Origin of the sequence: Peijinzhouia sedimentorum (assembly GCF_049340005.1) — a bacterium.
Classification (GTDB): domain Bacteria; phylum Bacteroidota; class Bacteroidia; order Cytophagales; family Cyclobacteriaceae; genus CAXBDP01.
This window is the reverse complement of sequence record NZ_JBMPIY010000002.1, coordinates 1-57,671: the sequence shown is the minus strand read 5'-3', so window position 1 is coordinate 57,671 and position 57,671 is coordinate 1. Positions and strand designations below refer to the sequence as shown.

The following is a 57,671-nucleotide window of genomic DNA, read 5'->3' as shown; positions in this document are numbered from 1 at the left end:
TATAAAAAAGGGGAATAACTATCTGAATATTTCAGCCACGAGTAATTGGCCACAAAAGAATATTCTAAAAAGAAAGTCAGATGCTGGTTTGTATAGCATTTCATCTCCGGCTTTAACAGCCATTGATTTGATCCACTATCAATCTAAAATGGGTGGTGTGAATAGGATCCTCGCAATTTTGGAGGAGTTAGCTGAATCTATAACTCCCGAGGATATAAACGATTTGCTTCAATGGTACCCGCATATAAGCTCCATCCAAAGATTAGCCTTTCTCTTTCAAAAACTACAAATAGATCAAACCCTTTTGGATCCATTGCAAGATTATTTTCGTGACAAGAAGTTTTTCCCGGTATTGTTAAGCCCCCAAAAAGAAGAAAAACCAGGCAAGGCGAATAATCCCTGGAAAGTAGATATGAATATAGAATTAGATAGTGATTTATGATTTCTAAACCGTACATAGCAAAATGGAAAGACAATGCTCCTTGGACTACCAATGAACAGGTAGAGCAAGACCTGATTATTTGTAGAGCATTGGCAGCTCTTTTCTCTGATGAATACCTTAGCGAAAATTTGGCTTTTCGTGGAGGTACTGCACTGCACAAACTCTATCTGAATCCAGCCCCGCGATACTCAGAAGATATTGACCTGGTCCAGATTAAAGAAGGGCCTATCAAACCTATTCTAAAACGAATAGATGAAGTCATTACTTTTTTTGAAGAAGATAGAGTGGTCAAACCAAAGGCAAACAACAATACACTCTTGTATCGTTTCAACTCAGAATATTCACCTGACATCCGATTGAGATTAAAGATTGAAATCAATTGTCGGGAACATTTCAATTTACTGGGGTGGAATTCATTTCCTTTCTTTGTAAAAAGCGAATGGTTTACTGGCCAATGCGACATAACCACTTATCACCTGAACGAGCTCTTAGGAACCAAACTTAGAGCATTATACCAACGCAAGAAAGGAAGAGATTTGTTCGATCTCTATTATGCCGACCAACATGCAGAGCTCGATTATGATAGAATCATTCACTGCTATAACGAATACATGAAATTCGTGGTGGGCAAGCCACCCACTCAAAAAGAATTCTTGCTCAACATGGAGCTAAAGAAAAAATCAGCACAATTCTCAGGCGACATGCAGGGGCTTCTAAGTCCTAATTTGGAATACAATCAGGAGGAGGCTTTTAGGTGGTTGGAACAATCATTAACAATGAAAATGACTTAAAACATGATTTACGATCAGCAGGAAAAGTTCAAGGAACTAATAAGCTTTATATCAACCCATACCATTGATAGAAGCATCAATCGTGCTGATCAAAAGGCCATTGAAGAAAACCTCAAGTGGAATGCTTCATTGTTCTTTGCAAAGGCTATTCATCTGGCAAAGTCCAGAGAACAGGAACTTACACTGGCAGAATTTAACCAATTTAGAAAAGATTACGAAGATGGAAATGGTCAAATAGATACTGACACTCTTTTTCAAAAATATTGGTTGAGAAATGTCTTGGGAAAAATAAAGATCGCAGGAACTGTATCGTCAGCTTGTCACACATTTAGTGGGATATCAGGCTTCAGGAATGAATTAAAGTTTCTGTTAGAAAAATTTCCTGAAGGAATAAAAGGCAAAGAAAAGCTACCTAAAGCAGAGTTTGATCAAATCAAAAGTAAGTATGAGAGTGAACATAATTTGATATTAAATGATGAAGGTTTAAATAAACCCTCATGGTTATCAAAATCAGATGATGGCATTACAATCTCTAATATCAATATTTACTTTAAGCCTTACCTTGATCACTGGGAAGAATTCGAATTCCTTTCTGCTTACAAAGAGCAAATATCAAATAATGAAGATAAGGGACTCAAGATTGTTAAAAGAGGTCTGGAACAACTACACGAATCCTTTAAAAAATTTTATACCCAAACACCTTCAATTGCTGATCTGATCAAACAAAAGATTCTTCGGGAAAATGAAGAGATTTATTACCTAAATTTCTACAATACTGAAATCGGTTATTGGTCAACATTAGGCGAGCAAATCACGACTTTTTATTGGCAATTACTAATTGAGGATGGTCGCTTTTCTGAAGATAAAGAAAGAATAAAGAGGCTCCTTCAACAAGTACTCTATTGGGAATCGCCTTCTGGGTTTTTAACCCATTCTCTTGATGAATCAAAAAAGCGATTTTTAGATGCGGCTAGTGACTTGGTAATTAATGAAACCGATTTGAATGGTATAGAATCAGAGTTCAAAAAGGTTAGCATTGATGGAGATATTGGTTCACGTGAAGTTCAATCACTTTTCCATAGTCGTGAAGCGATTGATGATTTTTCACTGAACAACTCGGATCACTTTGAGCTACTGGAAAGCCTAGACAATTGGGAGCAAAAAGCTCATACTACTTATTTGTATAGTCAGAGTTCCCGAGATGAACTTTCTTTTTTGATTAAACTCATAGTTGCCCATGACTATGAATTTGAAAGAGAAGAGACAGAATATCAGGATAATCCCATAATCCATCATTACAAAAGAGTTTTTGTTCTTCTGGAAAAATCAATAACCAAACCAACCCTACTTTGGGAATTAAAATGTTTCATTATTATGTGCCGGAGGGAGTTTATACCCTACCTAGTAGAAGACTCCAAATACGCATCTTTGGCATTTCAATTTATTGATAGAATTGGAGAATATCTATTGGATGAGGATAAAGAAGTAATTCATAAAAAGCTCTGGGTAAAATCAATGGAATTGGCTCTTTTTTCCATTCGCTCAGTCGGTCAGGAAGATGTTGCCTCTAAACTGATTTTTCAGATATATCGACAGCTTAATTCTAATAAATACGACATTCCATACAGCCGGCAGCCCTATGCAGAAAAATTAAGCCGAAAACAGAAAGAGGAAAAAGAAAAAGCAGTTCTTTCCTTGATTGAAGATAGTTCCCTACATAACCATAAAGTTCATGGAGGAAATGACCAATTTTTACTCCCCAAACTATTCAATGAGTTGGTAAAGCTTTTTGTCAATCTGCCTTCCAAAGCATTGTATAATAATGGCACTGTGAGTTTTCCAATGCTCCAATGGGATGGGCTTGCCTGGCTGATGAAATGTTCGACTTACTGGAAATATAAGAGTCAGTTTGAGAATGCACCTCCGGATATTAATACGCTTACTAATTCCTTCTTCAAATTCTACATTGATCGCGTAGAAGTTACAGAAGTAAAAAAATATAATTTCTTCGAGAAGAAAGAGGAAAAAGGACTGCCGATATGGAGTGAGAAAATTGAAAGACTAGGGTACATAGAATGGATTTATCCGATTTACTTCATTTACAAACAACAGAAGCTGAATAGTTTCCTGGAACCACGTTTTTATTTTGATTCCACTTCGGAATTCTACCATAAAGAGAATCATTTCACCGCAGATAAATTAAGAACACATATTGGGGTATTGCTTCAAGTACTTCGTCAGTTCGTATTGCCAATCATTCCTCATGGTTTTGAGAAAGATGAAATTCAGGAAATTAAATCGAGGATTGAGCAACAGATTGTTGACTATCTAAAAAGACATATCAGGGATGTACCGGAAGAAGGATGTGTTGATTTGTTTGACAATAATAAGGAATGGGCATTTAAAAACACCGAAAAAGAAGCATTGCTTCCGCAAGTTGCCAGAGCTCTAAATTGGTTCTCGAAAAAAGAACAGATTATTGAGGTCATTATTAAGACGCAAGATATTGTCAAAATATTGACTATTGCTGAATGGGTAACTTCAGAAGGGGTTAAACAAAAGCTCTTAGAGAAGATACAACAATCAGATATTAAAGCCTTTTTAGAAGAGACTCGTTGGATTCCAGAGGTTCAACAAACCCTTCTAGAAATTAGTAAATACCCTCAGTTGATTAAGGAGATTAATGAGATGGTTGATTTTTGGGAAGAAAAGGTATCAAAAAAGAACCGAAAATATGAAGTTCAGTTTTACCAGACCAAGATACTGCTGGCTTACTTTCATGATGATGAACAAGAATTAGATAATGTTGAAGAACCCAGTAAACCTGCGGTTCATTCGGTAAGAGAACTTTCTTATCGTGACCTTAAGCAATTTTACAGAGCACTAATCAGACTGGAAAAGAATCCGGAATCTTCGCACACAATATTCAGTCAATTGAGTACACAATATCCTCAATATCCAGTTTTTGCCTTGAATAAAATGGCAGCTAAAATTAACATAGCCAAAACCAGCGATGATCTAAAAAGCTATAAAGAAGCTCTGGAAGAATGGAACGTGTATGCTGTGCATCAAAAGGAATTGGATGAAGAGGACTTGGGGTCGACATTTTTTGTTAACAAATTATACATACTACTCAAACTGGGGGAATACGATGAACTAGATAGAGTATTTAATGGTCTGGAAAAACCATATAAAATGCTTCCAGATATGCTTGAAGTCAAGATCGAGCGTCTGGTCGGGGGAGAAATTAAAAAGATAGAAGAAGCTTCTCTGCTTTTAGAAGAAGCTGAAAATTACCATCAGTTTTCAGGTTCAGAAAATATTGGCTTTATCCATGATTTAAGGAATAAAGTAAATGGAATCGATAATATAGAGGAACTCCACCATCAGTACAATAGAATATTCAATAGCACACCAACCAAACTTGTCAGAATTCTACCTGATAAACTCAATGGAAGAACTGATCTTACTGAATTCATAGTAAATGAAGTAGCTAGAGCAGCTTCAAATATGCTTAACAAAATAAATGTTTTGCCTGATATCCTGAAATTGAAAAACACCAGTAAGGAAAATAGGTTCAACGACCTTGTTCAACTTGCACTAGAGGCGAGAATTAGTTCATGGGGATGGTCTGTAAAAGATCAAACAAGAAAAGCTTTTTCTTCTGGCGGATCCGATCTAGGCGAAATTGATCTGGATATAAGGGATTGTAATCAAGATTCCTTTATCACTTGTGAGGCATTTATTCTAAGAGATACATCTAGGGTTAAATCACATTTGAAAAAGTTAATTTCTCACTACACGCATGAAAGAAAAGCCCTTCTGACTCTAGTGTACTTTCAAGGCAAACAATCAGATTTTCAGAAAAATTGGGATGCATATCATACAGATACCTTAACAACAATTCAATATCCAAATGGATTTGAACTTGATACTAACCAGGTAGTAGATGTGACAAAAGACTTCCAAAGAGAGAAATCAGGAATTAAAATTGGAAAAGCCCACCATAAGGATGGGGTAGTGATATATCACATATTTGTCAACATTAACTACAAGGTCAATGCTTGACTCCCTCACCTCCATATTGAAAGTCCGGTCACTGGTTGATTCGGCAGTAACCTTGAAACTACTACGGGCAAGGAACTTACCCTTGATCATTACATTTCTGTATCGTGAATACAAAGTAAATGAACAAATCTCTGTGCCTTATCAATTTTTGGTTCAGAGACTAGCCGACTTTCTGGAAGAAATTGAATATCAGGATGAAGATGATGAAATCAAGTCTGATCGTTTGCTTTTAGCTTTTGATGAAAAAGCCAAGCTGTACATTGACCGTTGGATTGATACTCATTACCTGCGGAATGTAATGGATGATGCTCAAAAAGAGCCGTTGGTCTTTTTGTCCAAACATGTAGAAAAAGCTTTTCAAGTTTTTGAGCTTCTGAAAGACCGTGAATTTGTTGGAACAGAATCCAAGTTCAAGGATATTTTCACCAAGCTTCGGGACATTATCGAAAATGCCAATCCAGATAAAGAAAAGAGGTTGGCTGAACTGGAAAAGAGAAAACAGGTCATTGATGAAGAAATACGAAAGATTAAGATTGATGGATACGTGCCAACGTACGAAAACCATCACATAAAAGCCAGATTTGAGGAATTAAACCGCTTAGCTAATGAGCTGATAGGTGATTTTAAGGAGGTTGAAGACAACTTTAAGGAAATAACCCGAAGGATCTACGAGCAGCAGCAACAAACAGATCTCTCTAAGGGAAAACTGCTGGCAGAAACGTTTGATGCACTTTACGAATTGCGAAGTACTGACCAGGGAAAAAGCTTTTACGCTTTTTGGCAATTTATGCTGGATGATGTCCGGCAATCAGATTTGCAAAAAATGACTAAAGAAATCTATGATGTGCTGGAAGATCGGGGAATTAAAGTTTCATCTCGATCACTGCGAAAATTAAAGACGATGCTTCACCTAGCCGCCAGAAAAGTCCTGGACAAAAATGGCGTCTTAGCTGATAAACTGAGCAGAGAGATAGTCGCCAAAGACCAACTGGAATCCAGAAAAGCAAGAGAACTGATTGCAAGTATTCGCCAATTGGCTATTCAACAAATTGACCGTTCACCAACCCATGAGTATTACCTTGAAATTCAGGGAAACCCTGATGTACATCTCCCTCTGGAAAGAAAACTTGGTGAAAAACCGGAAACCGATTCATATACAACTAAAGCAGAACTGGCCAGTATCTCTATTCAGGATCTGGAAGACCTCTCAAAAATTTATAATGCTGATTTGATTGATAAGCAACAGTTATTAGCCAATATTAACGACTTACTACAATCCAAAACTCAAATTTCCCTTCAGGAAGTAGTGAATGTCAAAGGACTGGATAAGGGATTAGCAGAATTGTTAGCTTATGTTACTTTGGTAAATACAAACACTAAGTTTTTTATCAATGAACATGTAAGGGAAACCATCCTTTTTAGTCAGAAGAATGGGAAATACCTTGATTTACCACAAATCATTTTTACCAAATAAACGATATGGAGTACCAAAACGAAAAGATAGCCCCTTACGCCCGGTCAGCAGTCAAGTTACTGCAGGGTCCTGTTTTTGAGGATCAGCCAGATGTTTGGAATGAAATCATTCAATATCAGGTAGAACTGATTCAATACTTTGAGAAAATCGCACTTGAATTAATTATAGATAAAAGAGATGGATATGCTTACCTAAAGCAAATTGAGCTGGATGAATCTGGTAGTACAATTGGACTGGTTCGTAGGATGCCATTAACCTATGACCTTACATTAGTATGCGTCTTACTGAGAGAATGGTTGTTAGAGTTTGAATCGAATGATCTTGAAACTACGAATCTATATATCACACCAAAACAGTTTCGGGATCGCATGGAAATGTTTTTTAAAGAGAAAGCAAATGAGCTAAAATTTATCAGAGACCTCAATCGTCACCTTGATCAATGTGTGGAAATGGGCTTTTTAAAATTGGTCCATAAAGATGCCGCTAACTCGGATGAAAATCGCTACGAAGTAAAACGTATCATCAAAGCACGGGTCACAACAGAAGAATTATCAAGATTCAAGAAACAATTAGAAGATGAACAACCTAAGTCTATTTAGTACCAAACCCAGTGAATCGGGCTTCCGCTTATATGCTTACGAAGTGCTGAATTGGGGAACCTTTGACCAAAATATATGGTCGATCCACCCAGAGGGTGAGACCTCTTTATTGACTGGTGCCAATGCTTCCGGGAAAACGACACTTGTGGATGGGTTACTTACTTTACTTGTTCCCGAAAAGAGGATGCGTTTTTATAACCAGACAGCCGGGTCTAAAGGTGAACGTACAGAAGATAGTTATGTCGTAGGAGAATATGGAGAAACGGAAAATTCGGATACCAATACAAAAGAGGTCAAAAAGCTAAGAGAGAATAAATCAAAAGCACAATCGATATTATTGGCCGTATTTCAAAACGAATCACAGTTTGTCACATTGGCACAAACACGCTGGTTCTCGGGATCGGAACTGAAAAGGAACTTTATTGTAGCTCATAAAAAACTCTCTATCCGTGACGACTTTATGCCATTTGATAATACAGGTGAGTGGAAAAAACGGCTCAAAAAAAGGTATCCAAAACAAGGAAACCGGGAACTTATACAGTTTACCGATAGTCCGGGAGAGTATGGCCGTCTCATGCGGAAATTATTTGGCATGCGTTCAGAGAAAGGACATACTTTATTTAGCCAGACCATAGGATTAAAGGTACTTGGTAATTTGGATGAATTTGTACGTCTTCAGATGCTGGAAGAGCGAGATGCTGAAACCGAATTTCAGAAGATAAAAACCTACTTTAAGACTCTCAATGATGCTCACCGTGCTATTGAAAAAGCTCATAAACAGATAGAATTACTATCTCCTATAAGGGATAAGGCACAAAACCTTTCGGTTCTAAAAGCAGATCTGATTCATCAGGAAAGTTTCCAGCAGACTGCACCACTTTGGTTTGCAGAAAAACAGAAAGAACTGATTTCGGACTATAATGAAGAACAAAATGCAAGGCTGGAATCCTTATCGCAAAACATTGCTGAATACTCCAGTGAAATTGACGAATTATCCAACCGGGAACGAGATCTCGATATCCAAATTAAAAGTGACAAAGTTGGTTCACAAATCAGTACACTGGAAAGAAGAAATAAAGAACTGGACGAATCCAGGCAAGAGCGTGAGGATGAACTCAAAACCTATAATCAATTGGCTGAGAACCTTGAATTCCAGCCCAACCCACAATCCAAAGAGCTTTTTGATGAACAACGAAAAGCAGCAGTAGAAAAAAAGAGGAAAACAGAGGAAGTACAGGAACAGAATGAGGAAGAACTATTCCAAACCAGAAAACAAGTTGATATGGTAAGGGAAAAGTTTGACAATATATCCAATGAATTAAGTGTATTGAGGGCTCAAAAGAATAATATTACGGGACATCCGGCTCGTATTCGAAACGAAATTCTTGATGCAGTTGGTGCTACGGAAAAAGAAATCCCCTTTATTGGCGAACTTGTGAAAGTTGGGGAAGGTGCTCGGGAATGGGAGCCTGCCATCGAACGATTGCTTCATAATTTCGCTTTACGACTGATCGTTCCAGAAGAGTATTATCAGGAAGTAAACCGGTATGTTAAGGAAAACGATCTAAGAGGGAGGATTATCTATCATCGGTTCAATAAGAAAGAAGTTGCTCCGCAGATATTTCAGCAGCAAGATGAGAATGAACTTATTCACAAGTTAGCCTTTAAACCTTCGGCCTATTCTGAATGGATCAAAAATGAGATCAGTGCTAAATTCAATTATTTGTGTGTAGAGGATTTGGAAACATTTCGATTAGCAAACAAAGCTGTTACCAAAGAAGGACTTGTTAAGAATGCAAACCGACATGAAAAGGATGACCGGCCTGAAATTAAAAACCGTCAAAAGTATGTACTAGGCTGGGATAACAAAGAGAAAATAGCAGTACTGAAAGAAGAAGGTCATCAACTTGATCAGGAAATTAAGGAATCTGAGAGCAGGCTCAAATACTTAAAAAATCATCAAACCAGGATTAGAAATGAGGAACAAGACCTGGCTCAATTCATTGCCTTTAAATCACATAGAAAAATTGATTGGTGGTCAATAGCAGCTCAAATACAGGAAAATAAACAAAGAATTGAGGAGCTTGAAAAAACCAATGACAGAGTGAATACCCTCAAAAAACAGCGTGAGGAGATTCTTCAACAAATCAAGGCTAAACAGGAAAAAGAGAAACACCTTGAAAAGGAAATCAATATCATTGAATCAAATCTGAATATACAGCGACAAAAGCTAAAAGAGGCTGAAGATGTCATCAACAGGTATTCTTTTCACGATTCCAACGAAAAATTGGAAACTTTTGAAGAGCATTTTATGAATGACTATGATTGCGACATTGATTCCATAGAAAAGATTCAAAGCAAAATTCAAGGAGAAGTCAATGCAACTATTGAGCGGTTTAGGGATAACATTCGCAAGGAAGAAAGTGCAGCAGAAAGTCTTATGAGGGTTTTCAAAAATCCTGATAAAGAAATTGCAGAGAAATTCATGGATTGGAATTCCGATACACATCGTTTAAGTGAAAGTGCAGAATTTATAGAGGAGTATGAGGCACTGCTTGATAGAATTGAAAAGGAGGAATTGGCAGAGTATAAGCAACAATTCAAAAACTACCTCAATGAAGAAATGATTACGAAAATGTCTGATTTTCAGACATGGCTGGAGCGTCAGGAAGAAGATATTGAGGAAAATATTGACACACTAAACCAGTCCCTTGAAAAAATTAACTTTAAAAGTAATCCACCCACATTTGTCAGGCTTCATGTAGAAAAAGACTATGCTCCAAAAGTCAAAGAATTTAGGTTTAGGCTCAATGAGTGGAAACCGAACCTGGTTGAGTTTGAAAGAACAAAGGATGATCGTATCCTGGAAAAAAGTTTCAACAAGATCAAAGCACTTCTAGATGATTTGACCGATGATGAAAATCAAAGGAAAGAGGTCTTGGATGTAAGGAATTGGCTGAAATTCAAAGCAGTAGAACACCATCGGGAGGATCCGTCAAAAATCTTCCGCAGTTATACGGGTACAGCAAAATTATCCGGTGGCGAAGGTGCCCAATTGACCTATACAATTTTGGGTTCCGCCATAGCTTATCAATTTGGGATACACAGCGAAGGACTCAATACAAATTCATTCCGATTTATTTGTGTGGACGAAGCTTTTAGTAAACAAGATGATGAAAAAGCACGGTTCTTAATGGAACTGTGTAAGCAACTACATCTGCAAGTAATGGTGGTGTCTCCTGCTAAAGCAGAAGAGGTAGCTATTGTTGAGCCCTACATTGCCCGCATACATTTTGTCCAAAGAAAGGATAATCGTCATTCGGTCGTTTATGATATGCATATTAAGCAGTTGCAAGAACACCGGGAAGAGTATTTACAATCTGCAGGATAGATCCATGATAACAGTAGTTGAAATACAGAAAAAGTCTGAAAGAAAATATGAAGAAGTCCTTCGTGATTCTTTGAATGGAGAGAGCTGTTTTCCTCTGGAGATAAGGTCCAATAAGGTGCTTTCTAAAGATTTCATTCAAATGAGTAAGGAAATTGCTGAAGTGCTAGGTGGGTCAAAAGATAGAAAGGGTTTTGGCTACTCGGTAGTTTCAGAAACGATTAAAACCCGACAGCATGGAATTCAAGATATCCCAAAGTCAATCGTGTATGAAACATTAGACGATTATTTAAAATTTATCAAAAAGGAAAAAGAGTTTCATGTGATGATGGAAAATTACAGTTTCATCAAGTCGGAACTCCCTCAACTCGAATCATGGCTGAAAGAAAATCCAAAGGCCATTATCGACAACTCGGATGTTTGGCCGGGCCTGATTAAAGTTTGTCAGTGGTTTATCCTTCACTTTGAACCAGACAAATACTATATCAGAGAGTTGCCAATTCCCGTTCATACCAAGTTTATTGAAGAAAATAAAGGGATTTTGAGGCTTTTATTGGATGAGCTGGTTCCGGATATAGTGAATACATCTGAAAACCACTTTGAAAAGAGGTTTTTCCTGAAATATGATCAGTCTCTTATTAGGTTTCGGTTGTTGGATAAGTCCTGCTGGGGTGAAATCAGCTATGATGATATAACCATCCCAATAGAACAATTTAAATCAACTACGTTGAAATGCTCAAGAGTTTTTATCATTGAAAACAAGATGAACTTTCTGGCATTTCCTAAAGTATCTCATTCGATAGCTATTTGGGGAAAGGGATTTGCTGTTGACTCCTTAAAGAACACCGATTGGCTGGAAGATAAGGAAATTTACTATTGGAGTGATATGGATATCCAAGGGTTTCAAATGCTGTCTCAATTACGATCGTATTTTCCACAAACAAAATCTTTTTTAATGGAAAGAGAAATTTTAGAGAATTACTGTGAATTCATTGTATCCGGAACGGTATCTAAAGTGGTGTCTCTTGCCCATCTTTCAGGTGAAGAATTAGAAGTATATAAACTATTATCAAAAAGCAATGTTCGCTTGGAGCAAGAGCGGGTCGATCAATGTTTTATCTCCGAAAGACTGAATCAAATGTTTCTAAGAAGACCTTCTTAAACTATATACACAAAGCTAGCCTTGTTGTGGATGTTTGTTGATAGGTAATATTGGATTAGCCCAAGAATTGATCAGGAAAATAAAAAAGCCCTCCGCAATTAATGCGAAGGGCACCCGTGGGCCCACCTGGGCTCGAACCAGGGACCACCTGATTATGAGTCAGGTGCTCTAACCAACTGAGCTATAGGCCCTTGTTTTAAATTCGAATTCAATGATTGAATACAGCCTTCAAAACGGAGTGCAATAATAATGGATGTGATGGGAATAAGCAATATCCGAATGGGCTTTTGCTAAATTTTTGATTGAATTCACAAGCCATTATTGGTGTGTTGACCTCTAATTCTTCATCTCATATTTTTGTAATGCTGGTGTTCTGCCATAATTTCGGCATTCATTTTTATCCAAAATACGATTTATGCTTCCTCCCGCTATTCATACATTGATTTTCGATTTAGGTGGTGTTATCATCGATATAGATCCTGCCGGCTGTTTCAAGCGCTTCCAGCAAAATGCAATTTCCTTAGATCATCCCGCTTGGCAGCAAGGATTAGATTATCAGCTTTTCAAAGATTATGAAATGGGATTATTATCAAATTCATTTTTTCTGGATGAGCTACGAAGTATTATGAATAATTCTCAAATATCTGATCAACAATTGATAGAGTTATGGAATACTATGCTGATTGATATTTCGATGGAGAAGTTAAATTTGTTTGAGAGACTTCGTGAAAACTACAGGCTAGTGCTGCTTAGCAATACCAATTATCTGCATATGAAAGGTTTTAATGCTATCCTGAAAGAGAAAACTCAAAGGGATGATTTTGCTCATTGGTTTGATGAAATCTATTTTTCCTTTCAAATGGGCGTCCGAAAACCATCTTTAGAGATTTATCAGATGGTTCTAGAACGAGAGCAAAGTAATGCCAATGAGCTTTATTTTTTGGATGATAATGCGGAAAATATTCGAGCAGCAAATAGTTTAGGTATTCAAACAAAGCTAATTTCGCATCCTAATGAAATTTTGACTGTTTTTTAATGGAATTGGAGAAAGAACCCAATAATTACCTCAAACATCTAGGCTTATTTATAATCACCTTGGCTTGCACCACCATGTCTGGTGCGGAATGGCTTACGGGCAAATCTATTTTGGCGAAAGGTGAATTTGCAATGACTTGGAGCGACTTTTTAGCCGGGCTTGAGTTCTCAATTCCATTTTTGGGGATTCTTACTTTCCATGAATTTGGCCATTATTTTATGGCTCGCAAGTATAGCATTCCTGTTACTTTACCCTATTACATACCAGGCTGGTTAGGATTTATGGGCTCGCCTAGCATTGGTACTTTTGGCGCTGTTATTCGAATCAAAGGTGCAATCCAAAGTACCAAGGAGTATTTCGATGTGGGCGTAGCAGGACCATTAGCTGGTTTTGTAATTGCTATTATGGTAATGTTCTATGCATTCACCAATTTACCTCCAGCGGATTTTATTTTTGAAATACACCCAGAATACGAGCAATATGGGTTGGAGTATGCTGAGCATGTTTACGATCCAAATAACCAGGAAAATGCCAATTTGATGCAATTCAAATTAGGTCCGAATATTCTTTTCTGGTTATTTGAAACTTATGTGGCCGATCCCGAACGAATGCCAAATTATTATGAGATCATTCACTTTCCCTGGCTATTTGCTTCTTATTTGGCTTTATTCTTTACTGCATTGAATCTTCTTCCAATTGGTCAATTGGATGGCGGACACGTGGTATTTGGGCTATTTGGAAGCCGCAAACACGGCTATATCAGTTCAGCAGTTTTCTTGGTATTTCTATTTTATTCTGGCTTGGGATTGATATCGCCAATGGAGCCTGCAATGGATTTGATGTGGAGCATACCACTTTATATAGGCTTTTTGTTTATTTGCCTCAGCCGACTTATTCGTAGTCCATTCGACAGAATTGCAATGGCATTTATGATTTTTACTATTCAGTTTGCTTGCCAATGGTTTTGGCCAGATTTTCAAGGCTATACAGGTTGGTTATTGTATTGCTTACTTATTGGTAGATTTATGGGCGTACATCATCCAAGAGTTTTATTCGAGCAGAAATTGGATAGAAAGCGCCAAATTATTGGTTGGATTGCTTTAGTAATATTTGTGCTTTGCTTTAGTCCTCAGCCATTTATGTTTGAGGAAGCAATAGCATTGATGGAGCCATAGGTGTTTTTGAATTCCTCCATTCCGTTGCAAAGACTTTTACAGGTATTGATTCCTACGGAGGCTAGGTACTTTCTTGCTTTTTCACTTCTTGCACCAGTTTTGCAATGGAGTACAATTTCACAATTATTGTATTTTTTTACTTCATCAAGTTGCTTAGGCAAGTCATACAGCGGAATATTCACCGCTCCTATATTCTCCTCGTCATACTCCCATTTCTCACGGACGTCTATTACCTCAATTTTTTCTCCTGAGGATAATTTTTGATAAAGTTCTTCTGCAGTTATTAGGTTCATGGTGCTTATCGAATTACGAGTTTTTTCTGCTGGGCAAATTTACCCGAAAAAGTGCGAAAAACGTAAATTCCGGGTCTAAGAGTCTCAATATTTAACTGATGCTGCCCAATTTGCTTCCATTTTCCTTGTAATACAACCCGTCCAGTCATGTCGATCAATTGATAATTTTCATACGGCGAGATTACATTCACCCATCCTCCCGCCGGATTTGGGTACAATTGAATTTGCGCATCGCTTGGTTTATCCAAGTCGCCTACGGCTATTCCTTTATTGAAAACAGGTCTAAATATTAACGAACCTATAATATCATCTACCGGCTCCCAAATGCCCGTTACATTCGCAAAGAGCTTCTCCGAGCTGTCATAATCTTTATCCAAACCCACTGCAATTGGCAAAATTCCAATATGTCTGTAGCCAATATAAAAAGTGTCTTGAACCGCTGTTGGTCTTTCTAAGGTAATTCTGCTTAGTGAATCCCTTCCTGCAAAAGCTGGAATACTAATAGTTTGTCGATGGAGAATTTCCTCTTGTGTACGGCCTAAAGATTTGATGATTAGCAGCTCAATTGTACGGCCTTCTTGTCCACCAGGAATAAATGGAAAATTCGCATCGATAGCTGTGATAATGTCTGTTTCGGGAACCCAATATTGATAAGCAACTCGGCCACCATTTTGGTTGATACCCACAGCAAATTCTGCTGTGCCATCGTCATACGCTAGACTCTGATGTAGCAAAAGCGGGAGGGTGAAGCTGTCGTTTGAGCGGAAATCAATCGATTGAAAATAATTGCTTGGCGGTCTGCGGTAAATGGTATCACCACTGATAAGCTGAAAGTGAAACTCCAAAGCAAGACTATCACCTTCGGGTAATTGGCTTGGATCTAAAGGAAACACTTTCATATCCCTTTTCTCGAAGCCAAGCGGAATGGGATCAAGAATAGTTCTATTATTCATCTGTTGAATAACTGCGCCAGTACTTACATTTCTGATAAATGAATTGTATTCAATTGGCTGAAGAAGCGAATCCAAATTATGGAATTCCACTAAGGTAGTATCAATAAATTCGCTGGGGAAATTGCGAGCCATCTCGGCCGGTACTTGAGAGTAGTTGCCGAATAGCCCTTGTCTCAATAGGGAGCTCAAGGCCCGATCTTTAACAGCTCTATTATTCAATTTTCGATCTTGATCGAGCCATACATAATCCAAATTCCAAGTGTCGAATGGGCCAGTAATATTGGCTGATGAGCGAAAGGCAAATTGAAAACCTGAGTGAAAATATTGATCAGCGTTAATTGCCATAGACTCAAATTGAAAACTATCTGTAGGCACATCTACTAAGCCATTCACTTCCCAAATTACATTCCAATTACCTTCATTATTCTTGAATAATAACTGGAAAACATCCTCTTGATCAGGCTCTTCGCCTAATCCTTTCTTCTGCCAGTAAAAGCTCAAAACTACTGTACTTCGCTTATTTGAAGGCACGGCAGTCATGTTTATGGGAAGAGAGACCAAACTATCTCCAAAACCAGAAGCTTCTCCATTGCGAACATAAGGCCTCCCGTCCGGATCGTTGCCATCGAACGTTGCTACACCTATACTTGGTGGATTTAAGCCCATGCTATTATTGACCCAAACTTTGCTGCTAGCCTGCCACCAAGACAGATTCAATTGCCTATTAGGAAAGGAAAAATCATCCAGAAAAGGCAACGAAATGGTATCTCCAGCCAAGCTTTCTTGGTATGAGAATAATTGAAGATTTGAATTATCAGATTTTGTCGAAATAGGATAGGTTACAAGCTGGGCAAGGCCATTTGACATGCCTACACTCAGCCAAATTACACTTAAAAGGATGTATCTAATTTGGATCCTCATTAGAGTTCGGATTCATCCTCTCTTTTTCTATTTCTGTAGGTATTGAATTCATCATCTGCCACCCATAAATCGACGATATCGCCAATTCTAATCGTCTCGCCGAAGGCAGGTTGTTGCCTTACAATAGAGCCTGGAGGCAGAGAATCTACCTGAGTATAAATAACACTGCCCAATCGCAAGCCAATACCCACTAAGTAAAATTCTGCTTCATCCAAATCCATGGCAATGAATTCTGGCACATCAAAAGTCTGGTTGCCTAAACCATCGCCAACCACCAAATCAATTTGTGAGCCTTTCACAAGAGGCTCACCCGGGTTGATTTTTCTACCTTGATGCCATTGTTCTAGTACTGCATTTTGTGCTAAATCAGGTTGATAAGTAATCTCCCCTAGGATTAAACCTGAGCTTTGTAAAATCAATTGAGCGTTTTTTACAGACACATCTACCAAATCGGGCATTGGGATAGATGGAGGCGTATTTTGATTGAGTGTGATATAAATTTTTCTATCGCGCTTCACTTTTTCACCTACTTGCGGATATTGCTTTACTACCGACATTTTTGGGTAATCTGTAGAATAAGCAGAGTCTTCTGTAATCTCATATTTAAGATCGCGGGAGGTGACAAATTCATCTAACCTATCCAAGGTGATGCCTCGCAGGTCGGGCACGGTAATCGAATCGCCATGATTGGTTGTAGTAGGCAAATACCAATAGAAAAAAATCAAAGATGATACGATGACTATTCCTCCGATAATGGCCAGATTAATCAATATTTTGGTAAGCGACTTTATCATGAGCTTTTGCTTAAATCTAATTTGTGTATGCCATAATTAAGTATGGCATCGATAAATTCAAATGGTTTGTAATTTTCAATGGCTGCTTGATGGAATATACAAGTAGCCGGCGTCATTCCCGGTAATGAATTTACCTCAATAATAATGGTTTCTATTTTGCCATCAGCAAATATTCTAACGAAAGCATCAATTCGGGCGTATCCTTCGATGTTTAATATTTTGGCAACTTTCGTCAAAGTAGATTTTACTTCATCGGAAATGCGCTGATTTTCAGTCTTGTCTTTTGCATAACGAGCCGGCGTAATGTTTTGTCCCTCACCAGCGAGGAATTTCTCCTCCAAGCTCAAAACCTCCCCTTGCGCTAAAGCTTCTGATGCCTCGAATACGGTATATTCAATATTACCATCAGCGCCCACATTAGTAAGTAAGCCGCCAGTTACTTCTAAGAATCGAGCGGCGCCATTGGCTGATATCAAATCTTCTACTAAGAAAAAATTCTTCTGAGGGAACTCCTCTGTAGGTTTCAATTTAAGAAGTCTGCTTTCCTCTATTGGAAAAGGCGCTTGGCTTCGAAATGCAATTCGAGCATAAGCAATCAACTCTTCTCTATTTTTAATTTTCTTGACTGCTGAGCTACAGCCATCATCGGCTGGCTTGGCTATGATCGGATATTGGAATTGCTCCTCCAATTGGGCGATCACTCTGTTAGTATCCTGTTCCCAATCATGCTGATAAACTAATGCGTGACCCGCTACCAAAATGCCATGCTTGCGCAATATTTGGTTGGTTTCGTATTTGTTGATAGTGATTTGGGAGCTTTCTACACCCGAGCCATTGTATGGCAGCCCAACTTTTTCTAGCTCTACCTGCACCGCACCATCTTCGCCTGGTCGGCCATGGAGGGCAATAAACACCACATCGCAAATTTCCGCTAAGGCTGCGTAACTTAGTTTATGTAATGCCAAACTGCCTTTAGTAGCATATTGTCTGCTTAATCCTCCCGCTTCTTCGCGGATTGATAAAAGTATGGGATGCTCCCGATCTGCTTGGAAACTGTGAATCTTATCATAAATATCGTCTGCATTATCCTTTAGCAGTATATTCACAGGAATTTGATGCAATTCATGTGCTCCTTCTTTTCCACTAAGGAAAATTGGAATAGGTAGGTATTTGGTAGAGCTGGCAAGTTTTTCATAAATGTTTCTGCCGCTTTCTACAGATATATGTCTTTCCGACGAAAAACCACCCATTATTACCGCCACTTTTAGCTTTTCATCCAATTGATCTTGTAGTTCGCTTACCCGCATATCTAAGTCTGCTAGATGGCTAGCAATAGCCTTCGCAGCTTTGCCACTTGACATACGACAAGCAAGTGAGGTGCGGATAATATAGGTCAAAAACTGGCTTGGATTCAGGCCAATTTCCGCCGCTTGGTGAAAAAAGAATGATGATGGAAGCATGCCCGAAGTCGTATTCGGGTCGTTCAGAAATACTTTTCCATCTTCTTGAATAAAGCCATCAATGCGGGCATACACTTCGCCGCCCATGGCTTTGTATAAATCTTCGCAAGCCTTTCGAATGCTTTGGATTTGCTCCGTAGGCACTTTTATGGGTGTTATTTTACGGCTGATGCCAGGCAGATATTTTGCTTTGTAGTCGAAGAAATTGCTTTTCTTTAAAATCTGGGTAGGAGGCAAGGCAAGTGGTTCGCCTTTTTCGTCTTCTACTACAATGCAGGAAAATTCTTTTCCGTCGATAAATGACTCGGCTAAAATGGCGCTTTCAGCATCTGGACTTTCTAGCAAGATTGAATCCTTTCCTCCCGCGAATTCCCGCTCGAATGTGTCAAATAGTTCTTGCGGATGGTGCAATAAATTTCCATCTGCAAGCAGTGGCATGCCCAAACCTTCGCGTATATCCGCAAGCTGAGCAATGACAAATACCTTTTCATCATCGGTCAAATTGATCCATTCTGAAGCATTAAATTTCCGCTGGAAAAATGCTTTTGCAATGGCCAATTCAAATGCCTGAACATCATTTTGCTCTAATATACTCACACCAATAGACGAACCCTGATGCGGTGCTTTGAAGACCATCGGCAAGCCAAGCTGGGCTACAAGATCATTCAGCAGTGCTTTTTTATCAGCATTTTGATCGTAATCTGATTTTTTAATTACTGTCCAATGGGGTGTATCGAAACCCATACGGCCAAAGAGCTGCTTTTGAGCAGTCTTGGAAATGCCAATAGCAGAAGGTAAGATTCCAGAGCCGCTATAGGGGATGTCGTACCACTCGAGCAAACCTTGCAGACTTCCATCTTCGCCATAAGGACCGTGAAGAGTGAGGAATGCAAAATCAATGAGTTTCGAGAAATCCTTGGGTTCGATTTGCTTGCCGACTTGAGAAATCAAAAGCTCCCAATCTGCCTCGCTCAAGTTTTGAAGAGATTCGATATAGATTTGGAAATTCTTTTCAGAATCAGGAATAAAATTGGCGGGAGGGTAAAAATCTCGAATAGTGCCTTTGTATACATATTGCCAATCGAGCTGGATGAAATTCCCGCAGCTATCTACAAATATGGGTACAGGTGTAAAGAGACTTTTATTTAGATTATCATAAACGGTGCGACCTCCCGCAAAAGAAACTTCACGTTCGCGAGATCTACCACCAAAAAAAATTCCTATTCTCATTGAGGCAAATATAATAATTAATGAAACGGCGAAAGCCCGATTTCATTGGCTTGGCATCTTTAATTCGAATAAAATTTGTCAATTTTGGATATGTTTCTTGTAAATCCCTTTTCTCCTATGAATTGTAAATTACTCAAGGCCTCTTTTATTATTCTTTTCGGCTTAATCTTTCTTACCTCTTGCAAAGCTCCAAAGGTAGATTCAAATGCGATTTTGTTTCATAACAGTAGCATCCTTACGATGGACAATGGCGAAGCAAATTCCTTTGTAATTGAAGGCAATGTCATTTTGGAAGTGGGTGATTTGACCAATTTAGAAGCGGCATTTCCAAATGCTCAAAAGTATGATTTGCAAGGAAAAACCGTATTGCCAGGCTTTGTTGATTCGCACACGCATATTCATGAATTTGGCCAGCAAAAGCGCAAAGCAAATATTGAAGGTTTGCTTTCGGTAGAAGAAATGGTGGAGGAATTAAAGCGATTTTTTCCAAATCCACAGCCTGGACAATGGCTTATTGTTCAGGGTTGGGACGAAGGTGTTTGGGCTTCCAAGGGTTATCCTGATAGAGAATTATTGGATGAAGCATTTCCTGATAATCCTGTAAGACTACAATCCCTGCATGGCTTTGGAGGGTTTTACAATGGCAAAGCATTGGAAATTGCTGGAATTGATGCAAACACGCCTGATCCAGAAGTGGGCAGAATTATGCGTCGCGAAGATGGCACGCCTACGGGAGTCATGGAAACGCTTGCACAGCAATTGGTGAATCAGCATATTCCAGCAGAAACGGTAGAGGAAGCCAAAGAGGCAATCTTGCTTGGCGCAGAAGCGCTATTACAAGCGGGTGTCACCACTGTGCACGAAGCGGGAGTTTCGCCTACTGTATTGCAAGCTTATATGGAATTGGCTGAAGCTAAGAAATTGCCCATCCGGGTATATGCAATGCTCAATGGAAATGATGACGAGCTTATGAATGAGTGGTTTGAGCGAGGACCGTATGCCGATCCTAATGGCTATTTATTTGTGCAATCTATTAAGGTGTTTTACGATGGCTCACTTGGCTCACGTACTGCCTTGATGGCGGCGGCTTATTCAGATAATCCCAAAGCAGCCCAAATGACTGAGCGAATTCGCCCTGACAAAGTGCGTGAATTAGGTAAAAAGGCTGCTGCAAATGGTTTTCAAATGGCTGTGCATAGTATAGGTGATGAAGCCAATCGCCGAGTACTCGACTTGTATGAGGAGGCATTGGCAGACTATGAAAATATAGATCATCGCTGGCGTATGGAGCATGCTCAGGTTGTATTGCCGAGCTTTTTTGAAAGAGCGGCTAAAGGAAAGTATATTTCCAGTGTGCAATCGAGCCATGCGGTGGGCGATAGCAAATGGGCAGAAGATAGGGTTGGGAATGAAAGAATAAAACTGGCCTATGCTTGGAGAAGCATAATGGATGCAGGCGCGCCAATTATCCTGAACTCTGATTTGCCAGGTGAGCCGTGGATGCCTGTGGAAACGCTATACTTCGCCGTTACCCGTAAAAACTTAGCCGGAGAACAGGCGGGAGGGTGGTATCCTGAGCAAGCATTTACGATAATGGAAGCTTTGCAAGCTATGACTATTACTGGAGCTTATGCGGCATTTATGGAAAATGAAATCGGCTCCATCAGCAAAGGCAAAAAGGCTGACTTTGTGATATTGAACCGAAATCCATTGGATACTCCAGCTGACAAATTAAAAGAGCTTAAAGTTGAAAGTGTGTGGATTGACGGAAAAGTGGTTCCGCTTGAGATGGAGATGATTATGAGGGAGTGAAGAGGTTATTTCGGTTGAATAAAGCAAATGAACCATAAGAGAAACCCTCAAAGGCCATCTGCGCAAATCTGCAAGCAATTTTTCTCCCGCAGATTACGCGGATAAACGCGGAGAAGAAATTAAATCCTTTGTGAATCTTTGCGTATATCTCAGCGGTTTTAAAAAAGAAAGAATTTAAACGCAAAGATGCGCCAAGTGAAGACGCGAAGAGCGCAGAGTAGACGCTTCATTTTTCAACCATCTGCGCCAATCTGCGCTATCGGCGGGCGGTTTTTTCTCCCGCAGATTACGTGGATAAACGCGGAGAAGAAATTAAATCCTTTGCGAATCTTTGCGTAAATCTCCGCGCCCTCTGCGGTAAATAAAAAGGAAGAATCTAAACGCAAAGATGCGCCAAGTGAAGACGCGAAGAGCGCAGAGTAGACGCTTCATTTTACAACCATCTGCGCAAATCTGCGCTATCAGCGGGCGGTTTTTTCTCCCGCAGATTACGCTGATCAACGCAGATTAAAATTATAACCCTTAAGCACTCAAGCTGACTAATCAAAAACTTAAAGTATGGGGGTTGATGGGAAAGTTGTTTCGTTTGAAATGGAGATGATTATGAGGGATTGAAGGCCTATGTCAGTAGTGTTATTTAGCAGTTTTAGAAGTTATTTTACGGGCGATTATCGGGAAAAATTTACCAAGGAAAACAGCAATTTTTCCATGACCTGTAAATACAAAGACCTTTTTTCTTTTGGCAATGGCATTTACTATAACTTTTGCGGCTCTATTGGTAGGCCACATTAAGTTGGATGGTCTAGGATCTTCCCTATCCTTATGATAACTACCATCATTGTCAATTCTCGTAATTTCACTCACAACAAAGCCAGGGTGAATAGTGGTGCAAGTGACGCCAGAACCTAGCAATTCCACTTGTAAAGTTTCTCCAATTGAATGGACTGCCGCCTTTGATGCTCCATATGCTCCGACATTTGGGTTGGGCACAAAAGCGCTCACACTTCCCATCAGGACAATTCTACCTTGTGTTTTACGTAATTCAGGTAGTGCATATTTAATGGTGAGGGCAAGACCAACAACATTTCCATTTAGTTGTCTTTGCCAATCCTTTTCAGTTAAGTCCTCAATTTTACCTACTACACCAAAGCCTGCATTTGCAATGGCAATATCAAGTTTGCCATATTCAGATATTAAATCAGAGATACATTTTTGAATACTTGAATCATTAAGAATATCACAATAAAATGCCTTTGCATTGCCGCCTTCGGCCTTTATTTCAATTACCAACTTTTTAAGTAATTCTACTCTTCTTGCGGTGACAGCAACAATAGCACCTTGCCGTGCAAATTCTAAAGCAAGAGCGCGACCAATGCCGGATGATGCGCCAGTGATCCAAACTATCTTATTTTTGAATTTCATCAGAGTATTTGTTAATGAATATTATGCAACTCTATTAATCGTACGTAAGATGAAATTTTTTCTTTTAATTAATTTACCTAAGGATATTATTTCAATAAAAATAGTTGATGCATAATGTGATAGCATCATAATGAGACTAAAGCTTCTCCCCAATTCTCAAAATGGTGTTCCAATTCCGAGTGGTGATATCTTTGCCAAATAGCTTTTCTAAATCATCCATCCCTTTCACGGTCTTGCCTATGCTCAAATCTAATATACTTATGATATTGGCCTCGTCGATCTTTAATATTCGAAAAGATTTATCTTCTGAAACCCATGGTAATGGTATTTCCGTTTGAGGGCTTTTTCTAAGAAAGCTTAGGTATAGCCTTGTTTCCTTGGTGACTGTAATTCCTTTGAATGGATCGCTTTGAATAAGCTGTTTTAAGTTTTCAGCACTTCGAATGATCACTGGAATTGGAAATCCAAATGAGGAATTTAAATGTTGGGTAATCTGTGATTCTAATTCGGCAATTTCTGTTGGTTTAGCTTCAAAAATCACATTACCTGAATTGAGCAAAGTGATGATATTCTCGAAACCCATATTTAAGAGAATATCCTTTAGCTCTTGCATTGGCACTTTATGATTGCCGCCAACATTTATACCTCGAAGAAATGCTATGAATTTTGCCAAGGGAATTTTTTTGATAAAACTAAAGACAAAAATGTCTTAGGGCAAACCTCATCAATTTTTATAATGGAAGGATTTAACCAGAGAGATGCGCAAGTGAAGAAGCAGAGAATGTCTGAACTATGATTTTTTCTGCGCAAATCTGCTCCATCCGCGGGTAATTTTTCCAGCATATTTCGCAGATAAACACAGAGAAGAAATTAAATCCTTTGCGCCCTTTGCGTAAATCTCCGTGCCCTCCGCGGTTAAGGAAAAAGAAGAATTTAAACGCAGAGATGCGCCAAGTGAAGGCGCGAAGATCGCAGAGAAGGCATTTCATTATACAACCACCTGCGCTATCAGCGGGCAATTTTCTCCCGCAGATTACGCTGATAAACGCAGATAAAATAAATCCTCCGCGCGCTTTGAGTAAATCTCAGCGTTCTCCGCGGTTTTGAAAAAGGAAGAATTTAAATGCAGAGATACGCCAAGTGAAGACGCGAAGATCGCAGAGAAGGCATTTCATCGTACAACCATCTGCGCCAATCAGCGGGTAATATTTTTCTCCCGCAGATTACGCTGATAAACGCAGATAAAATAAATCCTCCGCGCGCTTTGCGTAAATTTCAGTGTTCTCCTCGGTTTTGAAAAAGGAAGAATTTAAACGCAGAGGTGCGCCAAGTGAAGATGCGAAGATCGCAGAGAAGGCATTTCATTGTACAACCATCTGCGCCAATCAGCGGGTAATATTTTTCTCCCGCAGATTACGCTGATAAACGCAGATAAAATAAATACTCCGCGCGCTTTGCGTAAATCTCAGTGTTCTTCTCGGTTTTGAAAAAGGAAGAATTTAAACGCAGAGGTGCGCCAAGTGAAGACGCGAAGATCGCAGAGAAGGCATTTCATTGTACAACCATCTGCGCCAATCAGCGGGTAATATTTTTCTCCCACAGATTACGCTGATAAACGCAGATAAAATAAATCCTTTGCGCGCTTTGCGTAAATTTCAGTGTTCTCCTCGGTTTTGAAAAAGGAAGAATTTAAACGCAGAGATGCGCCAAGTGAAGACACGAAGATCGCAGAGAAGAAATACGAAACTTTGCGCCTCCACTTCTCCTATGCGATAAAATACTTCTCACAAAAATGCAAAGGATTTGAAAGTCCATCTAGCCCATCTTAGCTAAGCTTTCTTCTAAGGTTTTGATTTTAGCTTCCGCATCTGCTTTTTTGTTTTGCTCGTTTTGGAGTACTTGAGCTGGAGCATTATTCACAAAACGTTCGTTTCCAAGTTTCTTCATTACTGAGTTGAGGAAGCCTTTAGCATATTCCAATTCTTTCAGCATTTCAGCTTTCTCTTTTTCCAAATCCACATTATTACCCGCAGGGATAGCACATTCATCCGAATTGATAATAAAGCTAAAGGACATTTCAGGAGCATTTCCATTGAATTGAATGCTACTCAAATTACCCAATTTCTCAATTAGCTGTTGAAATTGGCTATAAGCTTCCGGCTTTTCAGTCTTGATAATTAGCTCAAGCGGTTCTTTTGGAGAAATGCCTTTGCTACTACGAATATTTCTAATCTGAGAAATCAGCTCGAATGCCAAGGAAGCAGCGTCGATGATTCCTTTGTCGAAAGTTGCTGCTTTTGGCCATTCCGCCACAATTATGCAATCTTTTTCACCTCTTGTGCCCATACTATGCCACAGCTCTTCGGTAATAAATGGCATAAATGGATGCAGTACTTTTAGTAGCTTTTCGAAAATGGCAATACTGCTATTTAGCGTTTCTTCGGAAATTGGATCGCCATAAGCAGGCTTTATCATTTCTAAGAACCACGCACAGTAATCATCCCAAATAAGCTTGTAAGTACCCATTAATGCATCAGAAATACGGTACTTTCCATAATGATCTTCAATTTCCACCAATGCTTGGTTCAAGCGATTTTCCATCCATTGGATAGCTACTTTCTCGGCATTAGAGGAAGGTGTTTGTCCTACATCAAGCCCCTTGAGTAAGCGGAATGCATTCCAGATTTTGTTGGAGAAATTTCTGCCTTGTTCGCATAGCTTTTCATCGAATGGCAAATCATTACCGGCAGGAGAACTAAATAGCATACCTGTACGAACGCCATCCGCTCCATATTTCTGCATCAGCTCAATAGGATCGGGCGAGTTGCCAAGGGATTTGGACATTTTGCGACCTTGCTTATCGCGCACAATACCCGTGAGATATACATCTTTGAAGGGCATCTCGCCCATATATTCATAGCCTGCGATAATCATCCTTGCTACCCAGAAGAACAAAATCTCTGGTGCAGTTACCAATACTTTAGTCGGGTAGAAGTAGGCCAGCTCTGCATTCGGCTGTTCAATCCTCCCGCTTTTTTTATCGAAGTTCTCGAAGCCATTGAAAACTGCCATTGGCCACAGCCAGGACGAAGCCCAAGTATCTAATACATCTTCATCTTGCTTTAAATCAGCTAAGCTGATATTTGGAGATTTTTCTTGCGCTAATTTTAGAGCTTCTTCTTCTGTATTTGCCACCACAAAATCACCATCAGGAAGGAACCAAGCAGGGATTCGATGTCCCCACCAAAGCTGGCGAGAAATACACCAATCCTTCACATTTTCCATCCAATGGCGATAGGTATTTTTGAATTTTGGCGGGTGGAGTTGTATCTCATCTTCTTCCACAGCTTTGAGTGCAGTGCGAGAGATTTCCTTCATTTTGATAAACCACTGAAGGGAAAGTTTCGGTTCAACCACCGTATTGGTACGCTCAGAACGACCAATTTTGGTGATGAAATCTTCCTCCTTCACCAATAGCTCAGCCTCCAGCATTTTCTTCACAATCATTTTGCGAACGATAAAGCGATCCTTTCCAACATACTCCGGCATTTCACATTTTTCGTTGAGAGTACCATCCAAATTGATCGTATCAATCACTTCCAAATTGTGCTTTTTCCCTAGTTCATAATCATTCGGATCATGCGCAGGAGTGATTTTTAAGCAACCAGAACCAAAATCTAGCTCTACATATTCATCGGCAATGATTGGAATTTCACGGTTGATAAAAGGAACGATGGCTTTTTTGCCAATCAAATGGGTAAAGCGAGGATCTTTTGGATTTACCGCAATACCTGTATCGCCCATGATTGTTTCTGGACGTTGTGTGGCAATTACAACAAATTCCTTGGAATCTTTGATCTGATAGCGAATATGATAAAGCACAGATTTTTCACCGTCTTCTTTATACATAACTTCTTCATTTGACAGCGCAGTTTTTGCTTCGCAATCCCAGTTGATCATGCGTAGGTCTCTGTAGATAAATCCTTTGCGATATAAATCTACAAACACTTGAACAACAGCTTTATAATAGCCTTCGTCCATAGTGAAGCTCGTTCTGTCCCAATCGCATGAAGCTCCTAATTTTTTTAATTGCTCGAGGATAATTCCACCATATTTTTCTTTCCACTCCCAAGCGTATTTCATGAACTCATCTCTACCGATTTCGCTCTTTTTTATGCCTTTTTCACGAAGCATTGCTACAACTTTGGCTTCGGTAGCGATGGAAGCGTGATCCGTGCCGGGTACCCAGCAAGCTTCTTTGCCTTCCATTCGCGCTTTGCGGATGAGTACATCTTGTATCGTATTATTGAGCATGTGACCCATATGCAACACGCCAGTGACATTTGGCGGAGGAATCACAATAGTATATGGTTCTTTTTCTGGATTTACTTGGGCATGGAAAAATTTCTGATCCATCCAATGCTTATACCATTTGTCTTCTACTTCTGCAGGATTGTACTTGCTCGCAATACTCATAAAATTCACAAAATTTTCTATGGCAAAATTAAGTAAATTTTCTTCAGCGGGAGGAAGGATTCTGCAATTAGATTGGGAATGGCTTTCTTTAAATTTATATTTGTGAGGAAGGAGTATTCGAATCTACTACTTGTAGTATGATACTGCCTTATTAATACTGTTTAGAAATATTTAAAAAGCGATAATGATTAACAAAATACAGAGTTGGGTAGAGATACCTGAAAATTCAGATTTTAGTATTTATAATTTACCAATCGGAATATTTTGTGAGAACGTAGGTGTGAAAAGAGCAGGAATGGCTCTTGGCGATTTTGTCCTAGACTTGAATGCGATGCATGAAGCGAGCTTTTTTGAGGAAATCGATTTGCCACAGGGTATTTTTAAGAAAGATACTTTGAATGACTATATCGCTTTAGGAAAGGATATTACCAATGCACTACGACGTAGAGTACAAGAATTGATGTCAGTTGGTAATGAAGAAATTCAAGGCAATCATGAATACATTTCGCATATATTTAAAAAGCGAAATCAAGTGCAGATGTATATGCCCGTGAAAGTGCCAAACTACACGGATTTTTATAGCAGTATGGAGCATGCTACGAACGTAGGAACCATGTTTCGTGATCCGGATAATGCACTGCTACCAAATTGGAAACATATTCCGGTGGGTTATCATGGCAGAGCATCGTCGATTATTCCATCTGGAGTGAGTATTCATCGCCCAAAGGGGCAGAGGAAAGATCCCAATAAAGATGCGCCGGAATTTGGGCCATCCACCCGCTTAGATTTTGAGTTGGAAATGGCCTTTATCACTGGTAGAGCTACCGAATTGGGGCAAAATGTGCCGGCAGATAAAGCAGAGGAATTTATCTTTGGTTTCGTGCTTTTTAACGACTGGTCTGCAAGGGATATTCAGCAATGGGAATATGTGCCACTTGGGCCCTTCTTGGCAAAGAGTTTTGCCTCTTCCATTTCTCCTTGGATTGTTTCCATCGAGGCTTTAGAACAATTTAGAGTGCAGGGGCCAAAACAAGAACCGGAGGTTTTACCTTATTTGAAAGTCGATGGTTCACGCAATTTTGACATAAACCTAGAAGTAGATATAAAGCCGGAAGGCGATGATGCTACTACCGTTTGTAAATCGAATTTCAAGTATATGTATTGGAGTGTAAATCAGCAATTAGCTCATCAAACTGTAAATGGGTGCAATTTGCAAGTTGGCGATATGTATGCGTCAGGAACGATTAGCGGCCCTACGCCCGACTCTTATGGTAGTATGCTCGAGCTTGCTTGGAAAGGCACCAAACCTTTAAAATTGGCCAATAATAAAAGCCGAGTATTTATCGAAGATGGGGACACGGTTACTATGCGTGGGTATGCCGAGAAAGATGGCGTAAGAGTGGGTTTTGGAGAAGTAAGCACTAAAGTTTTACCAGCAATTTAATTTTATGAGGACTGTCAATCCAAAGGAAGTTTCGGTAGGTAGATTTCACTATTTGATGCTCGGCACGGTGGCTCCAAGACCCATTGCATTTGCTAGCACGGTAGATAAAGATGGAAATGTAAACTTGAGTCCATATAGCTTTTTCAATTGCTTTTCGGCGAATCCGCCGATTATGGTTTTTTCGCCTGCCAGACGAGTGCGCGACAATACCATGAAACACACGCTGGACAATATGCGGGAGGTACCGGAAGTGGTAATCAACATCGTGAATTTTCCTATTGTAGAGCAGATGTCGTTGAGTAGTACGGAATATCCTAAAGGTGTAAATGAGTTTGTGAAAGCAGGGTTAACTGAAGTTGCTTCCACGAATGTGAAACCGCCAAGAGTGAAAGAATCACCAGCCTCCTTTGAATGTAAAGTAAAGGATATAATAGAGTTGGGTCAGGAAGGCGGAGCAGGGCATTTGGTGATTTGCGAGGTGGTTTTAGCTCATTTTAGTGATGGTATTTTCGATGATGATGATAAGATTGATCCTTTCAAAATTGATTTGGTAGGCAGAATGGGTGGCGATTGGTACACGCGTGCAAATGGTGAATCCTTATTTGAAATAACCAAACCGCTACGCACAATGGGAATGGGTGTAGATGCCATTCCAGATGCTATCCGATATTCCACAATTCTATCCGGAAATGATCTGGGTAAACTGGGCAATGTAGAAGCTTTACCAACAGAAGAAGAAATAGAAAAAATGTGGGAGGATGCCGAAGTGCAAGAAATATTTCACCGAATGAAGCAACATCACGAGTCACTGCAAGATCATCTTCACATGGCAGCCAAGCTCAGACTTGCTGACAATAAAGTTCAAGAAGCTTGGGCAATTTTACTGCAGAAAATATAGTAAGTTTAAGGATACTCTTAAATAAAAATTGCGACTCATTATTGGGTCGCAATTTTTATTTCCTTTTTATAAGTGTATTAATATCAATCAATTCTGAACTTTAGTGGAATGCCAAAACCCAAATATGCTATTCCATAAGTGAAATTAGGGTTTATTCTAACTTCTGGCTCTAGGCTGGCTTTTTCGCCCAACCTAATTGCTTTACTCAACTTAAGCATTGCTCCAAATGACAAATCTGGGCTGATATTATAATCCGCAACTTCAACTTGACTATTACCACTTGCTTGGTTCCAACCTACGAAGTAGTCCATGGTCGGTCCAACAGCAAAATTCACAATTCTAGAGTGGAATTTATAGAGGATTGGCAATGATAGAAAATGCTCATAAATATCTATATATGAAATACTTAGTATATTTGGTTGGTCGTAAAAAGACGTATATAGAGATCGTTCGGTAGTTCGATAATATAATCCTGATTCGATCCCGCTTCTTTTGGTTATTTGTCTTTCGATAGAAAGGCCAATCCCTGGTTCAAAGTAAGTCCCTGAAGTATTTTGCTCAATCAATAAATTAAGCCCAATTTTGGTTTGCTGTTGTGCTTCTGCCTTATAAACGAAAACGAAAAGGATTAATAAAAACAAATACTTCTTCATGCTTTTTAATTTTTCTAGACAATAAAGATGCAAAACTATCTTATTAATGTTATAAATGAAATTATAAACGATTAATCTACTCAAATAGTTTTTGTGACTCTTTTATTTAGCACCAATAGGTAATGAGTTTTATTTCTTTAATGCTGCTTGTTTTGAGAGAATATCCTCAAATATTTTACTAGCATGCTCCCTTGAATTTTCGATAAACCATGTGTGCGTATCCATACCACCACATACTACTCCAGCTAGATAAATTCCCTTTTTATTCGTTTCCATAGTTTCAGGATTATGGCTGGGTTGTCTTTTTTCATCTTCACTTAGTTGGATTCCAAATTTTTGGAGCATGGCAAAGTTTGGTTGATAGCCAGTCATGGCAAGAACATAATCATTAGGTAGGGTTATCACTCCCTCGGGCGTTTGTATATCCACCTCCTGCTCTCTTATTTCAATAATTTGGGAATAGAAATAGGCTTTGATACTATCTTCCTTAATGCGGTTTTCTATATCAGGCTTTACCCAATATTTCACTCGCTTGCCAATTTCGCCTTCACGAATTACCATAGTGACCTCAGCACCTTTTCGGTAAGTTTCCAAAGCCACATCTACCGACGAATTATTGGCACCCACCACGATCACTTTTTGCATGGCATAGAAATGCGGATCGTTGAAATAATGCTTCACCTTAGGTAATTCTTCACCCGGCACCTTTAGCAAATTGGGAATATCATAAAAGCCTGTTGCAATAATTATTCGCTCTGCCTGATATGTGTTTTTATCCGTTCGGATTATGTAATCAGGGAAATTACCATCTATTTGTTGTACTAATTCATTGAGGTGGATATTTAGTTTGAAGCTCGTTGCAATGCGTCTGTAATACTCCAATGCTTCGTGTCGCTTGGGGCGTGAGCTGTCTGAAACGAAAGGAACCTGCCCAATCTCCAGCTTCTCAGAAGTAGAGAAAAAGGTCATATTCATTGGGTAATTGTAGAGTGAGTTTACGATGCAGCCTTTCTCCACAATAAGGTAATTCAGTCCGGCTCTTTTAGCCTCTATTCCACATGCCAAGCCGATTGGCCCTGCTCCAATAATCAATACATCTAGTTTTTCAGTCATTCTTTATCCTCCCGCCATTTGTTCGACTTTACTAAAATGCTATGTTCGGGTTTATAATTCCCAAATTCACATTTTTCAACATACCAAAAGGTATTTAATTCTTTCAAATAATTCATCTGCAACATTTTCAATCTATTACAGAATTTGAAAAAAATACTTAGCTTAGTTTATGGTTGCGAAAAATCAGCCGGATTCGAATTATTGCTATGCAAAATCAACCAATCAACCCATAATTATGAAAAGATTATTACTCCTCAAGTTATTCCTTTTACTGGGAATAGCACAGGTAAATGCCCAAGGCACCATGCTGCTTCGGGAACCCAGTGTAAGCGCAAACCATATTGTATTTGTAAATTCCAATGACCTTTGGGTGGTAGGAATTGATGGAGGCGATGCTCGCAGGCTAACAAGCTCAGTTGGTGCGGAAACTTCACCGAAAATAAGCCCTGATGGAAATTGGGTGGCTTTTACTGGTCAATATGACGGTAATACAGATGTATTTATTGTACCTATTGATGGTGGCAATCCGATAAGATTGACTTGGCATCCAGGCTCAGATGTGAGTCAAGATTGGACACCTGATGGCAAGCATGTAATCTTCACATCGGGGCGGGAGGGATACCCAACTGCCAACACCAAGTTCTTCCAAGTATCAGTAGATGGTGGTATGCCCGAAGCGCTGATTTTGCCTTTTGGTCATGTAGGTGATTTATCGAGTGATGCGAAATATATGGCCTACCAACCTTATCGTTTTTGGGATCCTGAGTGGCGCAATTACCGTGGTGGACAAGCGCAACCTATCTGGATTTTCGATATGCAAAGCCATGAAGTGGTAAAAACTCCTCAACTCGATAAAGAAAGACATACCAGCCCAGCTTGGTTGGGAAATACCCTTTATTACCTATCGGAAAGGGATTATGCAAATAATGTTTGGATGTACGATATGGCTACTGGTATGGATAAGCAGATGACTTTTCATGCCGATTTCGATGCCAAGAATTTGGCTGCGGGAGGTGGAAATATTGTCTATGAGCAAGGCGGATATTTGCATAGGCTTGATCCTGCGACTGGCCAATCTACTCAATTGGAAATCCATGTAAAAGGTGATTTGAATTGGTCAAGAACTCGGTTTGATAGTCCGAGCTCATTTCAATTGACAAATGCAGCTTTGTCGCCTACGGGAAAGCGCGCGATTTTCGAATATCGTGGGGAAATTATTACTGTACCCAAAGAAAATGGAGATTGGAGGAATATTACTAATAGCTCCACAGCGGCAGATCGTGCGCCAGTATGGTCGCCAGATGGACAGCAAATTGCTTGGTTTTCGGACGCAAGCGGCGAATACCAATTAATGGTAAGCGATCAAGAAGGACTAACAACACCAAAAGCTTATCCCATTCCCAATCAGAAATTTTACTTCCGTCCGGCTTGGTCACCTGATGGGAAGTACATTGCCTTTACGGATACAGATTACAATTTATGGCATATCAATTTGAGCAATGGAGCGCTGAAATTGGTTGATACCGACCGTTATGCGCATCCGGATCGTACCCTGAATCCAGTATGGTCGCCTGATAGCAAGTGGATTGCCTATGTGAGGCAAATGGACAATATGTTCAAATCTGTAAAAGTGTATAGTATGGATCAAGATCAGAGTTTTCAACTAACAGATGGATTGTCTGATGCCATTGATCCGCAATGGGATGCAAATGGTAAATACCTCTATTTCCTTGCAAGTACCGATTTTGGATTGAATACCGGTTGGCTCGATATGAGTAGCTTCAATATGCCAATAAATAGAGGCTTGTATATGGCAGTGTTGGCAAATGATACGCCTTCGCCATTTATGCCAAAGAGTGATGAAGAACCTCACGCCAAAGAAGAAAAGAAAGAAGAGAGCAAAAATGGAGACGTGATAGTGAAAATTGATTTTGAAGATATTGATCAGCGCATTATTGCTGTGGACGTTCCTCTTCGGAATTACACTGGTACAGTTGGTGCGCCGGCTGATCATATTTTCTACATTGAGAATACAGCAGGCCAGCCAGCTAAGCTTCACCGCTACAGTTTGAAGGATCAAAAATCAGTTGAATTTCTTTCGGGTGTCACTTATGCAACGATTAGCAATGATCGAAAAAATTTACTTTACCGTTCAGGAGCGAATTGGGGAATAGTAAATGCTGCTGGCGGTGCCATCAAATCAGGAGACGGTAAGATCGAAACGGGTAATATTCGTATCAAAGTGGATCCACGCGAAGAATATCAGCAAATGTATAAGGAGGCTTGGCGCTATCAGCGTGATTTCCTTTATGTAGATAATACCCATGGTGCTCCTTGGGACGAAGTTTATGAATGGTACAAGCCATGGGTCGATCATGTGCGCCATCGTTCGGATATGAATTACATCATCGATATACTCGGTGGCGAAATTGCCGTTGGGCATTCCTACACAAGTGGGGGAGATTTTCCAAGTGTGGAAAGTGTGTCAGGAGGTTTACTCGGTGCGGATTATGAGAAAGCAAATGGCTATTTCAGAATCAAGCGAATCTATACAGGCGAAAACTGGAATCCTGAGTTGCGCTCACCATTGTCAGGGCCGGGAATCGACGTGAATGAAGGTGACTATCTGCTCGAAGTAAATGGTCAAGCGCTTACTGCGGATATGAATTTGTTTAGCTTGTTCGAAGCCACAGCCAATCGTCAGGTGAAAATTCGTGTAAACTCAAGCCCAACAATGGAAGGCTCTCGTGTACAAGTAGTGGTGCCATTGACCAACGAAGGAGGACTTCGCTCTCGTGCTTGGGTGGAAGATAATCGCCGCAAAGTGGATGAAATGTCCAATGGTCAATTGGCATATGTATATGTGCCGAATACCAGCAATCCTGGCTATACCTATTTCAATCGCTACTATTTCGCCCAGCAAGATCGCAAAGGTGCTATTATTGACGAGCGTAATAATGGTGGTGGTTCTGCTGCCGATTATATGGTAGATATCATGAATCGCCAATTGCTAGGATACTTCAATAGCCGAGCAAATGACAATAAGCCTTTTACTACACCAATGGCAGGTATTTGGGGGCCAAAAGTGATGATCATAAATGAAAATGCAGGTTCCGGTGGAGATTTGCTACCATATATGTTCCGCGAAATGGAAATAGGCCCATTGGTTGGTACGCGAACTTGGGGAGGTCTCGTGGGTACTTGGGATACGCCACCGTTTATCGATGGCGGGAGGATGGTTGCTCCCCGAGGAGGATTCTTCAATACCGAAGGTGAATGGGCTGTGGAAGCCGAAGGTGTAGCACCGGATATTGAGGTTTTCTACGAACCTGCACAGCTTATCAAAGGAATTGATACGCAATTGGAAGCCGCGGTAAAAGAAGCCATGCGACTAATCCCTCTGCAAGCAATCGACCTCAAAGGCGAACCTGCGCCACCAATCCGATGGAAAAGACCGGAGGGGTGGAGAGATAAGTAATTTTTAGAAGTTTATTGATTGGAAAGCCCGTGTACGATTGCATGGGCTTTTTTGTAAAAAACGAATTTGAAGCTCCATTGGAGCGAAATATTAATAGCCCAATTTGTGCGAAATACCCATAGCTCCAGCGGAGCGACATATTAATAGCCTTAAGTGGAGATGAGAGATGTGTTATTTTTGGTTGAAGGCGGATAAAGGATGGAGAAATTCTAAGAATTCTAAAATTCAGTAAATTCTCACCTTTGGTAAGCAGGTTGATTCAGGCAATTTGCGGCATCAGACGACTGTGCGGGAGGATAATTAATGCTATTCCATTATCCCTATGGATATTACGCTCCGATGGAGTTGATAGTCAACGTTCATCTCACCGCTAGTGCTAGCTTTTCGTTAGATAATTCGGTAAACTCCTACCATAGGTCCGCAGGCTAATTTGACAATTGCGATGGCTGTGGATGATTTGTTAGAAGATACTATCGGATTACAAATCCTCTTTATCTGTGGTACGACATTGTAAATGTCGAACAGTTACAGTGGCGATGGAAGACCCGCAAGGTTTTCGAAACCTTGCGGGTCTTGTTAAAAAATTGGACGCATTTTGGGCATTGAACTTTGGGCGAAATTTTGCGATTTTGAGTCGTTTTTCGCTCAATGATCATCGTATTTTTCGGGCCTGGCAGCACCCTCCATTTTGGGTGGTTTGCTTCGGCTTTGAACTAATTTGGTGAATCCTTTAGGGATAAAAAAATGAATGTGCGTTCTATTCGCAATATGCGTTTATTGCACATTTTTCGTAATATTCGTTTTCTTCGTTTTATGTTACTTTCTGCGCAATATTCGCTTTATGCGTTTTGTGCACCTTATTGACCAATTAAACACCAATAGGAAAGCAAGGAAACACCAAGGAAACCGTAAGGTAAACACCCACTAAAATGGGCTAAAATCGAGTGGAAAAAAATTCATATTTTAAATTTACTTGTTCAAAATAATAGTATTTGAATATTTCCGAAAAAATGACTTTCTGCAAAGAGGTTGGTTGATTTGGACATAATTTGGTCTGAAACTGGGCAAAATGTGCATGGATAATGAGCTGATTAGGCATTGGGAATTGAAGGAAATTCAGGACTGTTTTGGGTGGTGATTTTGAGGTTTTATTGAGACGTATTTTTGAATAACGGAATATAGTAAACGTTGATGAAGGAAGAAGGGTTGACGGCTGATTAGAGGCGGTGAATTTTGTTAGAAATAAATGATGTCTATTGCGAAGACCTTCAAGGTTTTGAAAACCTTGAAGGTCTGGCTGTTTCCGTGATGAGCTGTGGAAATCATCGTATTCATTTAATCACAAAAATCACAGTTCAGATAAATGCGGTGAAGCTAGATAATTCAAAAAGCAGAGAATGTTGAAGAGGTATTGTTGGGTTTGGAGAGCAGTTGATGGAGGTCTAATTCTATTTTTGGATGGTTGAGGCGGGAGGCCCACCTTCGGTCGGTAAATATGATTTGTGCTATTCCTTTATCCCACGGTTGAAACCGTGGGCTATGGATATTTCGCTCCGTTGGAGTGTCTTGTCCTGAAATAGATTTACGTAAATTGTAAATCTATTTCAGGACGACACAGAGCTGGAAATCATAGTCCATCAAAAAAATCATCTCTAATCACAGTTCAGACAAATGCGGTGAAAGCAAATGATTCAAAAAGAAGAGAATGTTGAAGAGTTGTTGTTGAATTTGGAGAGCAGTTGATTTAGGTCTAATTCTATTTTTGGATGGTTGAGGCGGGAGGATGATTTGTGCTATTCCTTTATCCCACGGCTACACCGTGGGTTAATGATGTTTTGCTCCGTTGGAGCTGGAAATCATAGTCTATCAAAAAAATCAGTTTAATCATAGTTCAGACAAATACGGTGAAAGCAGATGATTCAAAAAGAAGAGAATGTTGAAGAGTTGTTGTTGAATTTGGAGAGCAGTTGATTTAGGTCTAATTCTATTTTTGGATGGTTGAGGCGGGAGGATGATTTGTGCTATTCCTTTATCCCACGGTTGAAACCGTGGGCTATGGATATTTCGCTCCGCTGGAGCTTAGAATCATAATTTTTATGGCCCTGAAAGAGTCATAATGTTTATTGCCATTATGAACGGCTTATTGGTTCTCCCATATAGGGTCGTATGTTGATTTTGGATCCTTTTTCTATAAACGTTTGACCCATTCTCGGTCTTGTGATGTTGATGCAAAGTTCTGGTAATTCTGAAATTCTTACCTCGGCAAGCAGGCTGATTCGGATCATTGCTGGGGATGTGAGTTTTCGCTCATTATCGAAAGTCGGATTACAAATCCTCTTTATCAGGAGTACGACATTTCAAATGTCTAACAGTTAATGAAATGAATTGTTAAGGCTCAAATAATTTTAGATTTAAGTAAGAGTATATAGTTTTTAATTATTTTATACATAAAATCTTATCTATTTAGTTTTTGTTGTTTAATTGTTATCAACGACTATATTGTTTGTATGAATGAAAAAATATGATTGTTATAAGTCAAATTTAATGTAAGTCACTGATATACATTATATATATTATTATCATTAAAATTGTTTAAAAATTTGACTACTAATTTTATTTTTATTAAATAGAAGGAAAATTTTAATTATGGCCTCCACTAGATTCGTTATACTCATTATTTTTTGTAATATGTGGTTAGTACAATTGGGTATTTCACAAAATTTACCGCATATTGTAGATAAGGTACCAGCGTCGCCAACAGCACATGGTTTTAGCAAAGTGGCGCTATCAAGTGCCGCAGAGTTTACTGGGAAACCATCCGTAAACATTCCCATTTTTCAACTAATACATAAGGACATTAATGTCCCTATTTCCTTTAGTTATAATGCAGAAGGAGTTAAAGTAAATGATTTAGCTTCTTGGGTAGGGATGAATTGGAATTTGAATGTTGGAGGAGTTATTACAAGGATAGTAAAGAGGCGACCTGATGAGACGTCATTTTATGGATATTTTGATTTTGGATCTGGATTGCCAGATGGTACAGATATACCCACGTACAATAATTTTTATCGAGGTATCCGAGATGGTATTCATGATACAGAACCTGATCTCTATACTATTTCATTTCCAGGTGGTTCAAGTAGTTTTTATTTGAGTGAGGATGAGGAGATTTATTTATCGAGTCTGGAAAAGATAAAGATAGAAGGCACACCCTATGGTGGAGGAGGCTTTACCATAACTACAGCCGATGGAATTATCTATGAATTTAAAAAGGTGGAAACTACTACTGTTTTGGGTTCAGGTATGATATCTACGTTTTCATATGAATCTGCATGGCATTTAACTAAAATATCTTCTCCTAAGTTTCCCAATGAATCTATAGAATTTTCATACTCACAAGAAAATTTAAATAATGAGTTTAATGTAATATCGGAGAATCGTATGTGGCCTCTGCTTGAGGGGAGTTTTTCTGAGACGACAATTTCAAGAGATAATTCTATCAGTTATATTGCTTGGCGATTAGATGCTATTACTTCACCCTTAGTAAAGATAGAGTTTATTGAAAGTGCCACAAGCCGCTTAGATGTGACTTCGAGTAAGGCACTTTCAAAAATAGTTATCAAGAAGAGGGCTGATATCAATTCAAGTTTTCAGAATCATAAAGTTTTTCAATTATCTCATTTTTATACGACAGCAGCTGAAAGCACAAAGCGTCTATATTTAGCGTCAATTACTGAGAGGAGCGGTGATGAAACTGAATCCTTACCTCCATATTCATTTATTTACAATACGGGTGCAATTCCCGGGTACGAAAGTAGGGCTCAGGATCATTGGGGGTTCTATAATGGAAAAACTAGTAATACAACCTTTTTGAAGTCTGAGGTATATTTCGCTCACCATATAGAGGGACCCATATTTAAGGTTATAGCTGGTGATGATCGCGAGCCCTCCGAGACTCATTTGAAAATGGGTGTTCTGCAAAAAATTACTTATCCCACGGGAGGGACTATAGAGTTTGATTATGAGATAAATAGACATAAAACTGATAAGGGACAACTTTATGGATTAGTGGATGATAATTTTTACATGTTAGGCACTCAGCGAATAGATTTTAGAAATGATTGGGATTATATAGAAAATACATTTGGGGATTTTCAAGTAGAACTACAAGTAAAAAGGTCTGATGCATTTGGAGGTGATCCATTGGAGCCCTTCATTTCAGATACCACAAACTTTAATATCAATGTTACACAATTATTTGTTCAATTTGAACCAGAAATTGTAGATTCAGGAGGAGCACCCTTTACTGAAGTGCCCTTTGCCAAGGTGCAAAAGCTAGTTTCAGGTAGCTGGCAAGACATTGGTGAATTGTATTTTTCTGGCACTCAGCAAGATAATATAACAATGGAGATGAGTGATGGAGATTATCGGATCATTACTTATGCAAAGCATAGTTTGGGGCCAGTATCGGATTATTCAAGACTACGCGTACTTTGGCTGCATAAAACAAGCATACCCATAGCCTATGAAGTTGGTCCCGGGCTAAGATTGAAGAGCATAAAGGAATGGGATGGCACCAAGACTGGAAAAGTTCAACTACGTACATTTGACTACAAAGATGATGAAGGCGTTGAGTCTGGCGTATTGTATGTTCCACCTATAAACAGTTATAAGTTTTTTGAAGGAACTAACATTAATCATCTGTATTTGGTACAAAGTTCTCAAAACCAATATAATTATTTTGGAGGGTCGGCTTTAGGCTACGGAAAAATAACTGAATTATATGGCGAAAATGGTGAATTGGGAAAGAAGGAGACCTATTATGAAGCGTATCCTCCGGGAGAATTATTTATGGATAGTAGTAATCCGAATAGTAGAGATTACCCATTCCCGGAACCTAATTTTAGTATGTATAATTTTGGGAAAGTTTTAGAAACAAAGGATTTTAAATGGACTGGTTCTGAATATCAATTAATAAGTAAAAATGAAAATCAATATGAATACACGTTAGAGTTTTTGGATGAAAAAGTTACTGGAACACTGGTGGGCATATTCAGTAGTGAGTTTTCTAACGCATTAGATCCTTTAATGATTATTCAATACGATCGAAAAACACATTGGCCTAAATTAAAGAAAAACATTATCACTGAGTACGAGGAGAATGGAGAACGAATTAATGAAAAAATATTTACCTATGAAATTACACCAGGTCATTTAAACCCTACTTCAATAGAAGAAAGGATTACAAGTGGCAATGAGGCTGAGTCCACGATTACTTATATGAGTTACCCCTTAGATTATGCGCATAAGGCAAGTGCTTTTACCAGTGCATTAGTGGATGCGCATATGCATAACAGTTTGGTGGAAACTTATAAAGCTAGAAAAGTGGGTACTCAATTAAGGTATATTAGCGGACAATTATACGAGTATTCAAGTTCTGCAGCTCATTTGCAACCGATTGCAGTCTACAATTGGCAATTACCCAGCGGTAATAGAACCTACCAAACTACATTTAGCCCCTCTAAGAACTCAACTGGAAGTAGCATAGATTGGGATTCTAGATACAAAAAGGTAAGTGAATTTACCTATCTATCAGGAACCAATAGATTAATTGAAGCAAGAGAAGTAGCCTTACAGGGAGGTTCCTATCAAACCATCAATAGAACCCATTTTATTTATGGGCATTCCAATAACCTTCTTTTAGCTCAAATACAAGGCGCTGATAATGTTTCGGAAACAGGATTTACCAGTTTCGAAAATGAAAATCTTGGAAACTTTACTTATGCTTCCGCAGGAGTCCAAACCAGTACCGCCTCTTATGCGGGTAATCGGTATTTCAGACTTACTTCCAGTCGAAGTATTCAAAAGAGTAACCTCAACTCAAGTAAAGACTATATACTAAGCTTCTGGGCAAAGGGCACAAATTCCATCAGCATTACTGGTGAAGGTCCAGTCAGTCTGACAAGTGAGTGGAAGTATTATCAAGAAGTGATTAGTGGTAGGACAAATATTACGATCAGTAGTAGTGGTGCAGATATAGATGAAGTGCGAATTCATCCTAAAACGGCATTAATGCAAACCTTCAACTATGATGTATTAAATGGATTACTTTCAGAGAACCCACAAAATGGCATGCCTACAAGGTATGAATATGATCTGTTTGGAAGGTTAAAACTGATTCGTGATCATAAGGGCGATATCAGAAAAGCATTTGAATATTATTACCAGCAAAGCATAAACTAGAAAGAGATGAAGAAAATCAATCCTATGAACAAATTCATGATAATGACAATGTTCAGCCTTTCATTTTTCATAAGCAGAAGTGGCTTTTCGCAAGCTGGTTTTGAAGGAGAAGTAAGCTATAAAATTACCTATCAACTCAAGAAAGGTTCATTCGATCCTGCCGCATATCATCAGTTGCAAGGAGATAGCATGGTGATCACCTTCAGTGAACAATTGATCGAATTCCAAAATAATGGACGATTACAACCTTATCGCTTATGGGATGCAAACACTTTGTCCTTCTCTTTGCAAGTAGAGAAAAGTAAGGGATTAAGAAATATTGCCATTAATGATAATAAGGAAAGAGTTATTACCAGCGAAGACATTAAAAAGCCAGCAAAATGGGCAGAAAGCATTGCTGACGAAAAGAATATTGCCTCCTTTTCAGATGGAGAATTGACATTGCATGTGGCTTGGGATGCTAATAAGGCTATCAAGCTGCACTCCTATACAATGCCTTTTAATAGTTTATTTTCAGCGTTTTTTAAGCAGGTAACAGTTGTGCCGGAGCAAATTTGGTTGGAAAGCGATGAATGGATCATGGAAGCGAAGCTGATATCAACGACTAAGCTAGACAATGCTCAGGCTCAAATCGAGCGTCGCAAGAGAAGGCTTCAACTATCCTCAGCAATTAATTAATTATCAGCTAACTGAATTGTCATGATTAATCAAACCTCTTCTAGGTGCTTCGGTCAAAGTTACAAAAGCTCCCAAAGCATAATTATACCTACTACCCTGCTCCTTTGTTTGCTGATTTTTATTAGCCTCCATAGTTATGGTCAAACTAATTTACCTAACGGTACCACATTACCGACTACAGGCTCTGTTAGTGCTTTAGCAAGACCCACCTATACTACAAGTGGAATGAAAGTAAATGTGGTTAAATCATTTACTTCTAGAATTCCCGGTATTAATATAAATCAATTAGGTACTTACCCTCATGACTCCTTAGAACTTGACATCCAATATATGGATGGACTAGGAAGAGTTATTCAGGTTGTTCAAAGAAGGGCAAGTGCTAACAGCAAGGATTTAGTTCAAAGTCAGTATTACGATGAAAATGGAAGAAGCCACGCCCAATATTTGCCCTACGTAAGCAGTACGACAACAGGTGTTTTTCAGAGTAATCCTTTCAATTCACAGTACACGTATCATCGAACAAAAACCGAGGTAAGCCACCCTGATTTAGACTATTTTTATGGGTATCAAGAATTAGAAAATAGCCCAAGAGCTCGAGCACTTTCTTCCGCTCAGCCAGGCATTTCATTTGTAGGCTCTGGAAAAAAAGTAAACGTTGAATATTTATTTAATACTTCGGGCCATGGAATTAGAATTTGGAAAATTGATTATTTAGAAACGGCGTATCCTACCACCAGTGCAACCTATGCGAATAATGAGTTAACCATTCAAAAGACCACAGATGAAGATGGAAATATTAGCCTTTCTTATTTAGACATTGAGGGCAAATTAATATTGGAGCGAAGACAAGCTGGTTCGGGGACGAATCTTGCAACTGCGAGTGATTGGCTAAGCACGTATTATGTATATGATGAGCGCGGTAGGTTACGAGCTGTGATTCCTCCACTGGCGGAGCAGTATTTAAGAGCCAACAGTTGGAATATGGGAAGTATTACCCACAGAAATGTGGTGGCCAAGTATCGCTATTTATATGTTTATGACGAAAAGGATCGACTAATTGCAAAAAAGCTTCCTGCAATAGCAGATGGAGTTACAACTTCGGGCATCCACTATGTCTATGATGCAAAGAACCAATTAGTCATGCAGCAAGATGATAAACAAAGAGCTAACTTTAGCTGGACTGTTTATCAATATGATAATGTAGGACGGATCATAAAAGTTGGCGTTAAGAATTATGCAAATAGCTCATTTAATAGAGATTACCATCAAGGCCAAATAAATTCGACTCCAACAAGCGTGTATCCTAGCTTAAGCGTAAGTGAAATTGAAGAGTATTCTTACTATGACGATTATGACTTTGATGATAATGGTATGGCAGATCATTCCTTCAATACATCTTACAATAGTAAATTCGCAACAGCACCCGTTTCTTCCGATCAAACCCATGGGCAATTAACGGGAAGTAAAGTACGGGTATTGGGTACAAATGATTTTAATACGAGTGTGTATTTTTATGATAATATGGGTAGGGTCGTTCAAGAGAAATTGATTCATCACCTAGGTGGCACCAATTACACCACAATGGCGTATGATTTTAAGGGCAACCTTATAAGAAGCTACGAAGATGTTAATCAGCCACAATCCGATATAGGAGCAAGTTTCACCTTGCAACAAGACTACACATTTGATCATAGAGATAGATTGCTTACCATCCACCACGAAATCAATGATGGTGTACCAGTGGAGGTTCTTGCTCAAACCTATGAGCCCTTAGGTCAATTAAAGACTAAGTCACTGGGGGATGATTTACAGGAAATTAATTATAAGTATAATGTCAATAATTGGCTAACGCATATTAATGATGCCAACCTGAGCAATTCGGATGATCTATTTGGCATGGAACTTTATTATAATTTCGGCTACCAAACCACTTATAAGAATGGCAACATTTCAGGTGTCCAGTGGAAAAGTGCTAGCGATGAGGTAAAAAGGAATTATGGCTTTTTATATGATCAATTAGGAAGACTCAACCATGCCGACTACCGTGCCCACAATGGGAGCAATTGGACAAGTTTGGAGAGCGGTCGCTATAGCGTAAACAACATTACCTACGATGCCAATGGTAATATTATGGCCTTACAACGCCAAGGGCTACTCAATAGCACTGGCACACCAAGCTACGGCCAAATCGATAGCCTGAGCTATAGCTACGATGGCAATCGGTTGAAAGCAGTTAATGATACCATCAACCAAACAAATGGCGTTGGAGATTTTAAAGACCGCACAATTGAAGCCATACAATACACCTATGATGCGAATGGGAACCTCATCACCGATCTCAACAAAGAAATCAGCCATATCCGCTACAATCGTTTGAACTTACCCGATAGCATCCGCAAAAGCGATGGCAATTCTATCAGCTATCGCTACGATGCGCAGGGCAACAAACTCAGTCAGCGCGTATGGTCGGGCAGTACCTTGCAACATACCCGCCATTACCTAGGGAATTATTTCTACGAAAACGATACCTTGCAACATATACAATTTGGGGATGGTCGGATTGTTTATAATCCAGCGGTGTATGGCTATGAGTATCATTATTACCATAAAGATCATTTAGGCAATATCCGTCAGGTGTTTAGAGCAGAGAGCACCACGACCTATATGGCGACGATGGAACCTGAAAACGAAACGCAAGAGATGCAGCAGTATTTCCACAACTTAAGCGATAGCCGATCGATCGATGCGCGGTATAACCAAACTGAGGGAGGTAGGGCTGTAGCTTATTTAGATGCTTCCCGTGGCCGAGACTATGGCCCGGTGTGGAGCAAGGAACTTGCACAAGGAGACTCCCTCCATGCAGCAGTCTTAGGCATGTTGTATGATCCGAAAGAGAAACCAAAACTCAAAGATTTACTCACAGGCATAGGCAGACAAAATGTGCTACGCTTAGGCCTAGAAGGCGCCAATCTAACAGGCACCAGTAGTCTGGGTTTACAGCCTCTGTGGCTAGCCTTACAACTGGCTCGCCAGCTAGAGAAAGCACCCGTACCTGAGAGTTATTTAGGCTATATCCTCTACGACCAAGATAGTATCCGCTACGACTCCGGGCGGGTGGAAATCAGCCGCCAAGCCTTTACCAACCCAGAAGAACTAGCCTTAGACATCACTGCTACCCAAGGAGGCTTTGTCGAAGTGTATGTGTATAATGCATCGTCCTCACCCGTCTGGTACGATCAATTCTCCATCAGCAGCAGCCAAGCGGTCATTATCCAAGAGAACCATTATTATCCATTTGGAATGCAGATCGCAGGCTTGGAGTTGGATTTGGATAGTAAGAATCGCTATAAGTTCAATGAGAATGAGGTATTGAATGATTTTGAACTAGATCTTTATGATTTTAATGCAAGATTTTATGATCCGTCAATAGGGCGGTTTATGGGTGTTGATGAACTGGCAAATCATCCAAACCAAATTACCATGTCACCTTATCAGTTTGGGTGGAATAATCCGATATTGTACAATGATCCTAGCGGCTTGTGTCCAGAATGTGGCTCTGAAGAGGAACAATCTTCAAGTGATGAAGAAGATGTTGTAGATGAAGGGAAAGTATTGGATGAGATTGTTATAACCCATACTCAAACACAGCATGAGAAAAATTTGACAGCAGGTTATCAACTTGGGATATATTCTGGTCATGCTGCTTTTTTCAGTCATGGGGTAACACAATCAGTAATGTTTGGCGCTGGTTTTCTATTTGCTCCTGAGGTATATTTGTTGAATAGGATTGGACAAGGAGCGGCTTCAGCCATTAGACCAATTGTTCAAAATTTGAAGAGTTTTAGTTTTGCCACTAAGGGGGGTAAAGAGTTATTTAACTTTAGCACAAAGGCGGCTGAACACATGGCGAATCCTGGTAGAGCGGTTCCAGTTCAAATTTTAGAACAAGCTATTAAAGGTTCAAAAGGATTAGCAGACCCAAGAGGCTCCAGAGCTTTAATGCACACCACTGAAATGTTTAAAAACGGAAAGAGGTACAATCTTGAAGTTCTTTACGATAAAGCAACCAATTCAATTTGGCATTTTAAATACAGCCCGATAAAACCCTAACGAATATGTACGAAAAGAGCGATAAACGAAGATTGTATTGGCTTATTGACCAATATTTGTTAGGCAAGATTGATGAGCCAACATTTTGCGATGAATTCTATTATTCATACGATTTAGAAATTAATAATGAAGCCCTTTCAGACGTAGAGCAACAAACCTTTGCAGAATTAAGTGCCGTATCCAGTAGGTTTTCACAGTATGAGGAAGACCATAAATTAGATGCACGAGCTTTTTCTACTGTACAAGAGTTGAAGGAAAAGATAATAGAAACGAAGGAGAAGGTAAAAGAGCAAAGCCCGATTTAATCGGGCTTTCCCTCCCTCGTGCTTTTCTCCAGTAATAATGTATATTTTCGCTGCGAAAGCATTTATTACCTTGGCGCATATTTCTACGAAAATGATACCTTGCAGCATATACAATTTGGTGATGGTCGGATCGTTTATAACCCAGCGGAGTATGGCTATGAGTATCATTATTACCATAAGGATCATTTAGGCAATATCCGTCAGGTGTTTAGAGCAGAGAGCACCACGACCTATATGGCGACGATGGAACCTGAAAACGAAACGCAAGAGATGCAGCAGTTTTTCCACAACTTAAGTGATAGCCGATCGATCGATGCGCGGTATAACCAAACTGAGGGAGGTAGGGCTGTAGCTTATTTAGATGCCTCCCGTGGCCGAGACTATGGCCCGGTGTGGAGCAAGGAACTTGCGCAAGGCGACTCCCTCCATGCGGCTGTCTTAGGTATGCTGTATGATCCGAAAGAAAAACCAAAACTCAAGAACTTACTCACAGGCATAGGCAGACAAAATGCGCTACGCTCAGGTCTAGAAGGCGCCAATCTAACAGGCACTAGCAGTCTTGGTTTACAACCGCTATGGCTAGCCTTACAACTGGCTCGCCAGCTAGAGAAAGCACCGGTACCTGAAAGTTATTTAGGTTATATCCTCTACGACCAAGACAGTATCCGCTACGACTCAGGGCGGGTGGAAATCAGCCGCCAAGCCTTTACCAACCCAGAAGAGCTAGCTTTGGATATTACGGCAAGCCAAGGAGGATTTGTAGAAGTTTATGTGTATAATAGCTCAGACTTACCGGTTTGGTACGACCAATTCTCCATTAGCAGCAGCCAAGCGGTAATTATCCAAGAGAACCACTATTATCCATTTGGAATGCAGATCGCTGGTTTGGAGTTGGATTTGGATAGCAAGAATCGTTACCTCTACAATGGCAAGGAACTCCAAGACGACCATGACCTCGACTGGCATGATTACGGAGCTAGGATGTATGATGCACAGATTGGAAGGTTTCATAGTGCAGACCCATTGGCGGATGAATTTGTCTGGCAATCTGCATATTCCGCATTCAACAATAACCCCATACTTTATATCGATCCAGATGGTAGGGCAGCTGTTAACTCTCAAGGTTGTTGCGGCGGACCACCTTTTGATGGCTTGATTAACTATGCTGCAAGCAAAGTTAGGCAAGTCGCCTATGACCTCTCAGTAGCAACAGTGAAAGCCTTTAACCAACTAACTACTGCTTATGCAGAGCACAAATTAGATCAAGCTGTTAATAGTAATGATCCTTTTACTTCTTCAGTAGCTCTTACAACCGAGTTCGTTACTGGATTAGGTCCCGTAGAAAGAGAGTTTGGGGGAAGTCACCCATTTACTCAATCTTTAGCAGAGTCGAACATGACAACAGAAGCTTTAACGGCTTTTAATTCAGGGTATCAAGATTATTTGGCAGGAAACAGAGAAGACATTCCAAGTTCTTATAGAGTTGACTTTAGTTATGGTCTAGGAGGTGACACAGGGCCATTTAAGGAGTTCTTTAAAGATGGGAAGTTCACAGCTGCACAATTTACAGGTACTGCAAATTATATGTTTAGTCTTGATAAAAAAGGAAACCTGAATATTGGGGTTTATGATACCAAGACAGAGTATTCCTTCATGTATCACGCACTAGGAACAGATAGACACTCCCGAAGTGATGGCCAAATAATGGGGGAAACTACCCAGTATTACAATTTTACGATTCCTTTAGATCAAGTTCAAAAACGTGTAGAAGAATGATGAAGCTAAAGTCGCTGTTAATCGTTATGTTTCTTACAATACCGCTTTCTGGGTGTATTGATGGTTCGACAATATTAATTGATGAATACCGAATCTACCCCCAGGATGAATTTGGAGATGGCCATTACTTAATCTGCAAGCTTGGTTGTGATGGAGATCCTAAGATACAGAATATTGCTTCTGTTGGCTGGAATGACCGTTTTATAATTGTTGGAAAAAAAGGTGCTCAGAAATCTTGGTACGTTATTAAAGCCAAAGGAGAAAAGCTTAAATGTTGTAATGGGGATGTTTTGACAGGTCCTTTATCGGAGCAGGAGTTAAAAGAGTATATTGAAAGAGAGGCGGTTGGCGAGTTGAAAGAAAAATCCTTTGAATAGGGAAAGTTCCAAACATTGCCAAGCTTTTACCAATCCAGAAGAGCTAGCTTTGGATATTACGGCAAGTCAAGGAGGATTTGTAGAAGTGTATGTGTATAATGCATCGTCTTTACCGGTATGGTACGATCAATTCTCCATCAGCAGCAGCCAAGCGGTCATTATCCAAGAGAACCACTATTATCCCTTTGGAATGCAGATAGCAGGTTTGGAGTTGGATTTGGATAGTAGGAATCGCTACCTCTACAATGGCAAAGAACTCCAAGACGACCATAACCTCGATTGGCATGATTACGGAGCCAGGATGTATGATGCGCAGATTGGGAGATGGCATGTGGTGGATCCGATGGCGGATCAAGCACCAGATTGGACACCATACCGTTACGGCTTCAATAACCCAATAAATTATACTGACCCTACAGGCCTTTTTGAAGATTGGTTTCAAGATGAAGACGGAAATATTCAGTGGTTTGATAATTCTTCAGAAGAGTTTTCAGATACTGCTGGTAAATCTTGGTCAAATATTGGTACTGAATTAATTGAGTTTGATGGTACTTCGCTAACCTATAATTGGCAAACCGGAAACCAATTTGATGGCTATCAATTACATTCTGTGTCCTTTGATGCTGTATCAGGTCAAGGTATGGATCTTACAGGTTTTTGGAATCAGACTAGAGCTTTTGACTACTCAGATAGCCGCCAAACAATACGCGATGTTGGTCCGGTTCCTGAAGGAAATTATTCCATTAATAAAAGAGAATTTGTGCCAGGTTCTAATGAGAGTGGCTTTCAAGACTTTAGTGATATTAGTTTAGTAAAGCAACTTGCAGCACCAATGGGATTTTCAAATTGGCCAGGAGGAACCTCTTCTTGGGGTAATTATCGTTGGAAGTTGCAAAATGAAGGAGCGCAGACGTTTGGAAGAGATAATTTTTATTTACATGGCGGTTCACTATGGGGCAGTCGGGGTTGTATAGACTGTGGAGTTGGAATAAATGCCTTTACACGTTCATTTATGAGTCGAGACCTTGGAAATGATAAGATATTTATTAAGGTTAAGTATCCTCAAAATTTACGATTCCAAATTCAGAACAATCCAACAAATAAAGGAATTAACTTTATAAGTCGCTGATTATGAAAAAGATTCTGCTCTTAGTAGCCATTAATTTAGTGCCAGTATTTTTTATTTGGGTAACTGTCACAGAGATAAAAGATGCTATTGTTAATCCTGGAATATATCCTTTTGAGAGCGAGTTTTTTAGTCCTTACTCGATTTACAAATCTAGGGAAGTTTTTATAGCGTTCGGTATAGTAGAAATTATAGCCTTAATTGGTTTAGTATTGAGTAGCAATGCTCGCAGGTGGAAATTTTATTTTGTTTTTCTTGCGATTAGTATACTTATGATAGTCTACAGAATATTATTTATTCAATAAATAAAAGTTCTTAATTAATAATATGGACATTTCTTTGTTCCCAATTGGTCATAAAAATGACCAATAGATAATACTGAAGTTTTTTGAAAAAAGTTAAAGTGCGGTCATGTTCTTACTGAAAAATCAACTAGCGGACTTTTGTAAAGTAATTTAATTCAAAGATTTGTAATCCGTTCCCTTAGTGTTTAAATAATCATCAAAACCCTTTAAGGATTCATTTTTCAATTCCACCCGCCATTACCTAGGGAATTATTTCTACGAAAATGATACCTTGCAGCATATACAATTTGGTGATGGTCGGATCGTTTATAATCCAGCGGAGTATGGCTATGAGTATCATTATTACCATAAGGATCATTTAGGCAATATCCGTCAGGTGTTTAGAGCAGAGAGCACCACGACCTATATGGCGACGATGGAACCTGAAAACGAAACGCAAGAGATGCAGCAGTTTTTCCATAACTTAAGTGATAGCCGATCGATCGATGCGCGGTATAACCAAACCGAAGGAGGTAGGGCTGTAGCGTGGTTGGATGCTTCTCGTGGCCGAGACTATGGCCCGGTGTGGAGCAAAGAACTTGCGCATGGAGACTCCCTCCATGCCGCCGTCTTAGGTATGCTGTATGATCCTAAAGAGAAACCAAAACTCAAAGATTTACTCACAGGCATCGGAAGACAAAACACCTTACGCACAGGATTAGAAGGCGCAAATCTAACAGGCACCAGCAGTCTAGGCTTACAACCGCTATGGCTAGCTTTACAACTGGCTCGCCAGCTAGAGAAAGCACCGCTACCTGAGAGTTATTTAGGCTATATCCTCTATGATCAAGACAGTATCCGCTACGACTCTGGGCGGGTGGAAATTAGTCGAAGTGCTTTTACCAACCCGGAAGAGTTAGCCTTAGATATTACCGCTACCCAAGGAGGATTTGTCGAAGTGTATGTCTATAATGCATCTTCTTCACCGGTATGGTACGATCAATTTTCCATCAGCAGCAGCCAAGCGGTCATTATCCAAGAGAACCATTATTATCCCTTTGGAATGCAGATAGCAGGCTTGGAGTTAGATTTGGATAGCAAGAATCGTTACCTCTACAATGGCAAGGAACTTCAAGACGACCATGACCTCGATTGGCATGACTACGGAGCTAGGATGTATGATGCGCAGATTGGGAGATGGCATGTGGTGGATCCGATGGCGGAGATGGATAGAAAATCCAGCCCATATGTTTATGTCTTTAATAACCCATTAAGTTTTATAGACCCTGATGGGAGATTTGGGGATTATTATAATATTCACGGAAGTTATTTAGGAAGCGATGGTGTTGATGATAATAAGGTATATGTGGCAGATGGCATTTCTTCTACTGATGATGGTAAAACTTCATTTGATAATGCACGTGAGCTTTCAATTACTCATTCAGAATTTCAAACTATTTCAGCAATTGTTAAACATGAAGCTGGAACCTCAAACCTGAATGAAAATTTATGGATTGCTCATACTGCAAATAATGCTGCAAATCAGTCAGGAGTTAGCCTTTATGATAAGTTAATGTCAGGTTATTCTTCTGCTCCAAACAATGCAAAAGTTCCTTTAAGTACTTCTGAAAGTAGTACCAGAGCCGATGCTGCAAGAGCAGGCGTTTTAGATGTTCTTTCCAATGGAGTTGATCCGACAGGCGGCTCTAATTTTTGGGATGGTACTGACTTCCTTGCTTGGGGATTAAACTCACCGTATGCGGACAAGCCACATGCTAAGTTTAGGCAGTATAATAATATTTCAATTTCAGGGGATATTTACAACTCGTATTTAAACGGGGCATTAGCTAAATATCCAAAGGGGAGAGTTCTATACTCTGGAGAGTATTATGAAATACCTGCATCTGTTTTTAGTAATAAATCAAATTGGGAAGATGGAAATTTCAATTATGATACTGGAAATAAAAGAAGCTTTAGAATAGAAGCAACTGGAGCATTTGGACATTCAATTTTTTGGAAAAGGAAATAATAAATATATGATACGAATTGTAATAATAATTTTAATTTTTGTTTCATTATCATGTGATGGGCAAACAGTAAGAGATAGCAGTATTGTAAAGAGTAGTAAATTGGTGGTTTTGGATACTCTATCTAGATTGAAACTTGAGGAAGGTTTTGAGGTTTTGCAATTAGTTTTGGAAAATAGTCCAAGTGATAAAATTCGAATAGTTAGAAAGACAAAAATTATTGGCGAACTTTCATTGCCAATTCCTGATGTTGAAGTGAAAAATTTTTCAGTGGATAAAATAGAACGGACAGAAGAAGGCTTTGTATTGACAGTTAATTGGGGGGGTGGAAAAACCTTTTATAAACAAAGTTTCTATTTTGAGCTGAATGATGCTGAAAAAACTTTTTATCTTGAAAGCATCATTAAGACAAGTTTTAGTCTTGAATTTGAGAATGATATTTCAAGTAAAGAAAAAATTAATCCTCACTTGAAAATAAATGAAATAGATTTATTAACTTTTATAGTTAATTAGTAATACTAGAACTAATGATGAATAGTTTTTTAAACTTTTTTATTAGGTTACTCTGCTAAGTAGGATAGTCCAGACAGTGGCGATGATATAAATCTATTATATCTAAAAGATAAAAATCAATTGCTAGCATACAAATTCGCTTGGAGATGAAGGAGAATTAATTGTCTATGACGGTGAATTTGAAGAGGGCATGAGTCAAGAATTGTTAATGGACAGCGGAGGGCAATTTGTTTCTGATTTTTTCTCAGAAAATAATTTTACCTTAGGTGAAGCTATAGATTTTCAATCACAAGTTAAAGAATCTTTTAAGAGAAGAAATAACATTGAGGCATTGATTGCCACAGGAGAATTAATCTCTGACTTATCAATTGGTCTGTCGTTTATGACAGGTGGTGGGTTAGGTGCTGGGAGGGCTGTATCAACTTCTAGGATTACTGCCAAAGGCTTGGGAAATTCATCAATACAATTTGGACGAACTTTAGATCAAATAAATCATACGTTTCGCCATACTGACAAGCTTGGGCTAAGCCGAATGATCGTTAAATCATCTGTAGAAAAAAATCTTAAAAGTATTTCACATAAAATTTTAACAGGAAAACCTTTTAACCAAACAATTAAAATTTCAGGTAAAAGGGTTCAGTATACAGCGTTTAAACTAGAAAATGGTACAATTAATATAGGAAGAATTCATGGTATTTGAAAGATTAATTTCAGAGAAAGAAAGTAAACTGCTTGAGATTTTAATAAGAAACTCTGGTTTAGAAATGTCTGAAGATTGGAAGTCTAAGTTGTTAGTACGATCAATGGATGACAATGATATGGGTAGTTTGCTTTTATTTCCTAATGGCGAAGTAAAGGAGGGGCGAGAGTTTGGAGGACAAGTAAGTGAGTTTTTATTTAAGGATATAGATGGAATTGAGGTTATTGCATCTCTGAACATTGATAAAGAAGGAAACCTGTTTGAATTAGATATTTGGAAGACTGATTTTAGCTCCTTGAGAAACTTTCCAGATTTTGAATAGGTAAAAGATTCTATATAGATGATTTATAAACCCGAGCAAAATTGAAAAATGCAACAACCCACCCGCAAATACCAAAAGAGCATTTGCTACGACTCTGGGCGGGTGGAAATTAGTCGCCAAGCATTTACCAACCCGGAAGAGCTAGCCTTAGACATTACGGCTACCCAAGGAGGCTTTGTAGAAGTGTATGTATATAATACTCAGCTTCACCGGTCTGGTACGATCAATTCTCCATCAGCAGCAGCCAAGCGGTCATTATCCAAGAGAACCACTATTATCCATTTGGAATGCAGATCGCAGGCTTGGAGTTGGATTTGGATAGCAAGAATCGCTACCTCTACAATGGCAAAGAACTTCAAGACGACCATGACCTCGATTGGCATGACTACGGAGCCAGGATGTATGATGCACAGATTGGGAGATGGCATGTTGTAGATCCATTAGCCGAGCAGTTCCCAAGCCACAGTCCTTACAGTTTTGTGTTTAACAATCCGTTGCGTTTTGCCGATCCGACAGGTATGGCTCCAGAGGATTGGGTTGGTAAGAATAATGCAGATGGAACAACTTCTTGGAGTTGGGATGATAATATAACAAGTCTTGAACAAGCAAAGGCAGCAGGTTATGATGATTACAAAGCACCAGGTTCGATAATTGATAATGGAAAGATTAACGGTGCAAGTGGTACAGACGAAAAAACAAGCATTTATTTAGGACAGAGTGCTAACGATGTTTCATTTACATATCCAAATAGCACAGTAACACCGTTTCAAGTTGGTACGGAATGGCTGTCAGGAACAGGACCAAGAAACAGGGAATTTACAAATGGAGATGTTTTTACAGAAATGTTGAGACAACACAGCCATATAGGAGATGCTCGTAATACAATCATTGATAATGTTGCTAATGGAGGAGAATTATCTGGCAATAGCCCATATCAATTAGGTGGATTTCAGGGAGTTGGATTGTATATCAAAGATTATTCGACATTATTAACAGGTGGTGCTACTGGTAATTTGGCTGTAACATATCTTGGCTCATATAATTTAAAGTGGACAGCTGTACCAAACGCTGGAAATGGAACAATTTCAGTTAATTTTTCAGTTGGCAACACATCGACAATGCAATCAGCTTCGAGACCACCAGTAATTGGTTACCTACCAGGTTGGCAAAATACGGTAGGACGTCGAATAAATGAATCTTTTCAAACAGGATGGAGGTCAAAAACATCTCAATCATTTAACTGGACAGAAACTTTACAAATGAGAAAATGATGAAAATGAAATATTTTATGATAGGAATATTCTTATCTATAGTTGGTTGTAAAGAACCGAAATTCAATGAAGCTGATTTTATTGGAGTTTGGAAAGCTGAAGATGGAGCTAATATTACAATAAATCAAAACGGTACTTGTACTCTTGACGGATTAAATAAATCCATTGTAAGTATTGCTAAAAGTGATGATGAAAAATTAACAACTCAAGGAACTTGGAAGTTGATTGATAGTGTTAGTAATGGAGTTACTGGCGGAATAAGTACAGGAATTAAAATTACTTATAATTTAGTGGATAGAGAAGGAAAAGGGGGAGTTGATTTTTACATATCAGGTCAAGGATTTTCAGAAAATAAACCACCTTGGGATTTATTTATATGGGATGGCGACCCTGATGAAATGATAAAATATAAGTTTGTCAAACAATAACAAAAAATCCCGAGAACAACTCGGGATTTTTTATTTAGCGTAAGCGTGTTTATTTTTAAAATCTCTTATCAGAGCATCGAGGGTTACAAAAATGTAATCCTTGTCTTTTTCTGTGAGCTTTGTAACTTCCTGTACACGGTCAAGTGTAGCCTTGTCGAGTTCCACATCGGAATTACCTGTTAGATAATCCAAAGACACTTCCAGAGCTTGTGCAATCTTAACCGCCATTTCTATGGTAGGCTTTACTTCGTTACGTTCATATCTTCCGTACGCATCACCATTGATACCAATCTTCTTACCCTCCGCTAGCGCGAGTTTTTAACTAGTGCTTTCCTCTAGATGGTCGGATCGTTTATAATCCAGCGGAGTATGGCTATGAGTATCATTATTACCATAAGGATCATTTAGGCAATATCCGTCAGGTGTTTAGAGCAGAGAGTACCACGACCTATATGGCGACGATGGAACCTGAAAACGAAACGCAAGAGATGCAGCAGTTTTTCCACAACTTAAGCGATAGTCGATCGATCGATGCGCGGTATAACCAAACCGAGGGAGGTAGGGCTGTAGCTTATTTAGATGCCTCTCGTGGCCGAGGCTATGGCCCTATATGGAGCAAAGAACTTGCGCAAGGCGACTCCCTCCATGCAGCAGTCTTAGGCATGTTGTATGATCCGAAAGAGAAACCAAAACTCAAAGATTTACTCACAGGTATCGGAAGACAAAACACCTTGCTAACAAGCGGAGAGGTTACTTCAATGACAGGCACCAGCAGTCTTGGTTTACAACCGCTGTGGCTAGCCTTACAACTGGCTCGCCAACTAGAGAAAGCACCGCTACCTGAGAGTTATTTAGGTTATGTCCTCTATGATCAAGACAGTATCCGCTATGACTCTGGGCGGGTGGAAATTAGCCGAAATGCTTTCACCAATCCGGAAGAGCTAGCCTTAGACATCACCGCTACCCATGGGGGCTTTGTCGAAGTGTATGTATATAATGCATCAGCTTCACCGGTATGGTACGATCAATTCTCCATCAGCAGTAGCCAAGCGGTAATTATCCAAGAGAACCACTATTATCCCTTTGGGATGCAGATCGCTGGTTTGGAGTTGGATTTGGATAGCCGGAATCGCTACTTATATCAAGGCAAAGAGTTACAGGAAGATCATGATTTAAATACGCTTGACTTCCATGCTCGAATGTATGATCCAGCTATAGGAAGGACTTTCCAGATGGATCCTCATTTGGAAAATTATTATTCATTGTCGCCTTATAGTTGGGCAGGGAACAACCCAATATTCTTTATTGATCCTGATGGGAAAAGAGTGACATACGAAAGAAATACTGAAACAGGTGAAATTATTTGGTCTCCAAATGTTACATCTGATATAACTCGAGTTGGAAATGCTATGTTATATACAGAAACAGGCACAGCAATGTTAGATGCTATGATTGAATCAGATGTTCAAATTACGCTGGAATACAATTTATGAGGGATCTATTAAGCAGGATAGAGAAAATAAAGCAGGTTCTAACTATTATAAAGCATTAAATACCGATGATAAGGCTATTGCTGCAACGGCAGGACATGAAGCTCATCATGCAACAGATAAGGAAAATTCCAATCGGAGTTTGCAACAACAGCAGGATGGAAAGCTATATCCACAACGAGAAACCAAAGCTATTGAGATACAAAAAAAAAAATAGCTATTGAGACATTCAGAAAAGATAATCAAAAAAAAATAGAATTTATATGCGATTTTTAATCTTATTTTTTTTAGTTTCCTTTAATTGTTCAGGGCAAAAGCAAATCAATGAAATGCAATGTCTGGAGGAATTGCATAACTGTTTATTTGAGTTCCTTATTGCAGAAAGCCAAGCATTTAATGAGGAAGAAAAATCAATTTTATTTCTAGTAGATTTAAGTGAAAATGATAGAGATAATCTGCTTAAAACTAAGGGTTTTATTAACCCAGGAGTTTATGGTTTTGGTTTATCTGGCCCTCACTTTAATAATTATATTGTTGTTGTAACATCTGAAGAAGCAATTATAGTTGAAAATTACAATATTGAAAATGTACTTATTGTTCTTAATGATTTTTTCAAACGTAGCGAAAAAAATATATCAGAGGTTTCAAAGTTGAGTATTGTTATGAATGTGCTTGAAATTCTTAATGTAAGGCTTGAAAATGAGAAACTCGAAAGAGAAGAATTAGATATTGAACTTGATAAATAAATTAAGCACCTCCGCTATCACAAACTTTTAGCTCGTAATTTTCGCTAGGTAATTTATATTTTACAGTTAAACTCATCCCAGTCATACCTACCTATTTCTACTCTAGACAATTTGGGGATGGTCGGATCGTTTATAATCCAGCGGAGTATGGCTATGAGTATCATTATTACCATAAGGATCATTTAGGCAATAT

38 protein-coding genes, 1 tRNA gene and 1 pseudogene (1 of these 40 running past the window's edge) are annotated in these 57,671 nt (G+C 39.3%); 29 read left to right on the top strand and 11 right to left on the bottom strand.

What is annotated here, in order from left to right; translation table 11 throughout:
* The 7 genes in view from ACOXY8_RS03275 to ACOXY8_RS03245 are tightly spaced (at most 5 nt apart) and all read left to right on the top strand, a layout consistent with a single transcriptional unit that may run on beyond the window.
* On the top strand, positions 1-442 hold the 3' portion of the coding sequence (locus ACOXY8_RS03275; RefSeq protein ID WP_458330133.1) for a type IV toxin-antitoxin system AbiEi family antitoxin domain-containing protein. 353 nt of this gene lie to the left of the window's left edge; the window shows 442 of its 795 coding nt (coding positions 354-795); its start codon lies off the left edge, out of view; its stop codon occupies positions 440-442.
* The gene (locus ACOXY8_RS03270) at positions 439-1,233 is read left to right on the top strand and encodes a nucleotidyl transferase AbiEii/AbiGii toxin family protein (protein ID WP_458330132.1); all 795 of its coding nucleotides are present in this window, start codon (positions 439-441) and stop codon (positions 1,231-1,233) included. Before ACOXY8_RS03275 ends, ACOXY8_RS03270 begins: the two co-directional genes overlap by 4 nt.
* A 3-nt stretch (positions 1,234-1,236) precedes the next feature.
* Positions 1,237-5,301 (top strand): hypothetical protein, encoded by a 4,065-nt coding sequence (locus ACOXY8_RS03265; RefSeq protein ID WP_458330131.1) that lies wholly within the window; start codon positions 1,237-1,239, stop codon positions 5,299-5,301.
* Positions 5,294-6,775 carry a DUF3375 domain-containing protein gene (locus ACOXY8_RS03260; protein WP_458330130.1) on the top strand — a complete coding sequence of 494 codons (1,482 nt, stop codon included), beginning with the start codon at positions 5,294-5,296 and terminating at the stop codon, positions 6,773-6,775. The genes ACOXY8_RS03265 and ACOXY8_RS03260 overlap by 8 nt, the downstream gene beginning before the upstream one ends.
* Positions 6,776-6,780: 5 nt before the next feature.
* The gene (locus tag ACOXY8_RS03255) at positions 6,781-7,374 is read left to right on the top strand and encodes a DUF4194 domain-containing protein (RefSeq protein ID WP_458330129.1); all 594 of its coding nucleotides are present in this window, start codon (positions 6,781-6,783) and stop codon (positions 7,372-7,374) included.
* Positions 7,352-10,765: an ATP-binding protein gene (locus ACOXY8_RS03250; protein ID WP_458330128.1), complete on the top strand. Its 3,414-nt coding sequence runs from the start codon at positions 7,352-7,354 to the stop codon at positions 10,763-10,765. The genes ACOXY8_RS03255 and ACOXY8_RS03250 overlap by 23 nt, the downstream gene beginning before the upstream one ends.
* On the top strand, positions 10,704-11,924 hold the full coding sequence (locus ACOXY8_RS03245; RefSeq protein ID WP_458330127.1) for a Wadjet anti-phage system protein JetD domain-containing protein: 1,221 nt from the start codon (positions 10,704-10,706) through the stop codon (positions 11,922-11,924). The genes ACOXY8_RS03250 and ACOXY8_RS03245 overlap by 62 nt, the downstream gene beginning before the upstream one ends.
* Positions 11,925-12,041: 117 nt before the next feature.
* Here ACOXY8_RS03245 and ACOXY8_RS03240 read toward each other — a convergent pair.
* A tRNA-Ile gene (locus ACOXY8_RS03240) sits at positions 12,042-12,115 on the bottom strand.
* A gap of 224 nt (positions 12,116-12,339) precedes the next feature.
* On the opposite strand from ACOXY8_RS03240, the gene ACOXY8_RS03235 reads away from it, so the two are divergent.
* Positions 12,340-12,960 carry an HAD family hydrolase gene (locus tag ACOXY8_RS03235; protein ID WP_458330126.1) on the top strand — a complete coding sequence of 207 codons (621 nt, stop codon included), beginning with the start codon at positions 12,340-12,342 and terminating at the stop codon, positions 12,958-12,960.
* Complete coding sequence (locus ACOXY8_RS03230) at positions 12,960-14,135, top strand: site-2 protease family protein (RefSeq protein WP_458330125.1); 1,176 nt, start codon at positions 12,960-12,962, stop codon at positions 14,133-14,135. The genes ACOXY8_RS03235 and ACOXY8_RS03230 overlap by 1 nt, the downstream gene beginning before the upstream one ends.
* Here ACOXY8_RS03230 and ACOXY8_RS03225 read toward each other — a convergent pair.
* From ACOXY8_RS03225 to ACOXY8_RS03210, 4 genes are read right to left on the bottom strand one after another with little or no spacing between them, the layout of a single operon-like run.
* Positions 14,090-14,428, bottom strand: coding sequence for a rhodanese-like domain-containing protein (locus tag ACOXY8_RS03225; protein WP_458330124.1), 339 nt, complete (start codon positions 14,426-14,428; stop codon positions 14,090-14,092). The genes ACOXY8_RS03230 and ACOXY8_RS03225 overlap by 46 nt on opposite strands.
* Positions 14,429-14,433: 5 nt before the next feature.
* Positions 14,434-16,302: a T9SS type A sorting domain-containing protein gene (locus ACOXY8_RS03220; RefSeq protein WP_458330123.1), complete on the bottom strand. Its 1,869-nt coding sequence runs from the start codon at positions 16,300-16,302 to the stop codon at positions 14,434-14,436.
* A complete protein-coding gene (locus ACOXY8_RS03215; RefSeq protein ID WP_458330122.1) occupies positions 16,302-17,096 on the bottom strand; it encodes a PASTA domain-containing protein in 795 nt (264 codons plus the stop codon). The genes ACOXY8_RS03220 and ACOXY8_RS03215 overlap by 1 nt, the downstream gene beginning before the upstream one ends.
* Positions 17,093-19,786 carry a D-alanine--D-alanine ligase family protein gene (locus ACOXY8_RS03210; protein WP_458330121.1) on the bottom strand — a complete coding sequence of 898 codons (2,694 nt, stop codon included), beginning with the start codon at positions 19,784-19,786 and terminating at the stop codon, positions 17,093-17,095. The genes ACOXY8_RS03215 and ACOXY8_RS03210 overlap by 4 nt, the downstream gene beginning before the upstream one ends.
* A 117-nt stretch (positions 19,787-19,903) precedes the next feature.
* On the opposite strand from ACOXY8_RS03210, the gene ACOXY8_RS03205 reads away from it, so the two are divergent.
* The gene (locus ACOXY8_RS03205) at positions 19,904-21,598 is read left to right on the top strand and encodes an amidohydrolase (protein WP_458330120.1); all 1,695 of its coding nucleotides are present in this window, start codon (positions 19,904-19,906) and stop codon (positions 21,596-21,598) included.
* Positions 21,599-22,231: 633 nt separating this feature from the next.
* On the opposite strand, the gene ACOXY8_RS03200 is transcribed toward ACOXY8_RS03205, so the two are convergent.
* The 3 genes from ACOXY8_RS03200 to ACOXY8_RS03190 all read right to left on the bottom strand — a co-directional run bounded on the left by ACOXY8_RS03200 (position 22,232) and on the right by ACOXY8_RS03190 (position 27,496).
* A complete protein-coding gene (locus tag ACOXY8_RS03200; RefSeq protein WP_458330119.1) occupies positions 22,232-23,020 on the bottom strand; it encodes an SDR family NAD(P)-dependent oxidoreductase in 789 nt (262 codons plus the stop codon).
* A gap of 136 nt (positions 23,021-23,156) precedes the next feature.
* Positions 23,157-23,693, bottom strand: a complete 537-nt coding sequence (locus ACOXY8_RS03195; RefSeq protein WP_458330118.1) for a DUF1697 domain-containing protein — start codon at positions 23,691-23,693, stop codon at positions 23,157-23,159.
* A gap of 1,142 nt (positions 23,694-24,835) precedes the next feature.
* A complete protein-coding gene (locus ACOXY8_RS03190) occupies positions 24,836-27,496 on the bottom strand; it encodes a valine--tRNA ligase (RefSeq protein ID WP_458330117.1) in 2,661 nt (886 codons plus the stop codon).
* A gap of 184 nt (positions 27,497-27,680) precedes the next feature.
* On the opposite strand from ACOXY8_RS03190, the gene fahA reads away from it, so the two are divergent.
* Together fahA and ACOXY8_RS03180 are read left to right on the top strand one after the other, a co-directional pair.
* On the top strand, positions 27,681-28,940 hold the full coding sequence (fahA, locus tag ACOXY8_RS03185) for a fumarylacetoacetase (RefSeq protein ID WP_458330116.1): 1,260 nt from the start codon (positions 27,681-27,683) through the stop codon (positions 28,938-28,940).
* A gap of 4 nt (positions 28,941-28,944) precedes the next feature.
* On the top strand, positions 28,945-29,838 hold the full coding sequence (locus ACOXY8_RS03180) for a flavin reductase family protein (RefSeq protein ID WP_458330115.1): 894 nt from the start codon (positions 28,945-28,947) through the stop codon (positions 29,836-29,838).
* An 83-nt stretch (positions 29,839-29,921) separates the two neighbouring features.
* Here the strand turns inward: ACOXY8_RS03180 and ACOXY8_RS03175 are convergent, their stop codons facing one another.
* Together ACOXY8_RS03175 and ACOXY8_RS03170 are read right to left on the bottom strand one after the other, a co-directional pair.
* Positions 29,922-30,491 carry a hypothetical protein gene (locus tag ACOXY8_RS03175; RefSeq protein WP_458330114.1) on the bottom strand — a complete coding sequence of 190 codons (570 nt, stop codon included), beginning with the start codon at positions 30,489-30,491 and terminating at the stop codon, positions 29,922-29,924.
* Between the two features lie 129 nt (positions 30,492-30,620).
* Positions 30,621-31,604, bottom strand: a complete 984-nt coding sequence (locus ACOXY8_RS03170; RefSeq protein WP_458330113.1) for a YpdA family putative bacillithiol disulfide reductase — start codon at positions 31,602-31,604, stop codon at positions 30,621-30,623.
* A gap of 235 nt (positions 31,605-31,839) precedes the next feature.
* Here ACOXY8_RS03170 and ACOXY8_RS03165 point away from each other — a divergent pair, with 235 nt between their 5' ends.
* The 14 genes from ACOXY8_RS03165 to ACOXY8_RS03100 all read left to right on the top strand — a co-directional run bounded on the left by ACOXY8_RS03165 (position 31,840) and on the right by ACOXY8_RS03100 (position 55,242).
* Positions 31,840-35,082, top strand: coding sequence for a S41 family peptidase (locus ACOXY8_RS03165; protein ID WP_458330112.1), 3,243 nt, complete (start codon positions 31,840-31,842; stop codon positions 35,080-35,082).
* Positions 35,083-37,770: 2,688 nt separating this feature from the next.
* Positions 37,771-41,325, top strand: a complete 3,555-nt coding sequence (locus tag ACOXY8_RS03160) for a hypothetical protein (RefSeq protein ID WP_458330111.1) — start codon at positions 37,771-37,773, stop codon at positions 41,323-41,325.
* A gap of 6 nt (positions 41,326-41,331) precedes the next feature.
* A complete protein-coding gene (locus tag ACOXY8_RS03155; protein WP_458330110.1) occupies positions 41,332-42,003 on the top strand; it encodes a hypothetical protein in 672 nt (223 codons plus the stop codon).
* A gap of 21 nt (positions 42,004-42,024) precedes the next feature.
* Positions 42,025-46,113: a DUF6443 domain-containing protein gene (locus tag ACOXY8_RS03150; RefSeq protein ID WP_458330109.1), complete on the top strand. Its 4,089-nt coding sequence runs from the start codon at positions 42,025-42,027 to the stop codon at positions 46,111-46,113.
* Positions 46,114-46,118: 5 nt separating this feature from the next.
* Positions 46,119-46,418 (top strand): hypothetical protein, encoded by a 300-nt coding sequence (locus ACOXY8_RS03145; RefSeq protein WP_458330108.1) that lies wholly within the window; start codon positions 46,119-46,121, stop codon positions 46,416-46,418.
* Between the two features lie 99 nt (positions 46,419-46,517).
* Positions 46,518-48,194 (top strand): RHS repeat-associated core domain-containing protein, encoded by a 1,677-nt coding sequence (locus tag ACOXY8_RS03140; protein WP_458330107.1) that lies wholly within the window; start codon positions 46,518-46,520, stop codon positions 48,192-48,194.
* On the top strand, positions 48,191-48,571 hold the full coding sequence (locus tag ACOXY8_RS03135) for a hypothetical protein (protein WP_458330106.1): 381 nt from the start codon (positions 48,191-48,193) through the stop codon (positions 48,569-48,571). The genes ACOXY8_RS03140 and ACOXY8_RS03135 overlap by 4 nt, the downstream gene beginning before the upstream one ends.
* Positions 48,564-49,700, top strand: coding sequence for an RHS repeat domain-containing protein (locus tag ACOXY8_RS03130; RefSeq protein WP_458330105.1), 1,137 nt, complete (start codon positions 48,564-48,566; stop codon positions 49,698-49,700). Before ACOXY8_RS03135 ends, ACOXY8_RS03130 begins: the two co-directional genes overlap by 8 nt.
* A 573-nt stretch (positions 49,701-50,273) precedes the next feature.
* On the top strand, positions 50,274-52,010 hold the full coding sequence (locus tag ACOXY8_RS03125) for an RHS repeat-associated core domain-containing protein (RefSeq protein WP_458330104.1): 1,737 nt from the start codon (positions 50,274-50,276) through the stop codon (positions 52,008-52,010).
* Positions 52,011-52,017: 7 nt separating this feature from the next.
* Positions 52,018-52,521, top strand: a complete 504-nt coding sequence (locus ACOXY8_RS03120) for a hypothetical protein (protein WP_458330103.1) — start codon at positions 52,018-52,020, stop codon at positions 52,519-52,521.
* A gap of 190 nt (positions 52,522-52,711) precedes the next feature.
* Positions 52,712-53,221 carry a hypothetical protein gene (locus tag ACOXY8_RS03115; protein WP_458330102.1) on the top strand — a complete coding sequence of 170 codons (510 nt, stop codon included), beginning with the start codon at positions 52,712-52,714 and terminating at the stop codon, positions 53,219-53,221.
* Positions 53,211-53,543 (top strand): DUF6984 family protein, encoded by a 333-nt coding sequence (locus ACOXY8_RS03110; protein WP_458330101.1) that lies wholly within the window; start codon positions 53,211-53,213, stop codon positions 53,541-53,543. The genes ACOXY8_RS03115 and ACOXY8_RS03110 overlap by 11 nt, the downstream gene beginning before the upstream one ends.
* Positions 53,544-53,830: 287 nt before the next feature.
* On the top strand, positions 53,831-54,814 hold the full coding sequence (locus ACOXY8_RS03105) for an RHS repeat-associated core domain-containing protein (RefSeq protein WP_458330100.1): 984 nt from the start codon (positions 53,831-53,833) through the stop codon (positions 54,812-54,814).
* A gap of 17 nt (positions 54,815-54,831) precedes the next feature.
* Positions 54,832-55,242, top strand: a complete 411-nt coding sequence (locus ACOXY8_RS03100) for a hypothetical protein (protein ID WP_458330099.1) — start codon at positions 54,832-54,834, stop codon at positions 55,240-55,242.
* Positions 55,243-55,272: 30 nt separating this feature from the next.
* Here the strand turns inward: ACOXY8_RS03100 and ACOXY8_RS03095 are convergent.
* Positions 55,273-55,542, bottom strand: a pseudogene (locus tag ACOXY8_RS03095) (helix-turn-helix domain-containing protein); the annotation flags it as partial.
* Between the two features lie 122 nt (positions 55,543-55,664).
* Between ACOXY8_RS03095 and ACOXY8_RS03090 the strand changes: the two are divergent.
* The 3 genes from ACOXY8_RS03090 to ACOXY8_RS03080 are packed head-to-tail and all read left to right on the top strand — an operon-like array spanning position 55,665 to position 57,478.
* Positions 55,665-56,735 (top strand): RHS repeat-associated core domain-containing protein, encoded by a 1,071-nt coding sequence (locus ACOXY8_RS03090; RefSeq protein WP_458330098.1) that lies wholly within the window; start codon positions 55,665-55,667, stop codon positions 56,733-56,735.
* The gene (locus tag ACOXY8_RS03085) at positions 56,704-56,949 is read left to right on the top strand and encodes a hypothetical protein (RefSeq protein ID WP_458330097.1); all 246 of its coding nucleotides are present in this window, start codon (positions 56,704-56,706) and stop codon (positions 56,947-56,949) included. The genes ACOXY8_RS03090 and ACOXY8_RS03085 overlap by 32 nt, the downstream gene beginning before the upstream one ends.
* Positions 56,950-56,995: 46 nt before the next feature.
* Positions 56,996-57,478, top strand: a complete 483-nt coding sequence (locus tag ACOXY8_RS03080; RefSeq protein WP_458330096.1) for a hypothetical protein — start codon at positions 56,996-56,998, stop codon at positions 57,476-57,478.
* The last annotated feature ends 193 nt before the right edge of the window (positions 57,479-57,671 follow it).

Bases quoted from the DNA above. Each gene is read 5' to 3' on its own strand.
- ACOXY8_RS03270 (WP_458330132.1), top strand. From the start codon at position 439: ATGATTTCTAAACCGTACATAGCAAAATGGAAAGACAATGCTCCTTGG.
- ACOXY8_RS03265 (WP_458330131.1), top strand. From the start codon at position 1,237: ATGATTTACGATCAGCAGGAAAAGTTCAAGGAACTAATAAGCTTTATA.
- ACOXY8_RS03260 (WP_458330130.1), top strand. From the start codon at position 5,294: ATGCTTGACTCCCTCACCTCCATATTGAAAGTCCGGTCACTGGTTGAT.
- ACOXY8_RS03255 (WP_458330129.1), top strand. From the start codon at position 6,781: ATGGAGTACCAAAACGAAAAGATAGCCCCTTACGCCCGGTCAGCAGTC.
- ACOXY8_RS03250 (WP_458330128.1), top strand. From the start codon at position 7,352: ATGAACAACCTAAGTCTATTTAGTACCAAACCCAGTGAATCGGGCTTC.
- ACOXY8_RS03245 (WP_458330127.1), top strand. From the start codon at position 10,704: ATGATATGCATATTAAGCAGTTGCAAGAACACCGGGAAGAGTATTTAC.
- ACOXY8_RS03235 (WP_458330126.1), top strand. From the start codon at position 12,340: ATGCTTCCTCCCGCTATTCATACATTGATTTTCGATTTAGGTGGTGTT.
- ACOXY8_RS03230 (WP_458330125.1), top strand. From the start codon at position 12,960: ATGGAATTGGAGAAAGAACCCAATAATTACCTCAAACATCTAGGCTTA.
- ACOXY8_RS03225 (WP_458330124.1), bottom strand. From the start codon at position 14,428: ATGAACCTAATAACTGCAGAAGAACTTTATCAAAAATTATCCTCAGGA.
- ACOXY8_RS03220 (WP_458330123.1), bottom strand. From the start codon at position 16,302: ATGAGGATCCAAATTAGATACATCCTTTTAAGTGTAATTTGGCTGAGT.
- ACOXY8_RS03215 (WP_458330122.1), bottom strand. From the start codon at position 17,096: ATGATAAAGTCGCTTACCAAAATATTGATTAATCTGGCCATTATCGGA.
- ACOXY8_RS03210 (WP_458330121.1), bottom strand. From the start codon at position 19,786: ATGAGAATAGGAATTTTTTTTGGTGGTAGATCTCGCGAACGTGAAGTT.
- ACOXY8_RS03205 (WP_458330120.1), top strand. From the start codon at position 19,904: ATGAATTGTAAATTACTCAAGGCCTCTTTTATTATTCTTTTCGGCTTA.
- ACOXY8_RS03200 (WP_458330119.1), bottom strand. From the start codon at position 23,020: ATGAAATTCAAAAATAAGATAGTTTGGATCACTGGCGCATCATCCGGC.
- ACOXY8_RS03190 (WP_458330117.1), bottom strand. From the start codon at position 27,496: ATGAGTATTGCGAGCAAGTACAATCCTGCAGAAGTAGAAGACAAATGG.
- fahA (WP_458330116.1), top strand. From the start codon at position 27,681: ATGATTAACAAAATACAGAGTTGGGTAGAGATACCTGAAAATTCAGAT.
- ACOXY8_RS03180 (WP_458330115.1), top strand. From the start codon at position 28,945: ATGAGGACTGTCAATCCAAAGGAAGTTTCGGTAGGTAGATTTCACTAT.
- ACOXY8_RS03175 (WP_458330114.1), bottom strand. From the start codon at position 30,491: ATGAAGAAGTATTTGTTTTTATTAATCCTTTTCGTTTTCGTTTATAAG.
- ACOXY8_RS03170 (WP_458330113.1), bottom strand. From the start codon at position 31,604: ATGACTGAAAAACTAGATGTATTGATTATTGGAGCAGGGCCAATCGGC.
- ACOXY8_RS03165 (WP_458330112.1), top strand. From the start codon at position 31,840: ATGAAAAGATTATTACTCCTCAAGTTATTCCTTTTACTGGGAATAGCA.
- ACOXY8_RS03160 (WP_458330111.1), top strand. From the start codon at position 37,771: ATGTGGTTAGTACAATTGGGTATTTCACAAAATTTACCGCATATTGTA.
- ACOXY8_RS03155 (WP_458330110.1), top strand. From the start codon at position 41,332: ATGAAGAAAATCAATCCTATGAACAAATTCATGATAATGACAATGTTC.
- ACOXY8_RS03150 (WP_458330109.1), top strand. From the start codon at position 42,025: ATGATTAATCAAACCTCTTCTAGGTGCTTCGGTCAAAGTTACAAAAGC.
- ACOXY8_RS03145 (WP_458330108.1), top strand. From the start codon at position 46,119: ATGTACGAAAAGAGCGATAAACGAAGATTGTATTGGCTTATTGACCAA.
- ACOXY8_RS03135 (WP_458330106.1), top strand. From the start codon at position 48,191: ATGATGAAGCTAAAGTCGCTGTTAATCGTTATGTTTCTTACAATACCG.
- ACOXY8_RS03120 (WP_458330103.1), top strand. From the start codon at position 52,018: ATGATACGAATTGTAATAATAATTTTAATTTTTGTTTCATTATCATGT.
- ACOXY8_RS03115 (WP_458330102.1), top strand. From the start codon at position 52,712: ATGAGTCAAGAATTGTTAATGGACAGCGGAGGGCAATTTGTTTCTGAT.
- ACOXY8_RS03110 (WP_458330101.1), top strand. From the start codon at position 53,211: ATGGTATTTGAAAGATTAATTTCAGAGAAAGAAAGTAAACTGCTTGAG.
- ACOXY8_RS03105 (WP_458330100.1), top strand. From the start codon at position 53,831: ATGCAGATCGCAGGCTTGGAGTTGGATTTGGATAGCAAGAATCGCTAC.
- ACOXY8_RS03100 (WP_458330099.1), top strand. From the start codon at position 54,832: ATGATAGGAATATTCTTATCTATAGTTGGTTGTAAAGAACCGAAATTC.
- ACOXY8_RS03085 (WP_458330097.1), top strand. From the start codon at position 56,704: ATGTTCAAATTACGCTGGAATACAATTTATGAGGGATCTATTAAGCAG.
- ACOXY8_RS03080 (WP_458330096.1), top strand. From the start codon at position 56,996: ATGCGATTTTTAATCTTATTTTTTTTAGTTTCCTTTAATTGTTCAGGG.